This is a genomic window from Mycobacterium sp. 1245805.9, assembly GCF_001672915.1.
Classification (GTDB): Bacteria; Actinomycetota; Actinomycetes; order Mycobacteriales; family Mycobacteriaceae; genus Mycobacterium.
Genome location: NZ_LZKR01000047.1, coordinates 1 through 54,888 on the forward strand (window position 1 = coordinate 1; position 54,888 = coordinate 54,888).

Here is a 54,888-nt window from a genome sequence, read left to right on the forward strand (position 1 = left end):
CACGCGCGGCGCGATTCGCTTGTGCCGCTGCAATTTTCGGGTGGCCAGGCCGGTATGACGGCGTCCATGCGGGCCTCCTTACGCGCGTGGTGGGCAAACTGTAACACGTTCTACCGATGCGCCATTGGGCGTCGGCTGGCCGGCGTCGCATCAGTAGCATTGGCCAGCGGCGGGGTCCCGCCACGGCACCGAAAGGAACCGCTCATATGACGACCGAGGCCGACGCCCATCGCCACACCCCGCAACTGATTCCGCGCCGGCTGCTGCGGAGCGGCCAGGTGCACCACCCGGCCGTCCTCGCCGAGGCCCGCAGGCGCAGCGAGAACCTGCAGCTGCGGCTGGCCGACCGGATAACCGCGTTTGCCGGCTCGATGAACTTCGTCTGGCTGCACGCAGCCCTGTTCGGCGTCTGGATGGTCTTCCTGGAACGCAATCCCTGGCCCACCCTGACCCTGGCGGTGTCACTCGAGGCGATCTTCCTGTCGACCTTCGTGATGATCGGTCAGAACCGTCAGGCGGCCTTCCAGCAGGCCCGCGCCGACCATGACTTCCAGACGCAGGACCTGGAGCTGAAGACCAACACCGAGCTCACCCGCGAAATTCACCTCCTCACCGAGGAACTGCACCGGCGCTATATCGGACCGCCGAGTTGACAACGGCCGCGACACGCGGCGAAAGGCATTGCCAGAGTGGGTGGTAGTACGAACACCCGCTCTAATGTGGGGGAGCAGATGTTGGAACTACAGGCGACGATGCGTCCACGAGTGGACGCCGCGCTGCGTGCCGCGGCGCGCGCGACGGCACCCCGACCCGCCGCGGCCAGGCGGGCCGCCAAGGACTTGCAACAAAACCTCGCGCCGGCCGTCGCGGCCGAGATCCGCTGGGCGTTCACACCGCCGCGTAACTGGCTGATGGGGGTGGTGGCCAACGTCGTCTTCGCCGCGGCGTGGCTGCTGGTGCAGCCGCTCACCCCCGGCCGCCACCACCACGACTGGGCGGTTTTGGTCGGCACCTACTTTTCCTCGTGGGTCCTCGCGGACGTCACCACCACCAACCTGCTCGGCGCCGACCACTACCGCGTCCAACAGGCGCTGTCGGACGGAGTGCCGTTCTGGCGAGTGCTCCTGATCAAGAACCTGGCGCTGCTGGCGATCGTCGGGCTGCCGACGCTGGTGACGGCGATGGCCCTCACCCTGTGGTTCCAGACGCCGGGAAGCCTGGCGGTGACCATCCCGACCGTCGCGGTGCCCATCGTGTCCTGGCTGGGCGTCGGCAATTTCTTCTCGGTGCTGCACCCGGTGAGCGTCGAGCCACTGCTTCGGCGGTGGCGGCAGCGTGGCGATCGTCGCCGCACCGGAGCCTGGATCCTGGCGCTGACGCTGCCCTACGCCCTGTACTACGTCGCCGACCCGATGAACGGCGTAGAACACCGCCTGCTGTGGACGAAAGTTCCGGCGTTGATCTGGCCGGTGTTCGGGCGTGACACAAAGAGCTTCGTGCACCTGGCCATCGCCATAACCGTCTGGATCGTGGGAACCGTCGCCGCGCTGGCGTGGGTGCGCAAGCGTGGGGTCCAGATCAGATGAGCCTCAGCTGGCGGAGTCGGGCCCTGCCCGCCGTCATTGCGCTGACGCGGGCGCGCGCATACCGCAGCGCGCAAACCGCCCGCGAGCACATCGATCGGCGCGCGGCGCACCCGCAGTTCTACGGACCGCCGCCGGGCTTGCGCAAGGACGTCAACCTGCACCTGGACCGGGAATCGGTTTGGCCGATCTACACCTTGACAGCGCAGTCGTTGCGCGAGCCGCAGCGCACGGTCGTCTACCTGCACGGCGGCGCCTGGGTCAACGAAATCGCTTCGCAGCATTGGAGATTGGCGGTGCAGATCGCCGCCGACGCACTCGTCCGGGTGGTCGTGCCGATCTATCCGCTGGTGCCGTTCGCGACCGCGGCCGAGGTGGTGCCCAGGCTCGCCGAGCTGGTTTCCGAGAAGGCGACGCCAGACCACAGTGTGTGCCTGGCCGGGGATTCCGCCGGGGGGCAGCTGGCCCTGTCGGCGGCGCTGCTACTGCGCGACGAACACCGCCTGGTCCTGCCCGAAACCGTGCTGATCTCGCCCGTTCTCGACGTGTCGCTGACCAACCCGTTGATCGACGCGGTCGACGATCCGTGGCTGACGCGGGTCGGCCTGCTGGAGTTCGCGCGGCGCTGGTGTGGTGACGTGCCGGTGACCGACCCCATGGTGAGCCCCCTGAACGCCGACCTGTCCGGCCTGGGACCACTGACCGTGTTCAGCGGCACCCGCGACATCCTCAACCCCGACGCGCGACTGCTGGCCGAAAAGGCCGCGGCGGCCGGCGTGCGGATCGACTACCACGAACAACCCGGCCTGGTGCACGTCTACCCCCTCACCCCGACGCCGGAAGGCCGCGCCGCGCGAGCGCTCATCGTCGAACAGTTGCGCGCGAACTGAAGCGCATACCGGACAAATCCGGGTCGCCGGTGCGATGATGGGCCTAATCGGCTGAGCCGCAGGTGCATTCATCGCCTTCAGAAGAGAGGGAAACACAATGACCGAACAGCCATCCGCCGGGTGGTACCCGGACCCGAGCGGCCAGCCCGGCCAAAAGTATTGGGACGGCCAGCAATGGCACGCCAACGTCCCCGCCGCGGTACCGGGCGTCGCTCCATACGGTGGCGCGCCGTACGGCGTCGACGCCTACGGGCGGCCGCTGTCGGACAAGAGCAAGCTCCTCGCCGGGCTGCTGCAGATCTTCGTCGGGAGTTTCGGCGTCGGCCGCTTCTACCTCGGCTACACCAACGTCGGTATCGCCCAAATCGCGGTGTCCTGGCTGACCTGCGGGATCGGCGCCATCTGGCCGCTGATCGACGGAATCATGATCCTCGTCGGCAAGGTGCCCGACGCGGAGGGACGCACGCTGCGCGACTGAGGCGCACGCCGGGCCTCAAGTATGGCCGCGCGTATTCTCGCGTTTGCGTGGGCAGTTGAGTCCACGGGGGAGGATCCGCCGATGACGACGCCCAACCAGCCCGGCTGGTACGACGACCCACGCGACCCCAGCGCCCAGCGTTACTGGGACGGCCAGACCTGGACAGCTCACCAACAGCGCAAACCCGATGCGCGGGCCGCGCGCCCGCCGGTCATGCCGCCGCAGCAACCCCCGCCCACGCCGTCCGCGGCGCCGACCCAGGTCACACCGCTACCGCCTCGGCCGCCGGGGTCCAATGTGCCCTCGGCGGCGCAGACCCGCGCCGCGCCGCTGCCCCCGCCGCCTCCGCGCGCGTCCGCGCCCACGGAGCCCCCACGCCTGCCCCGCCCGCCGTCTCAGCCGGCCAATCGACCGCCACCGCCGCGCTATTCACCACCCGGGCCGCCCCAGGGACCCGATACGCCCGCGCAGCCCCGCCCGAACGCACAGTCCGACGGCCTCGCGGCGGTCAAGGGCGTGGTCGCCACGATGTCGGTCCCGGCCTGGATCGTGCTGGGCGGACTTCTCGTCACCGTCATCTCGATCTTCCTGCCGTTCGCGACGGTCAGCTTCAAGCTGTTCGGCCGGACGCTGAGTTCACACGGCGTCGCCGCCGACGGAACGGCCAAGTTTGTCGTCATCCTGTTGGCCGTCGTAGCGGCGTTTTTGGCGTTACCCGCCGTATCGGGATCCCGAGTGCCGACCGCCCGGCTCATCGGGCTCAGCGTGGCGGTCGCCCTGCTGGGTGCCCTGACGTTCGTCTGGTTCCACACCGTGGCCACGAAGAACAACGAGGGCGAAGGCTTCGTCAACGTCACGCCGGCCTTCGGGATGATGGTGTACGCGGGGGCGGTGATCGTCACCGCGGTGGGCGTGGTGCTGCTATGGATGGAACGATCGAAGGCTGACCGGGCCTAGGAAGTTCCGGAGCGATTCGGTGTCCCGGCCAGCGGTCCTTCGCGGCGCGTCCATGTGACCGGTGTTGTTAATCTGGCGAAATGGACGACAGCGACAAGCGGGTGAAGTCGGCACTTGCCGCCACCAGTTGGGCGCTGCTGGGAATGATGTCCTACGAAGAGGAAGTCTCGGGATACGACCTCAAAAAGTGGATCGACTGGAGCGTCGATCTGTACTACTGGAGCCCGTCGTTCAGCCAGATCTACACGGAGCTGAAGAAACTCGAGGGTCTGGGGCTGGTCACCTCGCGCGTCGAACACGACGAGGGCGCCCGTAGTCGGCGGCTCTACAAGATCACCCGGGCCGGGATGGCGGCCGTCACCGAGTGGACCAACGAGGCGCCGGTGGACCCGCCGGTGCTCAAGCACAGCGTGCTGTTGCGAGTCACGTTCGGCCACCTCAGCAATCCGGCGCGGCTGAAGGAACTGCTGCAGGAGCACGTGGCCTACGTGGAAGCCAGGCATCGGAGAGCCGTCGAGGACGCTGATGGGGCCGAGGCCGAGCCGGCGTGGGCGTATTCGGTGCTCGCCCTGCGCTGGGCGGCGAAGTACTACGCCGCGGAGCGTGAGTTCGCGCTCGAACTGATGAAGGACATCGACGAGGCCGACACCATCATCCAGAAGGCCGAGAAGAGCGGTTTCGGCAAACCGCGGCCCACGCCGGGGTACTGGCGTGAGGTCGAGAAGCAGGTCGAGGCCAAGCGCGCAGCTGACTAGTCGGTTCCCGCTGCTTCGAGCGCCGCGATGTAGCCGTAGACCAGGCCCTGCGCGATCGTCGCGCCGGCCCCCGGATATGTCGTGCCAAATGCGTTGGCGGCGGTATTGCCGATCGCGTACAACCCGGCGATCGCGCTTCCATCCTCGCGCAGCACCCGCGCCCGTTCGTCCGCCTTCAGGCCCCCGCAGGTGCCCAGGTCGCTGAGCACCATTTTCACGGCATAAAACGGGCCCTTGACGAGCGGACGCAGGTTGGGGTTCGGGGTTATCGTCGGGTCGCCGTAGTAGCGGTCATAGGCGCTGCGACCCCGACCGAAATCGGGATCCTCTCCGGCGCAGGCGCTTTCGTTGAAACGGGCCATCGTCTGGGCGAACTCCGTCACCGGAACGCCGATGTGCGCGGCCAGCCCGGCGAGGCTGTCGGCCCGCGCCGCGATGCCCGCGTCGTACCACGCCTGCGGGATGGGCATCCGCGGAAACAGTTCCGCGCCAAACACATAGCTGTTGCGGTATTGCTGATCGAAGATGATCCACATCGTTTCGATCGGACTTCCCGACCGCTCCAGTTCGAGCAACCGTTGCCCGAACGTCATGTAGTCGGTCGACTCGTTGCAAAAACGGTGGCCGTGTTGGTCGACGATCAGGCAGCCGGGGAGTGACCGCTCGGCGAGCATGACCACGGGCGCCCTGCCGGGCAGTGGCGCGACGGCAGGGAACCACCAAGCCTGATCCATCAAATCGATGTCGGCGCCGAGTTCTTGCGCCGCACGGATGCCGTCACCGGTGTTGGATTCGGCGCCCAGGCTGAAGTTGGCACCCAGCGACTCTGACTGGAATTTCCACCGCATCTCCATGCTGTGGTCGAAACCCCCGGTGGCCAGCACCACCCCGCGCCGCGCCGTGATTCTCACCTCGCGGCCGTCGTGGTTCACGACCGCGCCGCTCACGCGGATATCGTCGCCATCGAGACGCAGCAGTGTGGTGTCGGTCCAGACTGGGATGCCGGCGCGCAGCACACCCGCGAACAGCCCAGCCGTCAGGCCCTGGCCGCCCGCCGCATAGCGTCGGCCCAGCAGACGACCGCCCACGCCCTGTGCCACCCGCTTGGCGAACGTCGGAATGCCCTTACGGGGCACCCGAACCACGAGGTTCATCCACCGGTAGTCGGCACCGGTCGTCGGGATCGAGAAGCCCGCCTCGAGCACGCCCGGCCGGAGTCGGGTGCGGTACTCACCGAGAATCGACGTGTCCAGTGGCCGGCACTCGCAGGTGCGCCCGGCCGCGCTGCCACCGGGCGCCTCGGGGTGGTAGTCGGAATAGTCGCGGGCCCAGAAGAGCCGCAGCGGGGTCATCCGGCGCAACATTTCAACCGTCGTGGACACATGAGCCACAAAGCCGACGGAACGCTCCGCTGGTGCCGACCCATCGACCACCGCGCCCAGATAGGTTGCGGCACGCTCGGCGGTGTCGTTGGCCCCGGCATCGGCCAGCACCGGTCCCGCGGGCAGCCACAGGGCGCCCCCGGACCGCGCGGTCGAGCCGCCCACGTGGGACGACTTCTCGACGATGAGCACCGACAGGCCCAGCTCATGCGCAGCCAGCGCAGCGGCCATGCCGGTGCCCGAACCGATCACCAGCAGGTCGACCACGGTATCGGCGACCGGAAGTCCGGCGGGAATCGTCGTGCTGTGCTGAGTCACGCTGAGAACGGTATGCCGGGCTGACGCGCCGAAGGAAGAGCCCTCCTGATGAGTGGAACACGCCAGCCCCATTGCGCGGCCCGCGAGTTGAATGGCGCCTATGACTTTGCAGTCGGATGCCGACCAAGTTCGGCTGATAGAAGCGCAGGCCACGCCGACGCGGTTCGCCCGCGGCTGGCACTGCCTCGGCCTGGTCCGGGACTTCGGTGACGGCAAGCCGCACGCGGTCAACGCCTTCGGGCAGAAGCTTGTTGTGTTCCGCAGCGGCGACGGCGACATCAACGTCCTGGACGGCTACTGCAGGCACATGGGCGGTGACCTCTCCCAGGGCGAGGTCAAGGGAAACGAGATAGCGTGCCCGTTCCATGACTGGCGCTGGGGCGGCGACGGCCGATGCAAGGAAGTCCCGTACAGCAGGCGCACCCCGCGGCTGGCCCGCACGCAGGCCTGGCACACGCTGGTGCAGGACGGCATGTTGTTCGTGTGGAACGACCCGGAACACAACCCGCCCCCACCCGACGTCAGCATTCCTCGCATCGAGGGCGCCACCAGTGACGACTGGACCGACTGGCACTGGTACACCACCGTCGTGAACACCAACTGCCGCGAAATCATCGACAACGTCGTGGACATGGCGCACTTCTTCTATATCCACGGCTCGTTGCCCACGCATTTCAAGAACATCTTTGAGGGACACGTTGCGACGCAGTACATGAATAGCTCGGGCCGCCCCGACCTGGGCGGAACCGAAGGTGCGCAAATGCTCGGCACCACGTCGGTGGCGTCGTACTGGGGGCCGTCCTTCATGATCGACGACCTGACCTACCACTACCCGGACGCTGACCACCACACGGTGCTGATCAATTGTCACTACCCGATCGATGCGAATTCCTTTGTGCTTCAATACGGCATCATCGTCAAGAAATCTGAAGCGTTGCCACAAGACCTCGCGATGCAGACCGCGATCAGTCTCGGTGACTTCGTCAAGCTGGGTTTCGAGCAGGATGTGCAGATCTGGCGCCACAAGGCGCGCATCGATAACCCGCTCCTGGTCGAGGAGGACGGCCCGGTGTATCAGCTGCGTCGTTGGTACCAACAGTTTTATGTCGACGTTGCCGACGTGCAGCCAGATATGGTGGACCGCTTCGAGTTCGAGCTCGACACCACCCGCCCCTACGAGGCGTGGATGAAACAGGTCGAGGCGAACATGGCCGCCCAGGCATGATGACGCTCGATTTGCCCGTCAGCGACGACAATCGCCTGGCTGAGATGCCAATGATTCCGGTGGCCTGCCGCGCCTGCGGCGCACAAGTGCTGGCCCGCAAGAGCAGCTGGAACCAGACCAGTGTGCAGTGGACTGCCGACGCGACCGCCCGGTGTGCCGAACGCCTTGACGCGAAGCGGATCTCGGCACCCGGGAGCCGCGGGGTGTTCCTCGCGTGCTCGGCCCTGAGCGAATCGATTGTCGATGCGGTGCGATGCGGGGCGCTGTCGATCGTCGACGAAACAGTGCGCGCCACAACCTGACTCGGGAACTATCCCTTTTCCAGCGTGAACTGGCACAAATCGGTGTAGCCGTCGCGGAACAACTCGGCGCAACCGGTCAGGTACCTCATGTACCGGTCGTAGACCTCTTCCGATTGGAGCGCGATCGCATCGCTCTTGTGGGCCTCCAGGGCCGTCGCCCACATGTCGAGCGTCCTCTTGTAATGCGGCCGCAGCCGATGGATCCGGCTGACGCTGAACCCGGCCGCCGTGGAATTCTCTTCTACCATTTCCACCGTCGGCAGCCGGCCGCCGGGAAAGATCTCTTCCAGAAGGAATTTCACGAAACGGATATGCCACATCGTCAACGGAAGGGTGCGCTGGCGGATCTGCTCCCGGCTCAACACCACGATGGTATGGAGCAGCATCGTGCCGTCGGCCGGCAGCATGTTATAGGCCCACTTGAAGAAGGGGGCGTGGCGGTCGTAGCCGAAATGCTCGAGCGGGCCGATCGCGACGATCCGGTCCACCGGCTCGTGAAACTGCTCCCAGCCCTGCAGCAGCACCCGCTTGGAACGGGGGCTGTCCGATGCAGCGAACAACTTTTCGACGTAGGCCACCTGATTCCTGCTCAGGGTCAGGCCGACCACGTTGACGTCGTACTTCTCCACGGCACGAAGCATCGCCGAGCCCCAACCGCAGCCCACATCGAGGAGCGTCATGCCCGGCTGCAGGCCGAGTTTGCCCAGCGCCAGGTCGATCTTGGCGATCTGGGCCTCTTCCAGCGTCATGTCGTCGCGCTCGAAATAGGCGCAGGTGTACGTCCGCGTCGGGTCTAGGAACAGCGCGAAGAAGTCGTCGGAAAGGTCGTAATGCGCCTGCACGTCCTCGAAGTGGGGCCGCAGGCTCTGAGCGCTTTCTGGCATGCGTCCTCTCGCCACGGCTCGGGCGGTAACCCTCTGCCGACTTCACACCTGGGCGGGGTTCCCGCGACTAATCCGCACCATTCGGTACGGGAGGCTACACGAATTCGGCGCTATAGCGAGGTAGGGAACCAGGCGATTTCAACGCAATCGTTTGCGCGGTTTTGATTCTGTTGGGCCCGTGATTATTGGCCATTGCCATTACGCCAGCCGGATCAGGTCCGAATCGACCGGAAGGCAAGTAGCCGGGCCACACAGCAGCGTCTCGGTGGGTTCGACTAAGTCACAAAGAGTCCCGGCCGCGGCAAGCGCGTAACCCTTGAAGACCCGCGCCGCTGGGCTTAACACGTGTTGGACCCTGGTCATCGCTCGATTGACGCCAGCGGTCCGCCCCTGACCCCACAACGCGACTTCAGTCAGATGGTGGTCAATGGCTTTGCATACCTGCTCGCGGACAAGGGCGTCCGTGGTAAACACCTCAGCGCTGACCGCCAAACTTCGGCCCGTGCCGTCCGACGGCGACAGAAACTCCGATAAGGACGTTGACTTGAGGTCCACGGTGCGCAGGCCGAGGATCCGCAGCGGCCGGGCATCAGGCGCATCGGTGAGCACCGATACCACCCATCCCGCCCTGACCCGGTCAAATAGCCAGCCGCCCGCCGATCGCACGACGTCGACGGCACTGGCGGCAACAACGTCCAGCCGATATCGCAGAACCTGTTCGTTCGCACGGCCTCCGTTGATTTCGGCACTCGGGACCATCAAATCGTTCCTTGCTTTCCGGCCGCCATGGGTCCGATCGGCGGAATCTGGCACACGTGACTCGATGACTTCCCCGATTCGACGGCAGAGTTCAGGCGTGCGCGCCGCCGTCGATCCGGATCTCGGTACCGGTGATGAATGCGCCGTCGTCGGAGGCGACCATGGCGATTACCGATGCCACGGCGCTCGGGTCGCCCAGGATGGGATTGTCTGCCCCGTGCAGCAGCGGTGTCTGCTTGGCCCAGAGGCCGAGGTCGTAACCCTCGGGCATCTTGTCCAGGGTGGTGAGCGCGAGGGCCGTGGAGACGCCGCCAGGCTGAATGTTGACTGCGCGCAGCCCCTGTTTGGAGTATTCGAGCGCCAGAGAGTGCGTGAATGACAACACTCCACCTTTGCTGGCGGCATACGCCGCCATGTAGGGATGCGCGAACGATGCCGCGGTGGAGGTGAAGTTGACCACCACGCCGCGACCGGAGGCCAGCAGCGCCGGAAGCGCCTGGCGTGTCATCAGGAAGGTGCCCGTCAGGTTGACCGCCAGGGTGGCGTTCCAGTCGGCCAACGTGTGCTCGTGCGTGTTTGCGCAGCGCTGGATGGCGGCCGCGTTGACAAGCACTTCGAGCCCGCCGAGTTCGGTCAGCGCCGCGTCCACCGCGGCCGTTACGGCGCCCTCGTCGGAAATGTCGAGGACCGCGGTGGTCAGTCGCTTACCGGTGCCGGCATCGTCGGCGGCCGCCGCGGTTCGCGCCAGCCCGTCCGCCGAGACGTCGTAGGCCACGACTGTGGCGCCCTCATCGAGCAACCGGGCCACGGTAGCCTGTCCGATCCCGGAACCCGCTCCGGTCACGACGACGCGTCTGTCTGCGAAACGATCCATCAGCCAAGCCCTTTCGGTTATGCCAGCTGAAAGGCGCTGAGTGGGGCTTCCTCGGGGTAGACCGCCGGGCCGCCGAGGTCGTATGCGGCATTGAGGGCGCTGACGAACTCCGGATCGTGCAGCGGTTCGCTGGGGATGTCGAGCTTGACGCCCTTGCTCTTCAGGTCGTCGACCATGATGTCGATGGCCTTCTCGACCGAAAGGTCGTCGGAGCCCTCCATGTTCTTCCTCAGCTCGTCGTAGTCCGCGAACACCTCGGCCGACCAGTGCACCAGGAAGCGCAGTTCGTCAGTATGGTGGCGGGCGATCACATCGTCACCGTTCTTCAGCAACCAGTAGTCGCGGTGACTCGGGTCGCCGGTGAACATCGTGTCGAAGGCCAGGCCGGCCGGAATCTGTTGAGCCAGGGGTCCGTTGGCCTCGCCGCGGTGCACCATCATCTCGTTCTGGACGACGATGCCGCGGTTGTTGATCGGGGGCAGGATGCGCTTGGGTTCCTTGAGCGGCCCATCGGGCCAGTAGGTGAAGCCGCTGCCGGCATCCAAGGAGAACCAGGTGATTACCTGGGCCATCTTGATCAGGTAGTCCTGGAAAAGCCCGGATTTGCCCATCACGCTGGTCAGCCAGGTTGGGGCATTCTCGTGCCGCACACCGCGGAAGCTCGGCGAATCCAGGTGCCCCGGGTCGCGGTTGGCGCACGGACCGTTGATGTTGAACAACATCAGCTGCGGCTTGGCGTATTCGGCTCTCCAGTAGGCCTTGGCCAGCTGCAGGAAGCGCTCGTTGTAGAAGCAGTCGTGCAGTTGCGGGTAGAGCACCGCGCCGTAATTGGCCAGGTAGCCGCGGAACGTCGGGGTCAGGAACAAATCCAGCGACGGGGTGAATCCCTCCGGGAACATCCCACTCATCGTGGCCATCAGCTCGTCGGCCGACGCGAAGTGTTGGGCGATGATCAGCTTCCACGGGCCTTCCGCCCGCACCACGTCGAGCATCCGCTCGCGCTGGTCATCGGTGTAGACGTTGTCGATTTCGCGTGGCGGTGCGGCCGGCCGCAGCACGTTGGAAAGCGCCATTCGCCGATCGTCGGTGAGCATCAGCTGTCTCCTTTTGCAGGTCTGCAATCGATCGATTGTGGTCGGGGCCAGCGCGATACGGCCGATCGTTGTCCGGTCACCGGGACGTCAAAAACGAACGGGGTGGCCGAACTTGGCCCGCAGCAGCGCGCCGATCTCGGCGATGGCCAGCCGGCCGCGCGCGGTCGCGTCGGAGCGCATCAAAAACCCGTGGTACACACCCGGATAGCGGGTGCAAGTGACCTGCACGTCTGCGTCGCGTAGGCGATCGGCGTATCGCTCGCCCCAGTCGCGGATGGGATCGCAGCCGCCGGTCACCACGATCGCCGGCGGCAGGCCGGACAGGTCGGAGGCATAGGCGGGCACCAGATACGGGTCGGTGGGCGGACCCGCGTCAGCGTCGACGAGGGCGTGCATGTAGTCGATGTCGTCGCGCGCGAGCAGCGGCGCATCAGCCAGCGCGCCAATGGAAGGGGCGGACATGTCGCGGTCCAGCCCGGGATACAGCAGCACCTGTGCGCAGATCGACGGCCCACCGCGGTCACGGGCGGCCAGCGCGACTGCCGCGGCGAGCGAGCCACCGGCGCTGTCGCCGACCACCGCGAGCCGCTCGGAGTCGACGCCCAAGCCGGCGGCGTTTCGGGAAACCCACTGGGTCGCGGCGTACGCATCGTCGAACTGCGCCGGCGGTTGGAACTCCGGGGCCAACCGGTACTCGACCGCCACGACGGTGGCTGCTGACCTCGACGCCAGCTCACGCGCTAGCGGTTCGAACGAATGATTGGAGCCCATGACAAGTCCGCCGCCGTGGAAGTAGACGAGCACCGGTTGCACTGGATCATCGATGGGACGGTAGATGCGTGCCGGGATCGCCCCGGCCGGTCCGGGGATGGAAGCCTCAGCGATGCGGGCCATCTCAGGCATTGCGTCGGGCAGGGGAGCGGATTCCAGCCCGGCGCGCACCGCCGCCAGGCCACGTCGGCGCATGGGCGGGATCTCACCGAAGGACGCGACGCGCGCCGCGGCGTCGGGATCCAGCGTGGGCGTCGCCATGTCAGTGGTTTGTTGTGCCGAAGCGGCTTTCGGTGCGCAGCGCCGGGGGGTGTTGTGAGGCAAGCACATCGGCCCGCTCGGCCATCGCGGCGCCCACCGTGTCGGGATGGGTGTGCAGGTAGAAGCGCCCGTCGGTGGCCTGCTGGAACAATGTCTCGGCGGCTTCCGTCGGGTCCATGGCCGTGCCTTTGAGGTCCAGCATCGCGGAGCGTTGCGCCTCGGCGGCGGCGACGTCACCGGCACCACTGGCATCGATTCCGCCGGCCGATTCGAAGATGTTGGACGACACGGGGCCGGGCAGCACGGCTTGCACGTGAATGTGATTGGCGTGCCCGGCGGATTCAACCTCGAGGTACAGGCACTCGGTCAACGCCAGCACCGCGTGCTTGCTGACGATGTAGGGGGCCTGCAACGGAATCGCCACCACCGCGCCGACCGACGCAACGTTCCACACCCACGCCCGCTCGTCGGTGGCCATCATCTTCGGCAGGAAAGCCCGCACGCCGTAAAAGACGCCGCTGACGTTGATGTCGATGGTGCGCCGCCAGTTGGCCACCGGTGTGTCCCACAGATAGCCGAACTGTTCGACGCCGGCGTTGTTGACCAGCAAGCGCACCGCGCCGACATCCCGATAGACCCGCTCAGCGAGGTCCTGCACGGCGTTGGGGTCGCGCACGTCGCAGACGACGTCGACCGCCGACCCATCCGCGGCACGCAGTTCGTCGGCGATCCGCGCGGCCGCCGCCCCGTCGATGTCCGCCAGCACCACGGTCATTCCCAGTGCGCTGGCATGGCGCGCCAATCCGGCGCCGAGGCCGGAGCCGGCTCCGGTGACGACGGCGACCCCGCCGGAAAATGCTTCTCTGGCAGTCACGAACCCGCGGTGCTGTCGGCGGCCAACTCCGACAGCAGCACCGAGTTGGTGGCGTCGAGGACGACGTCCATCTCGGTGAACTGAAGGCCGCTGGCCCCGCGCCGGACGCCGACGTTGACGACCCCGCTGGACACGGCGAACGGCACAAAGTTGGCGATCTGGTTGACAAAAATGTAGAACCGCGCCCGGGTGACGTCACCGTCTGTGCCGGTGCGGTGCACATTCGTGGCGTGGTGGCGCAACGGATACGGGCTCTGCTCCCGGTGCGCCGTCAGCCATTCCATCACCGCTTCGCGACCGTTGAGCTCCGGTGACATCAGTTCCTCGAAAGGGCTTGCGCCGGAGTCGCTTCGGGTCAGATAGTGCACATCGTCGGCGTAGCCGGCCGCCATCTCGTCGTAGTGGGCCTCGTCGTAGTGGTACCAGAAGCCGGCGATGAACTCCTGCAATTCGGGCAGCGTGATGTCGTTGGCCATGGGGCTAGTCAACTCCGGGTGCGGCCCGGGTGACAGGCCCGATGCCCGGTCAGTGGAACATGGTCTCTGCCAGCGGTCACCGGCGTCGCGTGGGAATGTGCGGTCCTATCGCGGACCGGCCGGACGGGGCGACAGGGAGGCAAGTGTCATCTCGATGCCCATTCGCAACCCGGATTTCAAGCGGCGGAAGTTGCCGTCCTCCACCCAGCGAACGTATGCGTGTCTGCAGCATTGGATCACGAGTTGCGCCGGCAGTTCCCGGTGAAAGGGGTCCGCACCGAGGTCGAACCGCGCGGCAAGAAACTCTGAGATGGGCTCGGCCAGGTTTTGCCCCCAATCAAGCCAGCGCAGTCGGTATTGCGGATCTTTGATCATCAGCGACAGGAACCGGCGGTCCGTCTCAACCTGCCCGCGCTTGGGGACTTCGGTGCTGAATGCCTCCACCAACGTGTCGACGGCATTGCTCGTGGCTGGCGCGTCTCGGAGGACTTGAACGCTCAGCCTGCCGAACTCGCGAAACAGCGGCATGACGACGTCTTCTTTGACCGGAAAGTGGCGGTGGAAGGTGCGAGGCGCGATGCCGGCCGCCTCGCAGATGCGCTCGACAGTCGCGGACGTCGACCCCTCGGTCAGGAAGATGTCGCGCGCGGCTATCGCGATATCCAGGCGGAGCTGCTCCGCGCGCCGTTCGCTCAAAGTCGGCTTAGCGGGCGCAGTCACGTCGGGCTCCTTTTCCGCGTATGGGTTGAATCGTGATCCAGACCGCGTCCGGTGTCCCACTCAGTGGCCATCTTGAGTGTTCCGGCGGTGTCGGGTCTGCCTAACATGCTGCTGTCAGATTCTGCCACAAAATGCAGAATCTGACAGGGCGCGACATCGCTACAGAGGAGGACCTCCAATGACCACGGCAGAAGCCGACTTGAACTACGACGATTACACGCACGACTTCATGGGCAAAGTCGGCAACATCCAAGACTTCTCGAGGGGGTTCCTGCTGGGACTGGCCCGCGTCTTCGAGGACACCCTGAACTTCGTTCCCCACGCTCACGTCACCACCTATGCCCCAAAGGTAGGCATCAGCACCGCCATGGACGTTGCCGCGGAGGTGTCACGCGCCGGGATGCGACAGGTAATGCCCATGGGCCGGTTCATCGCACCGCCAGGCTGGGACTGGAAGAATGCCCAGTACCAAGCGATCCCGTTCGATGTCCAGACCGAGGACCTCACGAAAGAGGCTCTCATCCGGCTGATAAAGACCTACTGGGACCAATATCTCAAGGGGCACAACTACTTCATCGATCAGTGGACGAAGATCCTCCCGGAAGACGAAGTCTGGCTGGGTCTGCCAGACATGTATCAACTGATCATCGATTACGAATACCCCAAGTTGGCCAAGGTGCTCGGGATCGAGCCGGTGCATGTCGTCGACTACCTCAAATTGGCCTGCCTCAGCATCGACGGAACACTCGGCTACGGCGGTGAATACATCGTGCACAATCCCGACCACGTGGTCCTCAACATGCGGCGATGTGAAGTGCTGCAAAAATACACCGACGAAGGCCTCTACCCACCGGCACGCGCCTGGATGAACTGCACGTTCGAGCAGCGGATTTCCGCTCCGTTCTTTCCCGGCTGCAAACTCGACATCAACTTGCCGCCAAAGGATTTCAAGTTCGCCCAAGGCGAGCCATTCTGCGTCTGGACCTACACCCGCGGCGAGGAAAACCATCGAGCTGCCGCGGCCGCGCCCGACCCCCGGGCCAGCGCCATGAAGAAGATTCCCATCATCGGAGTCTCCTGACCGATTCCACAGCCTCGGTCTGGTCAGCAGTCGCTGAACGGAAACGTTCTCGCAGCTCGCGTTTGAGCAGCTTGCCGCTGGGATTTTTCGGCAACGAGTCGACGAAGAAGACTCGTTTGGGTGTTTTGAATCCTGCCAGGTGCTCTCGACAGTGTGCGACGACGTCCTCCTCCGTCAGTGTCACGCCGGCGCGGGGCACGATCGCCGCCACCACGGCCTCCACCCACAGCGGGTGCGCCAGGCCGAAGACCGCAACCTCTCGAATGCCGCTGTGACGGTAGAGGACCTCCTCGACCTCGCGGCTGGCGACGTTCTCACCGCCGGTCTTGATCATGTCCTTTTTGCGGTCGACGACGTGCAACAGCCCGTCCTCGTCGTAGAAACCCAGGTCGCCCGAGTGGAACCAGCCGCCCCTGAAGGCATCGGCGGTGCGTTCCGGGTCGTCGAGGTAGCCGAGCATCAAATGTGGACTGCGGTGCGCGATTTCACCGACGACCCCGGCAGCGACCGGGATGTTGCCTTCGTCGAGGATCGTTGTATCCACGTTGGCTACCGGACGCCCGGCCGAACCGGCGTGTGCGTCCTGCTCATCGGGTCCCAGCGCGGAGGCCAACGGTGCCATTTCCGTCTGGCCGTAGAAATTCCACAGCCGCAAACTCGGCAGCCGTTGCCGCAGCTCGGCCAGGATCTCGACCGGCATCGGCGAGGCGCCGTAGTAGCCCTTGCGCAAGCTCGACAGGTCCACCTCGTCGAACACCGGCGATCGCAGCAGCGAGATCCACACCGTCGGGGGAGCGAAGTAGTTGGTGACCCCGTACCGCTCGATCGTGCGAAGCACCGTTTCGGGGTCGGGTTGCGGCAGGATGATGCTGGTGGCGCCGAGGTAGATGTCGGTGGCCAGGAAGTTGTCCAGCTGCGCGCAGTGATAGAGCGGCAGCGAGTGGATTTCGACGTCGTCGTGGGCCATCTCGCCGGCCAGAATGGTGCTGACGTACTGCCACATCAGGCTGCGGCTGGTGTGCATGGCCGCCTTCGGATGGGACTCGGTGCCGCTCGTGTACATCAGCCGCACCAGCTGGTCGTCGTCGACGTGCGGGTTGGGCGCCGCGGTGTCGGTGGTCAGCCACCGCGCGAAATCGTCCCAGCCGGACGGGCTGTGCTGACCGGCGGGCACGAGAGCGACGCGAGTCTTGACCACCCCACCGCGCCGCATCGCCTCTTCGGCCGTCGCCGCCAAATCCGCTTCGACAATGAATCCGCCGGCCCGGCTGTGGTCGAGGATGTAGGAGATCTCCTCGGCGGTCAGCATGAAGTTGACCGGGACCAGCACCACCCCGGCCCGGGCCGTCGCGAATGCCAGCACGGCGTACTGCCAGCAGTTGTGCGACAGGAGGGCGACGCGATCCCCGGGCCCAAAGCCGTTGTCGTGCAACGCCGCCGCCGCGCGGTCGACCAGCCTGTCGAACTCGGCGAAGCTCAGCACGACGTCGCCGTCGATGACCGCGGTCTTGTCCGGTTGTCGGCGGGCCGACCGGCGGGGGATATCACCGAGCCCGTGGCTGCGCGCCTGCGCGATGGTCGCGTCCAGGTCGTCGGACTGCATGTCCGCCACGTTAGGCGCCGACGTGGAGTCGGGTGCCGTCGGCGTCCCGCTGAGTAGACAGGGACCCGCACATCTGTGCGGACGGCCCCGATACTCGTCGACATGAGCGCTGGTGCCCCCGTCACGACCGAAACCCACGGACGGGCGGATTTGGATCCTGACGAGCTGCGGGCCAACCTTTCCCAGGCGGACCCTGGCGTGCTGGTCGCCGTGCTGGCGCAACTGACCGGCGACCCGGCGGTGGTTGACCGGTTCGCAGCAAAGATCTCTCATGTGCCCGACCCCCCGGAGCAGGCCGGTGTCACCGACCCCGAGACGGCCGCAGCGCTCGTCGATGCGGTGGTCGCGGCACTGCGTTCACCCCGCGCGGCCAATGCGGTACCGGCCGACGACCCGCGGCTGTTCGCGCGGATCGCGCCGGTGGCGCTCGGCGGCACTGTCGACTCCGAATACATCCCGCTGCTGTTGGAGCAGGGCGGGTTTCAGCCGTCACAGCCGGTACTGCCGCGCACCGCCAAGCTCCCGGATGGCTTTCGGGTCGCGATCGTCGGCGCGGGTATCGCCGGGCTGACCGCCGCGCTGGAGTTGGCCGATGCCGGCATCGACTACCAGATCTTCGACCGAAACGACGAAGTCGGGGGCACCTGGTACACCACCACCTATCCGGGCATCGGCGTGGACACACCATCGGCGTTTTACTCGCTGTCGCGGGATGTCAAAGGGGATTGGTCCAGCTACTACCCCATGGGCGCGGAGTACCAGTCCTACCTGGTTTCGGTGGCCGACAAGAACAATCTGCGGAACCGTACCCGGTTTGGTACCGAGGTCGATGCTCTCTGGTGGGACGAAACGCGCAGCCAATGGCAGATCCACTCGGTCGGCCCCGACGGTGCCCGAGACGTGACTTATGCCAACGTGGTGATCCCGGCCGCCGGTTACCTCAACCGGCCCCGCTGGCCGGATTTGCCTGGCCGCGAAACGTTCTCGGGAGTCTCCATCCATTCCGCGCTGTGGGATCCCGCCCTGGACCTGACGGGCAAGAGGGTTGCCGTCATCGGCGCCGGTTGCACCGCGGTGCAGATCGTCGACGCCTGCGTGGACCAAGTCGCGCACCTGACCGTGTTCCAGCGTCAGCCCCATTGGGTGGCGCCGCGACGGCGGGCGACCGACGATGTTCCCGACTACCAGCGCTGGCTGGGCACCCGGCTGCCGTACTACGCGAATTGGGTGCGGCTCAAATCGTATTGGGGCACATCGGACAACAACTACCCGGTGATCCTGCATGACCCGGAATGGGCGGCCGAGCACCTGTCGATCTCACCGGCCAACGACGCGCTGCTGAAGATGTGCCTGGATTACATCGACCGGGTGTTCGGCGCCGACAGCGAGCTCGCCCGCAAGGTGACTCCCGACTTCGCTCCCTATGGCAAGCGGATCATCCGGGATCCCGGCGGTTATTACGCCGCGCTGGCGCGGGAGCACGTCGACGTTGAGGCCAGCGAGCCGGCCCGGGTCAACGCGGCCGGGATCGTGACGGCCGACGGCCGGCAGATCGACCTCGACGTCATCATCTACGCGACCGGCTACTACCTCGATTTCCTTTCCACCGTGGACATCCGGGGCCGCGGCGGCAGGACGCTGAACGAGGAGTGGGGCGACATCCCGCGCGCCTACCGCGGCGGGATGGTGCCCGGCTTCCCGAACATGTTCATTTCCTCGGCGCCCAATTACAGCCCGGGCCACGGGGCCGGCCACAACTTCGGCGTCGAGGTGATGGTGCACTACGTCATGGAGTGCCTGCAATTGATGGCGCTACGCAAAGCCGTCACCATCGAGGTGACGCAGAGCGCATACGAGCGCTACGTCGCCGACATCGATGCGACGATGGCCGGCACCGTCTGGTGCCATACCCCCTCCGCCCATACCTACTACCGCTCCGGAGGAGGGCGGATCGTGACCGCCTTCCCGTATCGCCTCATCGACTTCTGGCGCGACCATAGGGCTCCGCTCGAAGAGGATCTCACGCTGCGATGAGCCGGTTACTCTGCGGCAAAACGGCTTTGGTAACGGGCAGCAGCCGGGGAATCGGCCGCGCAATCGCGCAGCGGCTGGCCGCCGAAGGCGCCACCGTGGCGGTCACGGCCCGGTCGCACACGCCGTCCTTGTCGATGCGCGCCGGAACGACGTCCGCGCTGCCGGGCACCATCGACGAGACCGTCGAGCTGATCGAGGCCGCCGGCGGCCAGGCGTTCGGCGTCGCGGCCAACCTGGAGGACGCGGAGCAGCGCGATGGATTGCTCGACGCGGTGCTCGACCGCACCGGCCGGATCGACATCCTCGTCAACAACGCCGGTTTCGCCGACTACTCCCTGGTCGAGGATATGAGCCTGGAAACCTTCGACCGCACGGTGGAACACTACCTTCGGGTTCCATTCGTCCTCACGAAATCCGCTGTGCCGCACATGCGCAAGCAAGGCGCGGGCTGGATCGTCAACGTCGGCTCGGTCACGGGCGTCGCGCCGGTACGGCCATACCGGGACTACAACAAGACGGCCGGCGACGTCATCTACGCGTCCATGAAGGCAGCGCTGCACCGCTTCACCCAGGGCGTGGCCGCCGAACTGCTCGACGCCAACATCGCGGTCAACTGCGTCGGACCGTCGACGGCCGTCCGCACCCCTGGCGCGGCCGCGCTGATCCCGGAGTCTTTCCCGACCGAACCCGTCGAATACCTGGCCGAAACCGTACTGGCGATGTGCCACCTGCCCGCGGCCGAGCGCACCGGACTGGTCGCGTTCAGCCTGCATTACCCGTGGTCGCAGCGGCTGCCGGTGCACAGCCTGGATGGCACGAGGCTGTTGCCTCCATTGCAGCCGCCGGCGACGGCCAATCCGAATATCTCCGCCACGGGACTTTGACGCGCAAGCCGATCAGCTCGCGCTGTTTTCGGCTGCCTTGGTTTATCCGCTCAGCCGCAGAACGGCCGTGTCGCTCCGGCAGAAACTGTGGCAGACGCGATCGCGCACGATGACGTCGGGACATTCGGGATCAAACCAGCGATCTACCACCGCCCAGTGGATCGGATGCATCAGATAGGGGCCCATGAGCCCGTCCGCGTCCGTAAAGAGTTGTTCGAACACGTGAGTCCACGTCGAGGTTCCGGTCGATTCGTCCACGCTGCTCAGTTGCCAGTCGGTGATCGTGCGCACGTAGCGCGGCATCAGTTGCAGGTCGGCCTCGAAACGCGCGATCGCGGCCCCGTCGGTGCCGGGCACCACGCTTAACAGCAGCGCCCGATACACGGTTCCCGGCTCGCGGCGGGTTTGCACGGGCATTCCCGAGTAGGCCGCGCCGTTCATCCGGATGACCGCGGGGTCGTCTAAGACCTCAGCGAAACGTCCCGCTACGCAATCCCATTGGTCTTTCGTGCCGAACCGAAGGTGGGCCAGGATGTCGCCACCGTTGCGCGAGCCCGACAGCGTAGGTTCCACCACCCAACGCTGCGCCCCCGCGTCGGACGCCGCGCAGCGCAACGCGGCGAGCATCCGGTCGCGGTCTGGTTCGGCGACGTCGATCAGCCGGGTGACGCTATACATCGCAAAGTGCGTCCACGTCGCCAGCGGCCGCGGCGAATGACCGGGACCGCTCGGCCACCAAATCGCCTATCCGCGCCCACCACTGGCCCAGCGCGGGATCGGGCCGGCCTTTCCAGGTCATCTCCCACCAGGCCTGTGCGTCGGGCAATGTCCAGGTGATGGTGATGGTGTTGACGTGTTCGTCATCGAACCAGATGGGCGGGCTCACCAGGACGTCGCGCAGCGCCATGCCCCGTTCTCGCGCGCCGGGCGCGTATTCGGTGAGGTACGCGTCGACGAATTGCCGGGCGCATCCCGGCCGTGTGACCACCCGGTCGATCACGAAGACTTCACCACCGGCCATGAGCCGACCGTATGGCATCGGTCCGGCTCGGAGCGGCTGGCTCCCGACCATCGGGAACCTCCCGTTGACCGGCGCAGCAAGCCGGGTAACTGTAGCCGGATGAGCACAGCCCCGCCGGACCCGTTCGCACCCGCCACCTTGGGTCCGGTGACGTTGCGCAACAGAGTGATCAAGGCCGCTACATCGGAAGGCCGCTCACCTGACGGCCTGGTCACCGATGACTTGATCGACTTCCACCGCGCATTCGCCCTTGGCGGGGTTGGCATGACGACGGTCGCTTACTGCTGTGTGGCGCCCGACGGGGCCAGCGCGCCAGGGCAGATCGTGATGAGCGAGGCGGCCCTGCCGGGCCTACGACGGCTGACCGATGCCGTGCATGCCGAAGGGGCCGCAATCTCGGCGCAACTGGGCCACGCCGGCGTGGTGGCGCAGAAGAAGCTCACCGGGGTGACCCCGGTGGCGCCTAGCCGGTTCATCAATCCTGTGTCCATGGGTTATTGCCGGGCGATCCCGCGCGCGGGGATCGCCACCGTGATCGACCAGTTCGGTGCCGCGGCCCGCGTTGCCGCCGACGCCGGCTTCGACGCCGTGGAACTGCATTTTGGCCACCTGTATCTGCCGAGCTCGTTCCTGAGCCCCATCATCAACCGCCGCAGGGACGAATACGGCGGCGACATCGACAACCGGTCGCGGTTCTGTCGCGAGATCGCGCGCCGGGTGCGCGACGAGATCGGCGAGCGCATCGCGGTGACGGCCAAGCTGGACATGGACGACGGTGTGCCTGGCAGCATCTGGGTCGACGAGGCGTTGCGGACCGCGGCACTGCTGGATGCCGACGAAACGCTCGACGCGATTGAATTGACCCAGGGCTCTTCGGTGTTCAAGCCGATGTACCTTTTCCGCGGCGATGTGCCGGTGAAGGAGTTCGCCCGGGTCGTCCCGCAGCCGATGCGCACGGGCATTCGGGTCATGGGCAAATGGGCGATGGGTGAATACCCGTACCACGACCTGTACATGCTCGAGAACGCCCGGCAGTTTGTTCCGGTGATGCGCAACACGAAGCTGATCTTGCTGGGCGGCATCACGAACCGCGACCACGTCGAGACCGGCATGCGGGAAGGCTTCGATTTCGTGGCGATGGGGCGGGCGTTGCTGCGAGAGCCCGACCTGGTCGCCCGGATGGTCGCCGACCCCACGGCGCGTAGCCGGTGTACGCACAACAACAAGTGCATGGTCACGGTGTTCGGCCGGACGCACTGCGTGCTGGATCCCCGGCAGCATTACGGCGCCGCAGAGCCGTTGCGCGCGCAGGTCTTACCGATGCAACAGATCGGCTAGCGCCGCCGCGGCCGCTTTGCGGGCCTGATGCGCGATGTCGAGCATCGGCATCGTCATAAAGCCGTGGATGCCACCGTCATAACGCAGTTGGACGGTCGGGACGCCGGCGTCCTGTAAGGCCGCGTCGAAGGCCAGTCCTTCGTCGCGCAGCGGGTCATGTCCGGCAATGACGATGACGGCGGGTGCCAGCCCACGCAGGTCCGCGTTGATGGGAGTGGCATACGGGTGCGCGCGGTCGGCTACCGACGGCACGTACTGATCCCAATACCACTGCAGGGCCGGCGTTGGGTTGTAAAAGCCGCGGCCGAACAACCGATAGGACTCGTTCTGGAAGTTCGCCGCCAGCACCGGGTAGATCAGGAACTGGGCGGCCAGTGGCGGGCCGCCTCGGTCGCGTGCCATCAGCGCGGTCACGGCGGCCAGGTTGCCGCCGGCACTGTCGCCGCCCACCGCGAGGCGGTCCGGGTCGCCGCCGAGGTCGGACGCGTTGCGCGCCGCCCATCGGATCACTGCGTACACGTCGTCGGCCGCCGCCGGCCAGCGATGCTCCGGCGCCAGCCGGTAGCCCACCGAGATCACCACGGCGGGAATGCGATTCGCGATGTCGCGGCAAAGCGCGTCGTGGCTGTCCAGGTCGCAGAACACGAAACCGCCGCCGTGGGCGTACACGAGAATCGGCAGGCTTGTGTCGCGGCTGTCGGGCCGGTAGACACGGACCGGAATGCGGGCGCCCGGTCCTTCGATCACGTCGTCGCGAACCTCGGCGACGTGCGGGGGCTTGGCGGGTGGCACGAACCTGGAGCGGATGAGCGCCCGGGCCTCCGCACCACTCATGGTGTGCACCGGCGGGAAGCCCGCGTCGAGCATGTCGATCAGGGGCGCGATCTGCGGATCGAGGGTCACGCGTACTGCAGCGCCGGACGGGCCGGGCGCAGCGGCCGCAGCGGCTGCAGGGCCGGCGCGACGCGCTGGGGGCCGTCCTCGACGTTCCGCCAAATGCCCATCGCGGTCATGCGCACCGGCGCGACCAGTCGCTGGTCGAACATCATGCGGTTCATCGGACCGCACACCGAGACGGCGGCTATGACTTCCTGGCCCTCACCGGGGCCACCGATCGGCGCTGCCACGCAACCGAATCCGAGCAGCGACTCCTCCCGTTCGAACGCGACTCCGTGGGCGCGCACCTTGGCCAACTCGACGGCGAGCTGCGGGCCGCTGGAGATCGAGTATTTCGTCTTGCGAACGCGCAAATCGACCTCGGCGTCGTCGCGGTACGCGAGGATCGCCTTCCCCACGGCGGTACAGTGCGCGGGCTGGCGACCGCCCACCCGCGTGGGTAACCGTTGGTCGCCGATCTTGTCCAGGTAGACGACGTCCGCGCCGTCCAAGACCGCCAGGTGTACGACAAGCCCTGTGGCGCGGTGCAACTCGCCGAGCAACGGCCCGGCCGCGCGCACCAGGCGATCCTGGTGCACGGCCAGCGAGCCCAGCTCCACCAGGCGCATGCCCAGTTCGTAGTCACGACCGCTGCGGCGCAGCCACCGCAGCTGCACCAGGCGCTCGAGCATGCGGTGCGCTGACGAGCGCGGCAGGCCGGTGCGGCGCACGATCTGCGCCAGGGTGAGCCGGCCCGGACCGTCGAACGCGTCGAGGACCAGTGAGATGCGGTCGATCACGGCCGTCGGAGTCTCGGCAGTCTTGACGGCTGATGTCATCGGACCTCCATCTATCTGGCTGGCATATTCCTAATAGGAATATAGTTCTATCACACGGGTGTGGCCTCTGTCACGTATAGCGACAAGGCGCGGCTTTCGACGCGGTGCGGTTAGCCGCGAAAGATGTCGAGCGAACCGACGTGGGCCCGATTGGCCTTGATCCGCTCCTTCAATTTCCACGATCCATCGGAGCGCCGTTCCCACGTGTCCGTGTAGTCGCCGAGCGTGTAGAACCGGGTCGAAGCGTCCCCATCCGAACTCAGGTGAACGTCATGGACGTAGGCGCGGCTGATCGCGGTGTCCCCGTCGACATCGATGACTACGTTGGCGAGAAGGTGTTGGGTTGGACCGCAATTGTCGAGGAACCCGCGGATGAGCTCGATCATCGCCGCGCTGCCGTGCAGCCGTCCGGTCCCGAACTCGCCTACCGCGTCGTCGGCCAAGATCTCGGCCATGGCCGTCCAATCGCGCTCGTCCATCGCGCGGGCGAATCGCGCCAACGTTCGTTCGATGTCACGCTCATCGAGCAGAAGCTGAAGCCGCTGAGTGTCCACGGGCCGTTCCTTTCGCTGCCCACCGAAATCGACGCTAGCGTGGACCGCACTCGCACTTCTTCACGCTGGCGTAGATCTCGATGAAACGTCGCTGCGGCTAACGGGTAACACTCAGCCCTTGGCGGCGGACCGGCCCGCGCGGCGGCCGTAGAAGCTGCCGTCGCCAAGCGAGATGCCGCTGGCGTAACCCCACGCGGCCAGTCCCGCGGTCGAACGGCCCGCGGCGAACAGTCCGGGGATGGGCTCGCCGCTGACGTGCAAGACCTCGGCGTCCAAAGTCGTGGCCAAGCCGCCCAGGGTGAAGCCGCCGGTGTTCTCCCGCAGATCGATGGCCCCGACCGGGGAACCGATCGGCCTCAGCCACTCGGGCTTCTTGTGCAGCAGCGGATCCTCGCCGCGCGCGGCGCCCTCGTTGTAGGCGGCCACCGTCGCCTGCAGCGAACCCGGCGCCAGGCCCATGTCGCGCTCCAGGTCGGCCACGGTGTCGGCCACCCAGGTCGCCTCGCGCAGCATGAACTTGGGCGACCACGAGGCCATCGCCTCCTGCTGCGCGTCGTCGTCGATGATGAGAAAAGCGGTGTTGTCCTGGTGGTACAGCGTGAGCTGGCCAACCCGGCCCGGGTAAGTGTCCTCGGCGACGTAGCGCTGGCCGCGGCCATTGACCAGGATGCCGCGCACCAGTTGCTGGGGATCGATGAAGATCGCGACCTCGGTGGCGTCCATGTGGGCCAGATCGGCGCCCAGCGCCTGCGCCATCCGGATCGCCTGCCCGTCGTGCTGCTCGATCGAGGCGGCCGGGCGCCCGGCGATCCGCGGGGCGTACCGCGCCACCATCGCGTCGTTGTAGGCGAAGCTGCCCGTCGCGAGCACGACCCCACGGCGGGCCCAAACCGTCATCTCCGCGCCGTACTGCCGGGCGCGGATGCCGACGACCCTGCCATCGGATTCGACGATCAGGCTTTGCACGCGGACGTCGTACAGCGCCCGCGCGCCGGCCGCCGTGGCCGTCTCGACGAGCGGCTTCATCAGCATGTAGCCCGCGCTGGCCTCGCCCTGCTTCTTGTTCTGCATCTGCGGGACGTGCCCACGCGGGGCGGGGGAGGCGATGGTGTTGAACGGGTAGGCGTTTTCACCGCCGCTGTACATCAGGCCCTGGTCGCCCATCGGCTCCCACCCGGGCTCGGAGAAGAACTCCGCCTTGAACGGCACACCGCAGCCGACGAGCCAGTCGAAGTGCGCGACGCTGCCCGCGCAGTAATCGGCGATGCGGTTCTCGTCGGCGCCGGGGCCCATCGCCACATTGAGGAAAGCCGCCATGTTGTCGACGGAATCGCTGAAGCCACAGGCGGTTTGCAGGGCGGTGCCGCCGCCGAGGTAGATGAATCCGCCGGCCATCGCCGCCGCGCCGCCCCACGACCCGGTGCGCTCCAGCACCAGCACGTCGGCGCCGGAGCGGGCCGCTTCGACCGCCGCGGCGGCGCCGGCCACCCCGTAGCCGGCGATGACGACGTCGGCCTCCTGGTCCCAGGACGCGACCGACGAGGCCGGGATGGGGGTGACGTCCATGTCTGGTGTCATAGCCGCATCGCCGCGGGCATCTCGCCGGTCCACTGGTGACCCCAGTAGCTGTCCGCGGTGATTTCCTCTGCGGTGTAATAGGTTTCGTCGACGCGCATGCCGTCGGTGCCGAACTCGATGTCCCAATCGCCGGGCGCCCGCACGTAGAACGAAATCATCTTGTCGTTGGTGTGGCGGCCCAGCGTGGAGGACAACTGGAAGCCCTCGGCGTTGACCCGGTCCAGCGCCTGGCCGACCGCGTCGAGGGTGTCAACCTCCACCATGATGTGAACGACCCGCGGGTCGCGCATGTGTGCCGCCGGCACGATCGCCAGGCTGTGGTGGCGCTCGTTGATCCCGAGGAAGCGAACCCGCACCGGGCCGAACTCTTTCGGCAACGGCACCCGGAACGCGCCGCGCGAACGGAAACCCAAGACGTCGGTGTAGAAGTCGAACAGCCCGTTGGGGTCCATCGCGGGCACCACGACATGGCCGAGTCCCTGATCGCCGGTGACGAACTTCGCGCCGAACGGCGTGATCACCGGGCTGTGGTCAAGCACCGGGCCGTGAAACACCTCGAGCGTGTGGCCCGCCGGATCCTCGAACGCGATCGCCTCCTCGACGCGGCGCTCCTCGGCCTCGTCGAGCGACAGCTGCTTGAACGCGACGCCGGCGCCGTCCAGGGTGGCCTTGACCCGTTGCAGCGCCGCGCGATCGCGCACCTCCCAGCCGATGGTGAGCACCCGGTCACTCTCGCCGGGAACGACGACGATACGTGCCGCGCGTTCGTCCATGCGTAGGTACAGCGCCGACGGGTCGGACCCCTTCCCTTCGGCGAAACCCAGGACGGCGAAGGCGAAATGCCGCCAGCGGTCGATGTCGTTGGTCGAAATGGTGATGTAGCCAAGGCTTTTCAGGTCACTCACTGCCAACTCCTAGATAAGGGCCCGCAGCGGGCCTTCCGGTGGGTCGATGCCCAGCGAGCTGAGCGCCGACGCGTGATACGTGGTGCCGGGGACGTGGATGGCGTGCAGCTGGCCCACATGCACATCACGCCAATACCGCTGCAGGGGCTTGTCCATCCGGGCCGCGTTTCCGCCGGAGCGGGCGAAGATTTCGTCGACCGCCGCGACCGCGCGCCACACCGCACGCACCTGGGTCCGGCGACCGGCCGCGCGGTCCGCGAACGACACCTCCTTGCCGGCGGCGACCAAGTCGTAGATGCGGTCGGCGTTGGCCAGCAGCTCCTGGCGGGCGGCGTTGATGTCGGCCGCCGCCTCACCGATCGCGTGCATGACGTACGGGTCGTCCTTGATCGCGGTTCCGGTGGCGCCCACGCGCTCTCGCTGGTAGTCCAGGTGCGCGGCCAACGCGCCCTCGGCGATCCCGATGGTCGCCGCGGAGATCCCCAGCGGGAACATCGTCGACCACGGCATCAGGTAGAGCGGCTCGGTCATGCCGGCCTCACGCTGGGCGGTGCCGTCCATCACCTTGGCGGCGTCCATGGTCCGGTAGGTCGGGACGAACGCATCCTTGACGATGACGTCCTTGGAGCCGGTTCCGCGCAGCCCCACCACATTCCACGAGTCCTCGACGATCTCGTAGTCCTTGCGGGGCAGGATCATGTGCAGCATCTGCGGCGGCATCAGCGGGATGCCCTGCTCGTTGCCGAGCATCGCGCCCAGGATGATCCAGTCGCAGTGGTCGGTGCCCGAGCTGAATTGCCACCGGCCGTTGAAGATGTAGCCGCCGTCGACCGGCTTCGCCACGCCCTGGGGCGCGTAGGGGGAGGCCATCCAGGTGTCGACGTCGTCGGCCCACACCTCAGCGGCCACCTTCGGGTCGGCGTAGGCGAGCTGGTAGGGATGCACGCCCACCACGCCGACGATCCAGCCGGCGGCCGGATCCAGCGCCGCGGTGGCCATGGTCGTTTCGGCGAACTCGCGGGGATGGACCTCGAACCCTTGGTAGCTCTTGGGTTGCAGCAGCCGGATCAGTCCGGCCCCTTTCATGAGCTTGACGGTGTCGTCGGTGAGCCGGCCGATCCGCTCGGCTTCGGCGGCCTGGTCGCGCAACTGGTCGGCCATGGCTACAACCTGATCAAGTACCCGCTCGCTCATTTCTTCGTCCTTACTTCTGGGGGCATATTGAATGGTTTACCGCAGTCCAGGTGCCGAGTCGCCGCTGATCCCGATCAGCGGACGAAATTGGGTCATAACGCGGCATAGGGGGTGTTGTCAACGAAATGGCCACATACGACCTTCGAGCCCAACCGGCCCTCCTACACCTTCGCGAGTAGTCCGGCGTCGATCACGATCTGGGTGCCGGTGATGTAGCGCGCTTCGTCGGAGGCCAAGAACACGACGGCGTTGCTGACATCGACGGGCTCGATCCACGGCACCGGCAGCAGGTGGCGAGATTGCAGCACCTCCGCAGCGTCCTCAGCGGTCGGATTGTCCAAGTCGGGCCGCAGCCGTCGAAACGTCGCGTCGTTGAGCACCATCGCGGTCGCGACCGCGCCGGGGTGAACGGTGTTGACCCGAATACCTCGGGCTCCGAGCTCGTTGGCGAGCGTGCGTGCCAGTCCTACCACGGCATGCTTGCTGGCCGTGTAGGCGGCGGTGTTCGCGGTGCCCCGAATACCGTTGGTGGAGCTGACAATGACGACGGATCCGCCTTGCTCGCCGATATGGGGCACCCCGGCCTTGACGGTGTGCCAGACACCGGTGAGATTGATATCCAGCACCTGCTGCCAGCTTTCGGGGCTGATCTCCCAAGTAGGGGCGCCCGCCGGATGGATTCCCGCATTGGCGACAACCACGTCGATGCGACCGAGTTCGGCGACGGCGGCATCCACCGCGGCCGTCATCGCGCTGAAGTCGTCGACGTCGGCCAGACCCGTCGCGGCGCGCACGCCACGCGCGGCGCCGGCGGCCGCGGTCTCTTCGAGGTCGCCGGCCGCCTCGGGCATATCCAGCGCGATGACGTCGGCGCCCTCCTCGGCGAACCGCTCACAGTGGCAGCGGCCGCTGCCGCGGGCGGCCCCGGTCACCAAGGCCACGCGACCACGCAGACCCGACATCAGGATCCCTTGATCAGTGAGAATCCCTTGTACCCGGCCTCGGCGACCTCGGTGCAAATGTCGAGATACACCCCGAAGCCGCCGATGAAAAGCATGAACACGCGCGGCTTCCCGGGGACGTTGGCGCCGAGATACCACGAGTTGGCCTTGGTGAACAGGGTCGCGTCGGCACGGCGGGCACACTCGGCGACCCAGTCGTCGACCGCGTCCGGGGTCGCCTCGATCGCGGTGTAGCCGTGGGCGTCAAGGTAGGCGATGCAGTCGGCGATCCAATTCACGTGTGCCTCGGCGTGCAGCACCATGTTCGCCAGCACTGCGGGAGCCCCCGGGCCGCATAACACGAAGAGATTGGGGAACCCGTCGACGCCCAAGCCGAGGTAGGTGCGCGGTCCTTCGCTCCAGTAATCGCGGAGCCGCCTGCCGGCCCGGCCGACGATGTCGATCTTGGCCAGCGCACCGGTCATCGCGTCGAAGCCGGTCGCGAGCACGATCATGTCGACGTCGTAGTGGGCGTCGGCGGTGTTGATCCCGGTCGGGTCGATGGACTCGATTGGGGTGTTGCGCACGCTGACCAGCTTTACGTTGGGGCGATTGAACGTTTGAAAGTAGTTGGTATCGGTGCAGATTCGCTTGGTCCCGATCGGGTGGTCGGTGGGGATGAGCAATTCGGCCAGCGACGGCTCGTCGATGACCGCACGGACCTTTTCTTCGTAGAACTTGCGGGCCTCGTCGTTGGCGGCCGGGTCGATCATCTGGTCGGTGAAGGTCTTGGAGAACAGCACGCCGCCGAGATTCCAGCGCTCCTCGAATGCCGCGCGGCGTTCCTCCGGAGTGGCCTCCATCGTCAGCTTGGGATGCGCCACGTGGGGCGAACCGCCGGAACTGCGCCACGAGGCCCGTCGCCGTTGCGCGTAGTTGGCCTTCACCTCGGCGCGGTCGGCGTCCGTGAGCGGCCGGTTGCCGGCCGGCACACTGTAATTCGGGGTGCGCTGGAAGACATACAGCTGGGACGCGGCTTCGGCGATGATCGGGATCGACTGGATGCCAGACGATCCGGTGCCGATGACCGCCACCCGCTTGCCAGCGAAGTCCACCGGCTCGTGCGGCCACGAGGCGGTGTGGTGGACATCCCCGGCGAAGGTTTCCAATCCCGGGAACGAAGGGGTCATCGCCGCCGACAGCGGACCGGTTGCCATCAGACAGAACCGCGCCCTTACCTGTTCGCCGCTAGCGGTGGTCACCGTCCAGCGCAGGCTCCGCTCGTCGAGTACCGCCGACGTCACGCGGGCGTTCAAGGTCACGTCGCGGCGCAAATCCAGTCGGTCGGCGACCCAGTTGATGTAAGCGAGGATCTCGGCCTGGGTGGCGTACTTCTCCGACCAATCCCACTCCTGCTGCAATTCATCCGAGAACGAATAGCAATAGTCCACGCTCTCAACGTCACAGCGGGCGCCGGGATACCGGTTGAAGTACCAGGTACCGCCGATGTCGGGTCCGCTCTCGAACACCCGGGCTCTCATCCCCGCCGACCGTAGCTTGTGCAGGGCGTAGAGGCCCGCGAAGCCCGCACCGACGACGACGGCATCGACTTCCTGGGCCATCCGCGGATCACTGGCAGTCTTCACGGGTTCCTACGGTAGGTCGCGGCGGACGCCGTCAGCCGCGATGTCCCGGTGACCGGACGCCGCGATAACGGCATCCCGGCCATCGGAACGAAGCCGCCGCCGCTGCCGGCCGCCTCGCAAGAATCGCGATATGCCAGAAGTCGGAAGGCGTGACACCGCCGTGTACGCCGTCGCGCAGGCTGCCACCGTCGAGGTCGGCTTGGACGGCGAGCTCCATCGGCTGCGGTTGCCGCGTGACAGATCTCTTGTGGACGCAATGCTCGACGCGCGGATTGACGTGCCACATTCGTGCCGCGAGGGCCATTGCGGCTCGTGCGTGGCGACGCTGGTGTCCGGAGAGGTGGACTTGATGGGTGGCGATGTTCTGGGACCCCAAGACCGTGCCGATGGCTTGATTCTTTGCTGCCAGGCGCGCCCGCTCAGTGACCATGTCCGCGTCGAGTTTTAACGCCGCATGACAGGGCGTCTGGCGGGCAAGGTCGCGCTGATCACCGGTGCGGCGCGGGGGATCGGACGCGCTCAGGCCGTGCGGTTCGCGCAGGAGGGCGCCGACATCGTGGCGCTCGACGTGTGCGGGCCCATCGACACCGTCGTGGTCCCGCACAGCACGGTCGCCGACCTCGACCAGACGGCTTCGTTAGTCGCGAACGCCGGTGGTCGAGTGCACACCGAAACGGTCGACGTGCGGGACCTCGCCGCGGTCCAGGCCGCCGCCGAGCGCGGCGCCCAGCGGTTCGGCGGATTGGACGTGGTGTGCGCGACCGCTGGGATCACGTCGCGCGGCATGGCACTCGAGCTGAACGAAAAAGCTTGGCGCACCATGCTGGACGTCAACCTCACCGGTGTGTGGCACACATGCCGTGCGGGCGCGCCGCACCTGATGGCGCGCGGTGCCGGGGCGATGATCCTCACGAATTCAATCGCCGGGTTGCGCGGTCTGGTCGCTGTGGCGCATTACACGGCGGCCAAGCACGGCGTGCTCGGCCTGATGCAAAGCCTGGCCAAAGAGCTTGCGCCGCACAATATCCGGGTGAACTGCGTGCACCCCACCAACGTCGACACCCCCATGATCCAGAACGACGCGGTGCGCGGCGCATTCCGCCCCGATTTGGACCGGCCGCCGACGCGAGCCGAGTTCGCCGAGGCGGCACGCACCATGAACATGCTTCCGGTTCCGTGGGTCGACGCGGTCGACGTGGCCAACGCGGCTTTGTTCCTGGCGTCCGACGAGGCGCGCTACATCACTTCGGTCAGCTTGCCGGTCGACGCCGGCTCCACCCAACGATAGGTGCATGACGTCGGATACACCGTGATGACATGCTCGATTATTAGCCCTGCGGGACCGGGTGAAGGACGAGGAAGGAATCGGGTCATGACCGAGATCGACGATCTTGCGGCACGGCTTCGCCATCTCGAGGACGAACGCGACATCTCCCGGCTGATCGCGTCCTACGGCCCGGCCGTAGACGCCGGGGACGCCGACGCCGCCGCGCGACTCTGGGCGACCAACGGCACCTACGACGTCGAGGGCTGGCAAATGAACAGCCAGAACGACGTTCATGCGATGGTACGTTCTGCGTCCCACCAGGATCTGGTGGCCAATGGCTGCTGTCACTTCATCGGGCCGAGCGTCGTGACGGTGACCGAAGATTCGGCGGTGGCGGTCGCCGAATCGCTGGTGCTGGTCCGAGATGGCGAGAGCTATCGCGTATGGCGCTCGACGGCAAACCATTTCGAGCTGCAGCGCATCGCGGGGCGCTGGCGGATCACCAAACGCACCAGTCGCGTCCTCAACGGCGACCCAGGAGCGCGGGCGTTGCTGACCGCTGGGCTCGCCGGTGCGGCGGCACCAGCACTGGGTGCGGGGACGACGTGAGGCGGGCGTATGAGTCACTGACCGGTTCCGTGCGCCGGCTAATCGATGTCACAATCCGGACCGAAGTGGACGCAGCCGTCGTAGCGGCCGCCAAAGCGCACATCGATTGCGCGGTGGGGCAGTTGAGCGGGGTTCTGATGCCCGGCTCATTTGGGCTGCGCGAAGTCGCCGACGGCCAATCGATGGCATCAGGAAACGTCGCGATCGGGGTCCGAAATCCCGTCGCACCGCCCCTCGTGATACACCACGACGCGGAAGGCGTTGTATGGACCGAGGTCACGCTCGGTGCCGCTTACGAGGGGCCGCCCGGTCATGTTCACGGTGGCGTGTGCGCGTTAATCCTGGACCACATGCTCGGTGCAACCGCACATCGCCCCGGACGCCCGGCCTACACGGGCACCCTCAACCTGCGTTATGTGCGGGGAACACCTTTGGGTCTCGTACGCGCAAGCGCGCACGTCGATCGCATCGACGGCGCAAAGACCTTCGCGGTGGGCGAGATTGCCGACGGTGAGGGAACCACGGTCACCGCCGAAGGCCTGTTCATCACGCCGCGACGACGCCCCTCAGCTCAATCAACGGCGGGGCCGTCGACGCGGCATGAGGGGTCGGCTCCCGCTGAGCGAAACGGCTAGCGGTCAATAGCTATCGGATGGGGGGACTATTACGATTGTCACATTCCCGTCGAGGAGATGAATTCATGGCCGCGCCTGAGACTCGTTCCCGCTACACCGTCATTTCCGCGGATACGCACGCCGGAGCCGACCTCTACGACTACAAGTCTTACCTGCCCCAGGCGTTTCATGACGACTTCGATGCGTGGGCCAAGACCTACGCGAGTCCGTTTGACGATTTGATCATTGCCACGGCGAAGCGCAATTGGGACAACGAATTGCGCATTTCTGAGATGAACGACGACGGGGTGGCGGCGGAGCTGTTGCTCCCGAACACCGTTCCTCCCTTCTTCCCGACATCTCCCAACATCACCATCTCGCTGCCGCAGACTCGAGACGAGCTCGAACGTCGGTGGGCGGGCGTGCAGGCGCACAACCGCTGGCAGGTTGACTTCTGTTCCCTGGCGCCGGCGCGGCGGCGAGGGTTGATCCAAGTTTTCCCCAATGACGTGGACGCTGCATTAGACGAAATACGGTGGGGGAACGAGCAGGATTGCTTTGGCGGAGTGTTGTTGCCTGCGGTATCGCCGGGCGACCCCAACGTCGCTCCGCTGTTCCACACCCGCTATGAGCCAATTTGGGCATTGTGCAGCGAACTCGATCTCACGATCGTGCAGCACGGGGGGCCGGGAAGTCCGGCGATGCCGATGGATCAGCCGGCATCGAATGCGGTGCTCATCACGGAGATGGCGCTGTGGGCCCAGCGCACCCTTGGGCATCTGATATTGGCCGGGGTGTTCGAACGCCATCCCGACTTGCGGTTTGTGCCGACCGAGCAGGGCACCCTTTGGGTGCAACAGCAGCTGATGACCTTGGACGCGATGGTGCCGACGCTGAAGACGGAAGCCGGTAACCGCACCTACGGCATGTTCGGCGGTTCCTCGGTCGATCAGCTGACCCTGACACCAAGTGAGTACGTTCAGCGGAACTGCTACCTGGCCAGCGAATTGACCCCCTTCGAATCGAGCATGATCGACTTCATGGGCGCTGACCACATTCTCTGGGGAAGCGATTACCCCCACGAAGAGGGCTTCGCCCCGCACTCGAAGCTGGCCATCCGGTGGGCATTACACGACAGATCCGAAGACGAATGCCGGAAAATTCTCTCCGAGAATGCGGGTCGCCTGTATCGGTTCGACCTCGATGCGCTGGCGCCGATCGCGGCCGAAATCGGCCCGACGGTGGCTGAAGTGCACACGCCTCTTGGGAAGACCGGATATCACGCCCCGGCCGCGTTCGGCTACCGCCCGTTCGAGGGCGGGCTCGCGCTCAAGCGCCTCGCTCCCCAACGCCAATAGGCGCGCGGGCCAGGTCAAATTATTTGCGCGACAAGAACGCCAGCACCGTGCTTTCGAACGCCTGCCTGGCCTCGATCATGGCCCAGTGCCCGGAGTTCGGGAAGATGTGCAGTTCGGCGTTGGGGATGGTGCGCATCGGCAGCAGCGCCATGTCGGGCGGACTCACCCGGTCGTCGCGGCCCCACGTCAGCAGGGTCGGCGCGGCCAGCTTGTGCATGACCGCCCACGGCATCGGCCGGTCGGAGGCGGCCATCCCGGCGTTCATCGCGGCGAACGCCGCTTTGCCGTACATCCGGCGGGCGGCGTCCAGGGCAACCGGATCCGTCGCGAGCGCCCAGCGTTCCTCGATCAGCTCGTCGGTGACCAGCGACTGGTCGTAGACCATCGACTTCAGCCAGTCGACCAGCCGTTGGCGCGTCGGGTCCTCGACGAACTCCTGCAACAGCCGGATGCCCTCGCTCGGGCTGGGACTGAAGATGTTGGTGCCGATGCCGCCGATGGTCACCAGCCGGTCGACGCGGTCGGGATTCTGGATGGCGAAGTTGATGCCGACGCCGCCGCCCATCGAGTTGCCCACGATGTGCGTCGTGCCGACGCCCAGCGCGTCCAGGAACGGCCCGACGGTGCCGAACGCCATGACCATCGGGTGGCCGCCGAAGTCGTCGCTGACGCCGAAACCGGGGAATTCCAGGACCAGGCAGCGGAACTGCTCGGCGAATGTCGGCAATATCCCGCGGAAGTTACGCCAGCCGGTGACCCCGGGACCCGAGCCGTGCAGGAAGAGCAGCGTCGGCGCCGAATCCGGGCCGCAGTCGTAGTAGCGCAATGCGCCCTTCGGGGTTCCGATTTCGCGCAGGTCTTGTTCGACGAGTTGAGAAGTGTTGGCCACGGATGTCACCCTGCCATGCCGCCGCGGCGAGCGGCAGCGATGTTCCGCCGATCGGTCATCTAAAGTCTCTGGCCATGTCAGGTCGCTTGCTGATCACCGGCGTCGACGCCAGCGGGAGGTCGTGCGCCGCCCGCGACGAGCCCGTCACGCTGCAAGGGGACGCCGGCCGCGGCGGCCTGCGCTATTCGGTGCTGTACGCGGCGCCGTCGCTGCCGTCCATTGCGGCCGGCGGGCGGGACGCGGACCTGCTCGACCTCGTGGTCCCGCCCGGCGCGCTGCGCTGGACGATGATCGAGTACGCACCGGGTGCCGAGTTCGCCATGCACCACACGGACACCGTCGATTTCGACGTCGTGCTTTCCGGCTCGGTGGAACTGATCCTCGACGACGGCGCGCACCCGCTCGCCGTGGGTGACAGCGCGGTGGTCACCGGCGTCGATCACGCCTGGCGCGCGGGACCGCAGGGGTGCCGGCTCGCCGTCATGACGATCGGCGCTTCGGCGCCGGCCTGAAACGCCAAGCGGCACAAGCACTCACGGGACAGTCGCTGGTGGTGTGCAATCCAGCAATTCCTTGAGCGCCGCGGGGAACGCGTCGGCGAGCTCCCACAGGTCCGGAACGAGATCGGGGCAGGAAATGATGCCGACACCGAGCCGACCGTTGAGGGACATGACGGTCACGTTGAGTCCGGCGCCGGCGATGATCGGCCCGAGCGGATACATGGCGTCGACTCGGCACCCCAGGAAGTAGAGCTGTTCCTGCGGGCCCGGCACGTTGGACAGCACCAGGTTGTGCGGCGGCTTCTCGGGCAACGGGATTCGCGGCAGCAATTTCATCGCGGCGCCGAACATGGTCTGCCCGGCCACTTGCGTCCAGTCCTGCAGCAGGGTGGGGCCCATTGCGGCGGCATGGTCCTTGGCGCAGGCGTTGCCTTCGGCGATGCTCAGAAGCCGCTCGGCCGGGTCGTCGATGTGGGTTTCGAGCCGGCACAGCATCCAGGTGGTCTGGTTTCGGCCTGGTCGATCGGACCTGCCGCGCACCGAGACCGGCACGCTGGCCACCAGCGGGCTGTCCGGCAGTTCGCCCCGCTCGGACAGGAACTGCCGCAGCGCCCCCGCGCACAGCGCCGTCACCACGTCGTTGATCGTCACGCCGAACCGGTTCTTGATCGTCTTGACGTCGTCGAGGTCCACAGTGGTCAGGGAGACGTTGCGCCGGCGGGTGAATGGGCCGTTGAACGCCGTCGGCGGCGCGGCGAACGGGGCGGCCATGGTGGGCCTGCCGTCCCGGGCGCGCAGGATGGTCTGCCCGAGCGTCAGCACCGTGGCCGGCACGACTTTGGCCAGCCGCCAGGGCCGCAACGCGGCGCCGATCAACCCCGACGCGGCGATCTGCAGCGGGTTGGCCGCGCCGGTGCGCTCGGCCGGCGTGGGCGGCGGCGCGTCGGCCACGCTGCTGCACAGCTGTGCCAGAAGGTTGGCGCCGCCGACGCCGTCGACGACCGCGTGATGCGCCTTGAGGATGACGGAGAGCGCCTCGGTGCCGTGCAGGCCCTCGATGACCCACATCTCCCACAGCGGGCGGTCGCGATCGAGCGCCAGGCCGGCGACGTGCCCGCAGATCTCCGCTAACTCCTTGGGTCCGCCGGGCGAGGGGAGCGCGACGCGGTGGAGGTGACGAGAGAGGTCGAATCGTTCGTCGTCGACCCAGACCGGATGGTCGAAGTTCAGTTGGCTGTCGGCCAGCTTGAGGCGGAATTCGGGCACGGCGTCCACCCGCGCCTCCAGCGCCTCCCGGAAGCCCGCGAAGGTGTAGCCCCCCGGTTTCGTTTCCGGATCCAGCTCCAAGACACAGCAAACATTCAACGGCTGCGTCGGTGACTCCAGGTACAAAAAGAACGCGTCGAGCCCACTGAGTCGCTGCATTCCCCGCCCATCTCGTTCGCGCGGTCGTGACCCCTGGTCACATGACCGGCGGTCAACCCCGTACCCCGATGACCCACAGCATCAGAGCGGACCGCAATCTCTTGATGTGATCCCTAATCTGTAGCCGTTGGGCGGGCTTTGGCAAACATCTCGGCGGTACATTTAACGAAATCGCCATCAAGATTCATCTGACGGCGGCGTCAGCGCGCCATGGCCGAATCTGGGGCCGCCCAGTCGGTCGACACCTTCCGATGCTTGATCAGCCAGCGGGCACCGTCGGGCACCAGGATGTCGCGATAGCGCCCGAAATGGTCGAGCCCGATGTGGGTGACCACGGTGAAGTAGGACGAGACCTGCGCCCGGTCGGGGGTGAGCCCGGTGAAGAGCACGTTGGCCAGGTTGTGGCGCACCACGGGCTTGACGACCACGTTGCGCGCGACGTTCCCCGTCACGCCGCCGAGGAACGACGCGATCTCGGCCCGCCCGCGCAACGGCCCCAGCCCGCGTATCTCGAGGACGCCGTCCGCGCAGAACGTCTCGGCAAGGTCCTCGAGCCGGCCCGCGTCACCCGCCCAGTTGTATTGCGCGAGGGTGTCCCGGATCTGCTCACGGGCGACCAATTCCCACATCTCCACCGTGGCGAGCCTAATCCGCGACAGCGATTTGGCCCGGGTGCGTTACCTGACGAGATAGGGCCGGAAGCCACGCCCGGCCGCCGGCGTGACCCCGTTCAGGTCGAAGACGGCGATGAGGGCACGCAAGAGGGCGGGGGACCAGTCTTCGAAGTGCTGCGCGTCCATGCGATCGAGCAATTCAGAGCGGAGGTGCTCGATGCCGGTGGGGTCCTGTTGATCGCTCATGTCGTGAACGACGCTAAGAGCTTTGTCCGCCGCTTGTACAGCCAACTGGTCGGATTCAAATGTCATTCTTGCCGATATGTGTAATGGGAATGAATCGCCGCGCTCGACGGTATAAGCACGCATGAAACTCAACGACGCCGCGCGCGACCTCATTGGCAAGGGTGCCGACGCCACCCTGGTCACCCTCAATCCCGACGGCAGTCCCCAGGTCAGTGTGGTCTGGGTGGCGCTGCAGTCGACGCCGGACGGAGACGAACTCGTCACCGCGCACCTCGCCGAACACAAGAAGGTGCGCAACGTCCGCAACGACCCCCGCGTCGCCGTCACGATCTTGGCGCTGGACAAGGCGGGGCAGGGGATGCGGCCGTACCTGTCGATCACCGGCACCGCGCGCATCGTCGAGGGCGGGGCGCCCGAACTCCTGGCCGAACTCAATCCCGTCCTGGGCGACCCGAACATGAATTTCCCGCCGGACGGCGCACCGCCGGGATTCCTCACCCGCATCCGCATCGACAAGGTCGGCGGCATCGGCCCCTGGACGTCCTGAAAATCCGGGGGCCCAGTCGCGTTGTGTGAGCTGACGGTTTTGAGTGTGAGGCAGTGGCGGGCTCTGGGCGATTTCTCCGCCCACGATTCACATGCAAAGCCCAGGATTCACACGCGAACTTAGCTGGCGGCGTGTGAATCCAGGGCTTTCAGCGTGTACAAGTGGCGGGAATCGCGCGATCTTCCCACCCAGGATTCACACGCAAGGCCCACAGTTCACACCCAACGCCGACGGCCGATCAGCCGGCGTAGGTCCGCAGCAGGCTCCGGGTGCGGGCACGTCCCTCGTCGGATTCGTCGAATGCGTAGGCGACTAATTCGTCGACCCCGGCCGCGCGCAGTTCCTCGAGGCGTTCCGTGACGGTCGCCTCGTCGCCGATCAGGGCCGCGTCCTGCGGGTCGCGGTAGCCCTCCCGATCCAGCATCGCCCGGTATGACGGCATTTGCCCGTAGACCGCGAACTGCTCGGCGGCTTGCGCGCGCAGCCCGTCGACGTCGTCGGTGACCGCGATCGGCAGCGAGGCGGCCACCCGCACCTCGCCCTCCGGTCGGCCGGCCTCCGCGGCCGCATTGCGAAGGGTGGGCCCGACGTGTTCGGCCAGGGTCTTGGGGCCGGTCATCCAGGTCTCCGTGCCCGCGCAGCGCCGGCCCGTAAGCCGCAGCAGTTGCGGGCCGAGGGCAGCGATGTACACCGGAGGTGTCGGGGCACCGGGAACGCGCACCGACCCGCGGGTGGTCACCGTCTCGCCCGTGGCGTTGGCATCCTTGCCATCCAGCAAGGGCAGCAGGCCGTCGAGGTATTCGCCGAGTCTGCGCACCGGCTTGTCCCACGGAATCCCCCACATTCCCTCGGTGACTATGCGATGGGTCATGCCCAGCCCGAGGATGAATCGGCCACCGGAGATCAAGCTGAGGGTGAGCGCGCGCTGCGCCATCAGCATCGGCTGCTGGTTCTGGATCGGCAGCACACCCGTCGCGATCTCGATCGTGTCGACCTCGCGGAACGCGACCGCAAGGACAGTCAACACGTCTGCCTGCCAAGGCATTTGAGCCACCCAGGACCGCCGGAATCCCTCGTCGCGCAGCATCGCGAGCTCCGATACGTAGTCGTCGACCACCGACCGGGACGGGTTGTCGCTGAGGAAGCAATTCACGCTGATCTGCACCTGTGTTCCTCTCTTTCGCCTTCTTCAAGATGCTACTTCCGCTACCGGCAGTAGCGGAATACAGTGGGTGGGTGGCGACCGGCGATGACGGCAGGCATCTGCGCACCTGCCCACTGTGTGAAGCGATGTGCGGCTTGGAAATTCAGGTCGAGGGCGGCAAAGTCGCCAGCATCCGCGGCAACCGCGACGACGTCTGGAGCCGCGGGCACCTGTGCCCGAAGGGCGTGTCGCTGGCCGCGGTGCACGAGGACCCGGACCGCATCCGGCGCCCGATGATCAAGGTCGACGGGCAGTGGCAGGAGGTCAGCTGGGACGCGGCATTTCGCCGCTGCACCGAACTGCTCACTCCGGTGATCGAGAAGTACGGGATCGGTGCGGTCACCGCCTATACCGGTAACCCGCTGGCGCACTCGTTTTCGCTGGCCCGGTATGCGGGCGTGCTGATGGGCATGTCCGGGATGCCGGTCACGTACTCGCCCGGGACCGTCGACCAGTGGCCGAAGAACCTGTCGTCGCACCTGATGTACGGCCTGTGGTGGAACTTCCCCGTGCCCGACATCGAGCGCACCGACCTGATGGTGATCATGGGCGCCAACCCCGCCGCGTCGCAGGGCTCGCTGCTGGCCGCGCCCGACGTGATGGGCCTGATCAACGGGATTCGCAAACGCGGCAAGGTGATCGTCATCGACCCGGTGCGCACCCAGACCGCCGCCCAGGCCGACGAGTGGCTTCCGATCGTTCCGGGCACCGACGCGGCGCTGTTGCTGGCCGTGGCGCACACCCTTTTCGACGAGGACCTGGTGAACGCGGGACCGCACGTCGACGGGCTCGACACGATGCGCCGGGTCGCCGCCGAGTGGCCGCCGGAGCGGGTGAGCGCGGTCACCGGCATCGACGAAGACCGCATTCGCCGGCTGGCCCGCGAACTCGCCGGCACCGAGAGGGCGGTCGTGTACGGGCGAATCGGCTTGTGCAATCAGGAATTTGGCAGCCTGGCCAGCTGGCTGGTCGACGTGATCAACATTCTGACCGGCCATTTCGACACGCCCGGCGGCGCGATGTTCCCCAAGCCGGCGGCCTGGTCGATCACCACACAGCCCCTGCCCGGCCTGGAGGGCGGCCTGGCCGAATTCGGTCGCTGGCGCACGCGGGTGCGCGGCGCGAAGGAGGTTCTCGGGCAGGCCCCGGTGTCGTGCATGGCCGAAGAAATCGCCACACCCGGCGAGGGCCAGCTCAAGGCGCTGATCACGGTCGCCGGCAACCCGGTGCTATCGACGCCCGGCGGCGACAAGCTCGACGAGGTGTTGCCGATGCTGGAAGCGATGATCTCCGTTGACCTTTGGCTCAACGAGACGACGCGCCACGCCGACGTGATCCTGCCCGGGCTGTCCCCGCTCGAGCAGCCGCACCACGACGACCTGATCCTGCTCTTCGCGATCCACAGCATCGCCAACTACTCGGCCCCGGTGTTCGATCCGGGCGATCGCCCACACGAATGGGAGATCCTGATACGGCTCACCGGCCTGTGCACCGGGACACCCGCCGAGGACGTCGACGTCGCCGCCATCGACGACGGGTTCTTCGACTACCTGGCCTTCACCCAGGGAGTCGACGGCGCGGAGATCCGCAAGCTCTACGAGCACGGCGGCCCGGAACGGATGCTCGACCTCACGCTGCGAACCGGGCCCTTCGGCGACCAGTACGGCAAGAACCCGGGCGGGCTCACCCTGGACCTGCTCAAGGCGAACCCGAACGGTATCGACTTCGGCCCGATGGTGCCGCAGCTGCCCGACATCCTGGGCACCCTCGACAAGAAAATCCGCCTCGCGCCCCAGTACCTGCTCGACGACCTGCCGCGGCTGGCGGCCCGCCTGGAGCGGCCGGCCGAGCCGCTGGTTCTGGTCAGCCGCCGGCACCTGCGATCGAACAACACCTGGATGCACAACGTGCCCGCGTTGATGAAGGGCAGGGACCGGTGCACCCTGCTGATCCACCCCGACGACGCGGCCCGCTGCGGCGTCACCGACGGCGACGTCGTCACGGTGAAATCGGCGGCCGGCGAGATCAGGGTGCCCGTCGAGGTGACCGACGCGATCAAGCCCGGCGTCGTGTCGATGCCGCACGGCTGGGGGCATGGCAAACCGGGCACGCGGATGTCGGTGGCCAACGGTTCACCCGGGGCCAACACCAACGTGCTGTCCCCGCCGACGTTCCTCGACGAACCCTCCGGCAACGGTGCCCTCAACGGCATCCCGGTGACGATCATCGACGACCAGGCCCGGTTTCGGCCCGCGCAGACGGTGTGAGCCTCGCGGGGGTTTCACAGCTGATCGACAACAACCGTCCAGCCCGCTGATAACGGGATCCCGCAGCATGGCGGGATGGCGGAGCACGGGCAGATCGTTTTGGTCCAAACGTTTTTCGGCGGCGTCGCGACGTTCGCCACGCTGGCGGTGTCCACGCCGCGCGGCCGGACAGTACGAAAACCGTTGGCGCATCAGTGAACTCGGCCGACCGGAGCTTCGCCACGGACGTCGACGACGAAGCCCAGCTGCAGCAACAGCTGCAAATCCAGCAGGAGGTTCAGCAGTCGGAGCAGCAGGCCGAACAGGTCGAGCACCGGGCCACCCTGTCGGGGGAAGCTGAGCATTTTCCCGACCGGTCGAAATGTGTTTCGGCTCACCCCAGCCCGCTTCGGGTGAACCTTTGACGTGCCGGCGGTCGTCGGGTGGGTATGACTGCAACAACGTATTCCACATCGGCGAACCACGCCGCCGCCCACCGGCGGGGCGCCCCGCGCATCGCGGGAACCGCGGTGGCCTTCACGCCGCACCGCTACGGCCAGCATGAGGTGGCACGCGAGCTCACCGAGTTCTCGGAGCCGGGTTTCATGCGCTTCGCGCAGACCACCGGGGTCGACCACCGCAGCCTTGCGCTGCCGCTGTCGCGTTACCCGAAGCTGAGCGGATTCACCGAGGCGAACGACACATACGTGGAGGTGGCCGTCGACCTGGGGGAGCGGGCGATTCACAAGGCGCTGGCCGCGGCGAACATCGAACCGCACGAGGTGGACACCATCGTGATGGTGTCGAGCACCGGCATAGCGGTGCCGACCATCGACGCGCGGTTGATGTCGCGAATCGGGTTGCGGCCCAACATCAAGCGCGCCCCGCTGTTCGGGCTCGGCTGCGTGGCGGGTGCCGCCGGCATGGCCCGGGTCCACGATTACCTGCGCGGCTACCCGGGGGATGTGGCCGTGCTGCTGTCGGTGGAGCTGTGTTCGCTCACGCTGCAACGGGACGACACCTCGATCCCGGCCCTGATCGGCGTGTCGTTGTTCGGCGACGGTGCGGCGGCGGTGGTCGCCGTCGGTGCCGACCGAATCCGTTCGGGCCGCAACGGAAATCGGGGCCCCCGGGTCCTGGCGACGCGCAGTCGCGTCGTTCCCGAGACCGTCGACGTCATGGGCTGGAACGTCAGCTCGAGCGGCTTCCAGCTGGTGATGTCGCGCGACGTCCCGAAGATGGCCGACGATTATCTGCGCGCCGAGGTCGACGGCTTCCTGGCCGACCACGATTTGTCCATCGCGGACGTCTCCACCTGGGTGTGCCATCCCGGCGGCCCGAAGGTGCTCGATTCGATCGAGCACGCGCTGGGTCTCCCGGCGGAAGCGCTGGCCCACAGCCGAGACTCCATGCGGGAGAACGGGAATATGTCGTCGGCGTCCGTGCTCGACGTCCTGCGCCGAACTGTCGCAGACCCGCCGCCGGCGGGATCGCTCGGGGTGATGCTGGCGATGGGTCCGGGCTTCAGCTTCGAGTTGCTGCTGCTGCAGTGGTGAGGGAGTGACCATGTACTACTACCTGTTCATCGTTGCGATCGGCGCCGAGCGGTTGGTCGAACTCGCGGTCGCCCAACGCAACGCCAAGTGGTCATTCGCGCACGGAGGCAAGGAGTTCGGGCGCGACCACTACCCGGCGATGGTCAGCATGCATGCGCTGCTTCTGGTTTCGTGCATCGTGGAGGTGTGGGCGATGCGCCGCCCGTTCATCCCGTGGCTGGGATGGCCGATGCTCGCGGTCGTGGTGCTGAGCACCGTGGTCCGCTGGCGGTGCGTCGCGGCGCTCGGCAAACGCTGGAATCCGCGGCTCATCGTGCTCCCGGGCGCGCCGCTGGTCCGGGACGGGCTGTACCGATGGGTCCGTCATCCCAACTACACCGCGGTCGCGGCAGAGGTTGCCGCGCTGCCGCTGGTGCATTCGGCGTGGCTCACCGCAATGGTGTTCAGCCTGGCGAACGCCCTGGTGCTCACGGTGCGGATCCGCGCCGAGAACGCCGCCTTGGGCTACGCCTAGCAATATCAGGGAGCGACGGGACGGTTCGTCCACTCCCGGTCGGCCCGGCGCGACGAGCGGAACCATCCGCCCGCCGCGCCGGTCCCGCCGTCCGTCGGGATGGTGTGGCCGGTGACGAACGCCGACAGTTCCGACGCGAGGAAAAGGATCACCCGGGCCTGGTCCTCGGGCAGCCCCATCCGCCCGACCGGCACCCACTGCGGCCACTGCGTCTGCTCGTCCGGGGACAGCCACTGCGAGTAGGGCACCTGCAGCGACTCGGTGACGTCGGGGCCGATCGCGTTGACCCGCACCCCGTCGCGGCCCACCTGCACGGCCAGGCTGCGGGTGAAATGGATGACGGCCGCCTTGAAGGCGGCATAGACCGGATCCTCGGGATAGCCGCGCAACCCCTCCACCGACGAGACGTTGACGATCGCGCCGGCCCGCTGCTCGATCATCGCGGGCAGGAACGCGTGCGTGACGAGGAAAACGTGGTGCAGGTTGACGCGGTACAGGTCGTCCCACAGCTGTGGGTCGGTGTCGACGAAGTTACCCGGGTGCCGCAACCAGTGGCCGACGTTGTTCACCAGCACATCGACCCGGCCATAGCGATCCAGCACCGTCCGCGCCAATGCGCCGACCTGGCCCTCGTCCCGAACGTCGGTCACGGCGGCCAGCCCCGAACCACCCGAGGCGGTGATCTCGTCGACAACCCGCCCGGCGAGCTGCGCATCGATGTCCGCGATGACCACCCGGGCGCCGTGCTGGGCGAACAGTCGCGCGGTTGCCGCGCCGATGCCACCGCCGCCGCCGGTCACCACCGCGACCCGGTGGGCCAGCAGCGCGCCGGGCTGCATTGCCTCTGTCATGGTCATATCTTGCGGCACCCGGATGGGTCCCGGCGGCGTTACCCAACTCCCGCGCGCACCAAACAGTGAGGAAGCCAACATTTGCCGGGGATTCATCGGGCGTTATTCCCGATTTGGGCCGGGTACTCCGTTTACCTCTACGGAGGTTGAATACAAATGCAGACGAAGCCAGATCGACGCCGGGTATTGCCAAGCCACGCAATGAACCGACGGGTACACCACCGGCACAGTCCGCAATCATTTGCGGTGTCGTTGGCCAGTCGGCTTTTCGTCAAGAACATAGTGCGCGCGTGGGCCATTCAGCCGAATTTGCATTGGCCCCTGGGGTACGTCGACGAGTTGGCCGGTTTGCTGCAGCATTTTCCGTCCGGGGCCAGCATCGAACCGGTGCGGCTTGACGGCTGTCCCGCGGAATGGGTGCGCGCGCCCGGCGTCTCGCCCCGACGCGCGATTCTCTACCTGCATGGCGGGGCGTTCCTTACCTGCGGCCTCAACACGCACCGATCATTGGTGACCCGGCTGTCGAAAGCGGCGGACGCCGCGGTGCTGACCGTCGGATACCGCAAGCTGCCGTCGCATCAGATCGCCGACGCGATCGAGGACGGAATGTGCGGCCTGCGCTGGTTGCAGGAGCGTGGCTACGAGGGCGACCAGGTGGTGGTGGCCGGCGATTCGGCCGGCGGATACCTCGCGTTCATGACTACGCTCGCCGCCATCCGGACCGGGCTACCCAGGCCGGCCGGCGTCGCGGCGATCTCGCCGTTCACAGACGCGGACCCGACCCGGAAGCTGCGGCACCGCAACTCCCGGCGGTGCTCGATGTTCACCCGCGGCGCGCTGTCGATGTTCGCCCGGTACCTCGGCGAGGTGCGCGTCCCGCAGGGCAGCGGGACGTCCGCGCGCCGCGTCGAGTCACCGGTTGACGCGGACCTCTCCGACTTGCCGCCGGTCGCCATTCACGCGAGTTCCGACGAACTATTGCTGCCCGACGCCGAGCTCATGGCCGAACGGTTGCAATTCAGCGGAGTTCGCTGCGACCTTCACCTGTGGGACGGCCAGATCCACGACTTCCCGCTGGCCGCCGACATATTGCCGGAAGGCAGGCGGGCCATTCGCTATCTCGGAGATTTCATCAAAGAGGTGACCGGTGAGGCGAACACGTTGCCTTACGCCCGGAAACTCGGCGCCAAGCACCGTGCTGAGCGCATCGCCGCGGCGGCGGGATAGCCCACATTTAGGAATAGAAGTCATTTGGCGGCCCAATATTGGGTCGTCATTCGCGTTGCTCGGGTTCCTCGAGCTCGGGATCGATGAGGACGGTTTCCCGCTGTTCCTGCCAGTCGGAAGCCGCCGCCTCGAGCGGCATGCCCGTATCCAGGTCTTCGTTGTCCGGCAGGTCGGCGGTCGGGCGCTGCTGCTCGACCGCGTCGGCCACGGGCACGTCGTCGGGGAATCGGCCATCGCTGTCGGGCATCCCGGCGGGTTACCCCCGGCACGGTCACCAAAACTTCGCCCGCACGCGTACGCCGGCGTCGGGAAAGGCGTTGACTAGTTGACCTGCAATTCGGCCCGCTGCCGATACAGTTGGTCATCGTGAGCCCACCAGCCCCGCCAGTGCTGACCGTGCGGTACGAGGGATCGGAGCGCACCTTCGCAGCAGGCACCGACGTCGTAATCGGGCGTGATCTTCGCGCGGACGTCCGCGTCGCCCACCCGCTGATCTCCCGGACGCACCTGATCGTGCGTTTCGACCAGGGTCGATGGATGGCCGTCGACAACGGGAGCCTCAACGGCCTCTACGTCCACAACCGTCGGGTGCCGGCCGTCGACATCCAGGACGGCCTGCGGGTCAACATCGGCAACCCGGACGGACCGGCGCTGACGTTCGAAGTCGGCCGCCACCAGGGTTCGGCCGGACGTCCGCCCCTGACCACGTCGATACCGATCTACACGGCGCGCACACCGAGCGCCCCCGCGTCCCAGAGCCAGCCGCAGCAGGTCGGTACGCCCTGGCCCGGCCAGCCGCAGCAGTCGCCGTCGGCCCCGGTCCGCCAGCCGACGCATCCGCCGAGCGTGCCCAGGCCGATCCATCCGCCCAGCGGGCCGCAGCCGATGCATCCGCCGAGTGGGCCGCAGCCGATTCATCCGCCCACCGGGCCCCAGCCCTGGCAGCCGACCGGCGGACATCCGACCGGACCGCCCAGCGAACCGCAGCAGGCGCCGAAGATTTACCGGGCGCAACCCATGCAGGTGCCACCGGCGGAATCCGAGACCGGCCGCGTCCCGGAGCCGGTGGCCGCGGAGACCGGCCGCGTCCCTGACGCGGCGAACATCGCGACGTCGATGATGAAGATCCTGCGGCCAGGCCGAACAGGGTTGGTGTCGATGCCTGGCGCGGTCAAGATCGGCCGCGCCAACGACAACGACATCGTCATTCCCGAGGTGCTGGCATCGCGCCACCACGCGACCCTGATCCCGACGCCGCAGGGCACCGAGATCCACGACAACCGCAGTATCAACGGGACTTTCGTCAACGGCGCCCGGGTCGAGACGGCCGTGCTGCACGAGGGCGACGTCGTCACGATCGGGAACATCGACCTCGTCTTCGCCGGCGGCACCTTGGCCCGGCGGGACGAGTCCGCGACCGCGACGCGCACCGGCGGCCTCGACGTGCGCGGGGTGACGTGGACGATCGAGAACAACAAGGTGCTGCTCGACGACATCTCACTGGGCGCACAGCCCGGAACGCTGACCGCGGTCATCGGCCCGTCCGGAGCGGGCAAGTCGACGTTCGCGCGGTTGGTGGCCGGCTACACCCACCCGACCAAGGGCACGGTGGCCTTCGAGGGCCACAACGTGCACGCCGAATACGCCTCGCTGCGCAGCAGGATCGGGATGGTCCCGCAGGACGACGTGGTGCATGGGCAGCTGACCGTGCAGCAGGCTTTGATGTACGCGGCCGAGCTGCGGCTGCCGCCAGACACCACCAAGGACGACCGCGCCCAGGTGGTGGCCCGGGTGCTCGAGGAACTCGAGATGACCCAGCACCTGCAGACCCGGGTCGACAAGCTGTCCGGCGGCCAGCGCAAGCGCGCGTCGGTCGCGCTGGAGCTGCTGACCGGACCGTCGCTGCTGATCCTGGACGAGCCGACGTCCGGCCTGGACCCGGCCCTGGATCGCCAGGTGATGACCATGCTGCGCCAGCTGGCCGACGCCGGCCGCGTGGTGCTCGTGGTCACCCACTCGCTGACCTACCTGGACGTCTGCGATCAGGTCCTGCTGCTGGCCCCCGGCGGCAAGACGGCGTTCTGCGGGCCGCCGAGCCAGATCGGTCCGGCGATGGGCACGACGAACTGGGCCGACATCTTCAGCACGGTCGCGGGCGATCCCGACGGCGCCAAGGCGCGCTACCTGGCGCGGACGGGCCCGCCCCCGCCGCCACCGCCGGCGGAGAAACCCGCCGAAATCGGCGACCCGTCGCACACGAGCCTGTTGCGGCAGTTCTCCACGATCGCGCGGCGGCAGGTGCGGTTGATCGTTTCCGACCGCGGCTATTTCGTGTTCCTCGCGCTGCTGCCGTTCATCATGGGCTCGCTGTCGATGTCGGTGCCCGGCGATGTGGGCTTCGGCAGACCGGACCCGATGGGCGCCGCGCCCACCGAGCCGGCGCAAATTCTGGTGCTCCTCAACGTCGGCGCGGTCTTCATGGGAACGGCGCTGACGATCCGGGATCTGATCGGTGAGCGGGCGATCTTCCTGCGCGAGCAGGCAGTCGGCCTGTCGACTTCCGCGTACCTGTTGGCGAAGGTGTTCGTGTACACGGTGTTCGCGGTCGTTCAGTCCGCGATCGTGACCGTCATCGCGATCGCCGGGAAGGGCGGCCCGACGCAGGGTGCCGTGGCGTTGGGGATTCCCAACCTGGAGCTGTTCGTCGACGTCGCGATGACGACCGTCGCCTCGGCGATGCTCGGGCTGCTGTTGTCATCGATCGCCAGGTCGAATGAGCAAATCATGCCCCTGCTCGTGGTGGCGGTGATGTCGCAGCTGGTGTTCTCCGGCGGCATGATTCCGGTCACCGATCGCCTTGGGCTGGACCAAATGTCTTGGGCCACACCGGCGAGATGGGGCTTCGCCGCGTCGGCGTCCACCGTTGACCTGCTCAGCCTGCAGGACAAGGTTCCGCAGACGCCGCACGACTCGCACTGGCATCACACCGCCGGCGCGTGGTGGTTCGACATGGGCATGCTGATCTTGCTCAGCGCCGTGTATCTCGGCTTCGTCCGCTGGAAGATTCGCCTCAAGGGCGGCTGATCTTTCGGGGTCCTGGGAGGCGGTTGAGTGTGCGCTGGCGGTTTTCGGTGTGCACTCAGGGCGGTGAAATCGCGATCTTCCCGCCCTGGCTTCACACTGAAAGCCCTGGGCTCACACGCAAAGCCCAGGGTTCACACGCAAAGCCCTAGGCGCCCTTTCGCACCACGTGCTCGGCGGCGGCGCGCATCCGATCCGACAACTGCAGCAGGGCGTGCTCACCGACCCCGTTCGGCACCGTGTAGGCGAGTTGCCGTAACTCAAGGGCGCAATCGCGCAACTCCTGGCGGAGGCGTGTCTCAAGGGTGGGCATGGCTTCATTCCTCTGCGCGTGGGGGCTGAGAAAATTTTCGCAGTCCGGCCACGGATCCGCGATCCCGGCGAAGCGTTTTTACGGGAGATTGACAGCGTTTTTACATCCGGTGAACGGATGCGATACGGGTCAGGGGCGCACGGCGACAAAGGTTTCGTTGGGCACGCCGGCGGCCAGCCCGTCCACGTCGAAGGGTTCGCGCAGCCGCGCGCGCAGCTTCCCCGGGTCGAGGAGCAGGCTGATCTCGGCCGTCTGGCGCGCGAACAGGCGTCCGAAAAGCGGGTAGAGCCAACGCATTAACGCCCGTTCGGAGCGGGTGCACCGCGCCGCGCAGTAGCCGACGTGGCCCAGCTCGTCGGTGAGGATCTCGGTGTACAGCCGGTCGATCCGCGCGGCCACGTCCGGCTCGTCGGCGAACAACTCGACACCAACCCGGCGCAACTCGTCGAACATGATGCAGCCCGCCATCTCCGCGGCGCCCACGAAAGCGAATCCGAATCGCTCGGGCAGGAAGACTTCCATCTTGACGAATTGCCGCATCACGAAAGGCGGCACCACGACCTGGAACGGCAGACCGAACATGTCCAGCACGTAGCTCAGCAGCCGGGTGTGGTAGTGCTCCTCGAGCGCCAGGTACACCCGCTCGGGGGGCTGGTCTGCGCCGCCGATCCGTCCGTAGGTATCGCCCAGGTCGACGCCGAATCGCTCCGCCTGGTTCAGTTTCGCGGTCGCCAACAGGAACAGCATCTCAGGGGCGAGCCCGGCCTCGGGTCGGCGGCGGCGCAGGTTCCGCAGGAACACTTGCCGATCGATGGGCCGGCTGGAGCGAACCGGGTCGGCCTCCAGCGATCCGAAGAATTCCTCCCGGCTGGACAGTCGGCGATGCAGCAGATCCGCATCACCGTCCCGACGGACGAGAAAGTCCCGATAGCCTTCGATGGCCGTGCTGGTCATGATGCCTCCATTCCGTCGACGATGGTCTTGACGTATCGGTCCAGGAGCGCCACGCGTGACCGGGGCGCCGTTGCAGTGGTGACCAGCAATGCGAACAGCCCGGTCAGGAAGATCGCCCCGAGTTCGCCGGCGTCCGCGTCCGGCGACACCCGTTGCGCGGCCTGCGCTTCCGTGATCGCGGCGATGACGAACTCGGCCAGCGGGTGCTCGCCGAGCTGGTCCTCGATGGGGCGCGTCGCCGAGAAGTGCAGCCCGAGCATGTCCCGGAAGACGACCGGCCCCAGCCGCTCCTCGGCCGCAAGCACCTGGCGCACCAGCGAAGTCATCATCGACCTCAGGTCGCCGCCCGCGCTGGTTTCGGCGGCCAGCATCGCCACGATCTTGGACTCTTCGTCGCGTTCCAGCTCGGCCAGCACGTGTTCCTTGGTCGGGAAATGGAAATAGAACGTGCCCCGCGCCACCCCGACCGCCGAGGCGATCGCGGCGACGTCGGTGCCCGCCAATCCCGACCTCGCGATCTCGGCGACGGCGGCGTCGAACAACCGGGCGCGCGTCTGCAGCCGCTGCGCCTCCCGTGCGCTCACCACCTGCGTCGAAGGCATACGAGCGAACGTACCCGGTTTATTGACGCTCGTCAATGACGACCGTCAGCGAGCAGAAAGCTCGGTCAATGGAACGGGCATCTGGCGGTGACGACGGCGGCTGAGCACACTGAGAGGGCACGTCACCTCATCTGGGGCAAAGGGGCCGGGATGGATTTCGAACTCGACGCCGCGCAACGCGCGTGGCTGGCCGAGGTTCGCGAATTCCTCCACGAGAACGTCACCGCGGAATTGCGGGCCGAACTCGCCGAGCATGACCTGGAATTCCCCGACGGCGAGGTCGCCCGGTTTCGACGCAAGATCGGCGAGAAGGGCTGGTTCGGGCTCAACTGGCCGCGCGAGTACGGCGGGCTGGGCCTCGGCGCCGTGCACCAGCACCTGCTGATGAGCGAGTTCGAATACTGGGGCGTGCCCGGGCCGGACCTGACGGTCACCTCGGTGGCGCCGATGATCATGCGGCACGGCACCGAGCAGAACAAAACCGAATGGCTGCCACCGATCGCCAGGGGCGAAATGATCTGTGCGGTGGGCTATTCCGAGCCCGACGCGGGCACCGACCTGGCCAGCCTGCGCACCCGCGCGATCCGCGATGGCCGGGAATGGGTGATCAACGGCACCAAGACCTGGAACAGCGGCGCCCAGCGCGCCACCCACGAGTGGCTGTGTGTGCGCACCGACCCGAATGCCGCGCGCCATCGCGGGATTTCGGTCATCATCGTGCCAATCGACAGCCCGGGCATCGAAATCCGCCCGCTGTACGCGTGGTCGGGCTATCGCACCAACGAGGTGCACTTCCACGACGTGCGCGTCCCGGTCACCAACCTCATCGGCGAGGTCAACCGGGGCTGGACCTACATCACCGGCGCCCTCGACCTGGAGCGCGGTGCGCTGACCAATGCCGGCGACCTGCGCCGCGCCGTCGACGACCTGATCGATCTGGCGCGACGCCCGCGGCGCGACGGGTCGGTTCCCGCCCACGACCCGGCGCTGCGGCGCCGGTTGGCGCGGGCCGAGGCCGACGTCGAGGCGGCCACGCTGATGGGCTACGAGGCCGCGTCGATCCTCGACGGCGGCGTCATCCCGACCGTCGAGGTCAGCGTCGAGAAGGTCTTCACCAGCGAATTGCGCCAGCGCATCGCCGAATTGGCGCTCGACGTGCTCGGGCCGGACGGGCTGCTGGCGCACCGCGGGCCGGACGCGCCGGTGGGCGGCAAATTCGAGCGGCTGTACCGGGCCGCCCCGCTGATGCGTTTCGGTGGGGGCACCAACGAAGTCCTGCGCGACATCATCGCCCAGCGCGGCCACGGGATGCCGTCGTATGGACGTTAGGCCGACCGCCGAGCGGCGCGAGTTCGCCGCGACGTTGCGCGCGCTGCTGGCCGCGGAGAGCCCGACGAGCCTGGTGCGCGGCCTGACCGATGCCGGCGCGGACCGAAGCACCCCCGCGCTGTGGAAAGCGCTGGCCGACGCCGGCGTCTTCGGGCTGGCGATCGCCCAGGAGCACGGCGGCTCCGGGGGGTCGGTCGAAGATCTCGCCGTCTTCTACACCGAGGCCGGGCGCGCCCTCTGCCCGACGACGGCGCACAGCACGATCGAGGCCGCGCTCGCGATCGATCAGCTTGGCCCCCAACGCGCCAAGGCCGAGTGGCTGCCGCGGCTGACGAGCGGCACCATCCGCGGCGCCACCGCGCTGTGGAACGCCCGCGACGCCGCCGTCATCGCCCCGGTGCTTGGCGCCGAACCCGACTCGGCCGGCAGCTGGCGGCTGACCGGCACCGTGGACTACGTCAGCGACGCCGACCTTGCCGACGTCGTCGTGGTGTCGGCCGCGGCCGGCGCGCGCACGCTGGTCTTCGTCGCGGACACGCACGCGCGCGGCCTGACCATCGAGCCGATCGCCATGGCCGGCGGGCACCGGTCGTGCACAATGCGATTCGACGGCGTGGCCGTCGACTCGGGCGCGCTGCTCGGCGACGTCGACCGGCCGGCGCTGCGGCGCGTCGCCAACAGCGCGGTGGCGCTGGGATCCCTCGACCTGGTCGGCGTCGGGCAGGCCGTGCTGGACCGCACCGTCGAGTACACCAAGCTGCGTCACCAGTTCGGTCGCCCGATCGCGTCATTCCAGGCGGCCCAGCACCTGATCGCCAACATGCACATCGCGCTGGCGGCGGCGCGATTGGCCGCGCACTCCGCGGTCTTTTGGCTGGCGCGCGGCCAGCTCGCCACCCGGGAGACGGCGATCGCGCGCATGCACGCCGCCGCCGCGGCCCGGCTGATCACCCTTGACGCCCACCAATTGCACGGCGGGATGGGCTATGTCACCGAGACCGACCTGCATCTGTGGAGCGAGCGGGCGCGGCTCGGCTCGACACTTGGCGGTGGCGCCGACGTCGCCGCGGCCTGGCTGGAGGAGAGCATGAATGAGTGAGGACGGCTTGATCGACGCCGAATCGGCCTCGCGGGTGGGCACCGTCGCCGCGTCCGCGACGGGCGAGGTGAACCGGCGCGATTGGCAGCGCTGGGCCGCGGCGGTCGGTGACCACAACCCGCTGTGGTTCGACCCGGAGTACGCCCGGGCCAACGGCTTTCGCGACATCATCTGCCCCCCGCTGTTCCTGCAATACGCCGTCCTGGGTGTCACACGGCTGGCCGGGCTGCGCCCCGACGGATCCTCCGGTGCTGCCTCGGGCAGCCTCGCGTTTCCGCGCGCCCCCAAGCGGATGGCCGGCGGCGAGAGCTTCACCTTCCACCTGCCTGCCTACCACCGCGACGAGGTCAAGATGGTCCGCACCATCGAATCCATCGTCGAAAAACAGGGCCGCTCAGGAAGATTCGTGCTGGTCACCTGGCACACCGTGTACCGCAACCAGCACGGCGACCTCGTCGCCGAGGCGTCGACGTCGATGATCGCGCGGCCGTAGGAGCGCAATGCAACCCAACCAGGTGTTCTACGAGGACGTCGCCGTGGGCGACCGGATGCCCACACTGACGGTCACCGTCGACGAAACGCAGCTGTTCTTCTTCAGCGCCGCCACCTACAACGGCCACCGCATCCACTACGACAAGGAGTGGGCCCGCGCCGTCGAGGGCTACGACGACGTGCTCGTGCACGGGCCGCTGCAGGCGGCCCTGTTGGCCCGCACGATCGGCGACTGGATCGGCGGACGCGGCCGC

General features: G+C 67.0%; 60 protein-coding genes (1 of these 60 only partly in view). 28 read left to right on the forward strand and 32 right to left on the reverse strand.

Annotated features, from left to right (window positions below):
• Positions 1-202: 202 nt before the first annotated feature.
• On the reverse strand, positions 203-445 hold the full coding sequence (locus A9X00_RS32740; protein WP_369830728.1) for a hypothetical protein: 243 nt from the start codon (positions 443-445) through the stop codon (positions 203-205).
• Here A9X00_RS32740 and A9X00_RS07505 point away from each other — a divergent pair.
• The 6 genes from A9X00_RS07505 to A9X00_RS07530 all read left to right on the forward strand — a co-directional run bounded on the left by A9X00_RS07505 (position 351) and on the right by A9X00_RS07530 (position 4,663).
• On the forward strand, positions 351-653 hold the full coding sequence (locus tag A9X00_RS07505; protein WP_369830729.1) for a DUF1003 domain-containing protein: 303 nt from the start codon (positions 351-353) through the stop codon (positions 651-653). The two genes, A9X00_RS32740 and A9X00_RS07505, sit on opposite strands and share 95 nt — an antisense overlap.
• Before the next feature lie 78 nt (positions 654-731).
• Complete coding sequence (locus tag A9X00_RS07510; RefSeq protein ID WP_067151490.1) at positions 732-1,586, forward strand: hypothetical protein; 855 nt, start codon at positions 732-734, stop codon at positions 1,584-1,586.
• Entirely contained in the window at positions 1,583-2,473 is an 891-nt protein-coding gene (locus tag A9X00_RS07515) for an alpha/beta hydrolase fold domain-containing protein (protein ID WP_067151287.1), read from the forward strand. Before A9X00_RS07510 ends, A9X00_RS07515 begins: the two co-directional genes overlap by 4 nt.
• Positions 2,474-2,570: 97 nt before the next feature.
• Entirely contained in the window at positions 2,571-2,951 is a 381-nt protein-coding gene (locus A9X00_RS29665; RefSeq protein WP_082974838.1) for an NINE protein, read from the forward strand.
• 81 nt (positions 2,952-3,032) lie between these two features.
• The gene (locus tag A9X00_RS32315) at positions 3,033-3,908 is read left to right on the forward strand and encodes a DUF2510 domain-containing protein (protein WP_197515092.1); all 876 of its coding nucleotides are present in this window, start codon (positions 3,033-3,035) and stop codon (positions 3,906-3,908) included.
• Between the two features lie 80 nt (positions 3,909-3,988).
• Complete coding sequence (locus A9X00_RS07530; RefSeq protein ID WP_067151293.1) at positions 3,989-4,663, forward strand: PadR family transcriptional regulator; 675 nt, start codon at positions 3,989-3,991, stop codon at positions 4,661-4,663.
• Here the strand turns inward: A9X00_RS07530 and A9X00_RS07535 are convergent.
• Positions 4,660-6,363 carry a 3-ketosteroid-delta-1-dehydrogenase gene (locus A9X00_RS07535; protein ID WP_067151296.1) on the reverse strand — a complete coding sequence of 568 codons (1,704 nt, stop codon included), beginning with the start codon at positions 6,361-6,363 and terminating at the stop codon, positions 4,660-4,662. The genes A9X00_RS07530 and A9X00_RS07535 overlap by 4 nt on opposite strands.
• A gap of 100 nt (positions 6,364-6,463) precedes the next feature.
• Between A9X00_RS07535 and A9X00_RS07540 the strand changes: the two genes are divergently transcribed.
• Positions 6,464-7,588, forward strand: a complete 1,125-nt coding sequence (locus A9X00_RS07540; RefSeq protein WP_067151299.1) for a Rieske 2Fe-2S domain-containing protein — start codon at positions 6,464-6,466, stop codon at positions 7,586-7,588.
• Positions 7,588-7,890 carry a ferredoxin gene (locus A9X00_RS07545; RefSeq protein WP_067151302.1) on the forward strand — a complete coding sequence of 101 codons (303 nt, stop codon included), beginning with the start codon at positions 7,588-7,590 and terminating at the stop codon, positions 7,888-7,890. Before A9X00_RS07540 ends, A9X00_RS07545 begins: the two co-directional genes overlap by 1 nt.
• Positions 7,891-7,898: 8 nt before the next feature.
• Here A9X00_RS07545 and A9X00_RS07550 read toward each other — a convergent pair whose 3' ends face one another.
• From A9X00_RS07550 to A9X00_RS07585, 8 genes are all read right to left on the reverse strand, one after another.
• A complete protein-coding gene (locus A9X00_RS07550) occupies positions 7,899-8,774 on the reverse strand; it encodes a cyclopropane mycolic acid synthase family methyltransferase (RefSeq protein WP_067151305.1) in 876 nt (291 codons plus the stop codon).
• Positions 8,775-8,972: 198 nt separating this feature from the next.
• Positions 8,973-9,533: a hypothetical protein gene (locus A9X00_RS07555; protein WP_156771978.1), complete on the reverse strand. Its 561-nt coding sequence runs from the start codon at positions 9,531-9,533 to the stop codon at positions 8,973-8,975.
• A 91-nt stretch (positions 9,534-9,624) separates the two neighbouring features.
• Positions 9,625-10,407: an SDR family NAD(P)-dependent oxidoreductase gene (locus tag A9X00_RS07560; RefSeq protein ID WP_067151311.1), complete on the reverse strand. Its 783-nt coding sequence runs from the start codon at positions 10,405-10,407 to the stop codon at positions 9,625-9,627.
• A gap of 17 nt (positions 10,408-10,424) precedes the next feature.
• Complete coding sequence (locus A9X00_RS07565) at positions 10,425-11,501, reverse strand: hypothetical protein (RefSeq protein ID WP_067151313.1); 1,077 nt, start codon at positions 11,499-11,501, stop codon at positions 10,425-10,427.
• A gap of 87 nt (positions 11,502-11,588) precedes the next feature.
• Positions 11,589-12,533: an alpha/beta hydrolase gene (locus A9X00_RS07570; protein WP_067151317.1), complete on the reverse strand. Its 945-nt coding sequence runs from the start codon at positions 12,531-12,533 to the stop codon at positions 11,589-11,591.
• A gap of 1 nt (position 12,534) precedes the next feature.
• On the reverse strand, positions 12,535-13,407 hold the full coding sequence (locus A9X00_RS07575; RefSeq protein WP_067151320.1) for an SDR family NAD(P)-dependent oxidoreductase: 873 nt from the start codon (positions 13,405-13,407) through the stop codon (positions 12,535-12,537).
• On the reverse strand, positions 13,404-13,883 hold the full coding sequence (locus tag A9X00_RS07580; protein WP_067151324.1) for a nuclear transport factor 2 family protein: 480 nt from the start codon (positions 13,881-13,883) through the stop codon (positions 13,404-13,406). The genes A9X00_RS07575 and A9X00_RS07580 overlap by 4 nt, the downstream gene beginning before the upstream one ends.
• Before the next feature lie 105 nt (positions 13,884-13,988).
• On the reverse strand, positions 13,989-14,603 hold the full coding sequence (locus tag A9X00_RS07585) for a TetR/AcrR family transcriptional regulator (protein ID WP_067151327.1): 615 nt from the start codon (positions 14,601-14,603) through the stop codon (positions 13,989-13,991).
• A 178-nt stretch (positions 14,604-14,781) separates the two neighbouring features.
• On the opposite strand from A9X00_RS07585, the gene A9X00_RS07590 reads away from it, so the two are divergent.
• Positions 14,782-15,684, forward strand: a complete 903-nt coding sequence (locus tag A9X00_RS07590; RefSeq protein ID WP_067151330.1) for a hypothetical protein — start codon at positions 14,782-14,784, stop codon at positions 15,682-15,684.
• Here A9X00_RS07590 and A9X00_RS07595 read toward each other — a convergent pair.
• Entirely contained in the window at positions 15,668-17,287 is a 1,620-nt protein-coding gene (locus tag A9X00_RS07595) for an acyl-CoA synthetase (protein WP_067151333.1), read from the reverse strand. The genes A9X00_RS07590 and A9X00_RS07595 overlap by 17 nt on opposite strands.
• Before the next feature lie 102 nt (positions 17,288-17,389).
• Between A9X00_RS07595 and A9X00_RS07600 the strand changes: the two genes are divergently transcribed.
• Positions 17,390-19,321, forward strand: a complete 1,932-nt coding sequence (locus A9X00_RS07600) for an NAD(P)/FAD-dependent oxidoreductase (RefSeq protein WP_067151336.1) — start codon at positions 17,390-17,392, stop codon at positions 19,319-19,321.
• Positions 19,318-20,205 carry an SDR family oxidoreductase gene (locus A9X00_RS07605; RefSeq protein WP_067151338.1) on the forward strand — a complete coding sequence of 296 codons (888 nt, stop codon included), beginning with the start codon at positions 19,318-19,320 and terminating at the stop codon, positions 20,203-20,205. The genes A9X00_RS07600 and A9X00_RS07605 overlap by 4 nt, the downstream gene beginning before the upstream one ends.
• 42 nt (positions 20,206-20,247) lie before the next feature.
• Here the strand turns inward: A9X00_RS07605 and A9X00_RS07610 are convergent, their stop codons facing one another.
• Both A9X00_RS07610 and A9X00_RS07615 read right to left on the reverse strand, forming a co-directional pair.
• The gene (locus A9X00_RS07610) at positions 20,248-20,883 is read right to left on the reverse strand and encodes a Dabb family protein (protein WP_067151341.1); all 636 of its coding nucleotides are present in this window, start codon (positions 20,881-20,883) and stop codon (positions 20,248-20,250) included.
• The gene (locus A9X00_RS07615) at positions 20,876-21,226 is read right to left on the reverse strand and encodes a hypothetical protein (RefSeq protein WP_067151344.1); all 351 of its coding nucleotides are present in this window, start codon (positions 21,224-21,226) and stop codon (positions 20,876-20,878) included. The genes A9X00_RS07610 and A9X00_RS07615 overlap by 8 nt, the downstream gene beginning before the upstream one ends.
• A 99-nt stretch (positions 21,227-21,325) precedes the next feature.
• On the opposite strand from A9X00_RS07615, the gene A9X00_RS07620 reads away from it, so the two are divergent.
• Positions 21,326-22,564 (forward strand): NADH:flavin oxidoreductase, encoded by a 1,239-nt coding sequence (locus tag A9X00_RS07620; RefSeq protein WP_067151348.1) that lies wholly within the window; start codon positions 21,326-21,328, stop codon positions 22,562-22,564.
• On the opposite strand, the gene A9X00_RS07625 is transcribed toward A9X00_RS07620, so the two are convergent.
• From A9X00_RS07625 to A9X00_RS07660, 8 genes are all read right to left on the reverse strand, one after another.
• Complete coding sequence (locus A9X00_RS07625) at positions 22,541-23,467, reverse strand: alpha/beta hydrolase (RefSeq protein ID WP_067151351.1); 927 nt, start codon at positions 23,465-23,467, stop codon at positions 22,541-22,543. The two genes, A9X00_RS07620 and A9X00_RS07625, sit on opposite strands and share 24 nt — an antisense overlap.
• The gene (locus A9X00_RS07630) at positions 23,464-24,279 is read right to left on the reverse strand and encodes an IclR family transcriptional regulator (protein WP_067151354.1); all 816 of its coding nucleotides are present in this window, start codon (positions 24,277-24,279) and stop codon (positions 23,464-23,466) included. The genes A9X00_RS07625 and A9X00_RS07630 overlap by 4 nt, the downstream gene beginning before the upstream one ends.
• Positions 24,280-24,389: 110 nt before the next feature.
• Entirely contained in the window at positions 24,390-24,833 is a 444-nt protein-coding gene (locus A9X00_RS07635) for a nuclear transport factor 2 family protein (RefSeq protein WP_067151358.1), read from the reverse strand.
• 111 nt (positions 24,834-24,944) lie between these two features.
• Positions 24,945-26,411 (reverse strand): FAD-dependent oxidoreductase, encoded by a 1,467-nt coding sequence (locus A9X00_RS07640; protein ID WP_067151361.1) that lies wholly within the window; start codon positions 26,409-26,411, stop codon positions 24,945-24,947.
• On the reverse strand, positions 26,408-27,316 hold the full coding sequence (bphC, locus tag A9X00_RS07645) for a biphenyl-2,3-diol 1,2-dioxygenase (RefSeq protein WP_067151364.1): 909 nt from the start codon (positions 27,314-27,316) through the stop codon (positions 26,408-26,410). The genes A9X00_RS07640 and bphC overlap by 4 nt, the downstream gene beginning before the upstream one ends.
• Positions 27,317-27,325: 9 nt before the next feature.
• On the reverse strand, positions 27,326-28,510 hold the full coding sequence (locus tag A9X00_RS07650) for an acyl-CoA dehydrogenase family protein (RefSeq protein WP_067151367.1): 1,185 nt from the start codon (positions 28,508-28,510) through the stop codon (positions 27,326-27,328).
• 161 nt (positions 28,511-28,671) lie between these two features.
• Positions 28,672-29,472, reverse strand: coding sequence for a mycofactocin-coupled SDR family oxidoreductase (locus tag A9X00_RS07655; protein ID WP_067151370.1), 801 nt, complete (start codon positions 29,470-29,472; stop codon positions 28,672-28,674).
• Positions 29,472-31,073: an NAD(P)/FAD-dependent oxidoreductase gene (locus A9X00_RS07660; protein ID WP_156771982.1), complete on the reverse strand. Its 1,602-nt coding sequence runs from the start codon at positions 31,071-31,073 to the stop codon at positions 29,472-29,474. Before A9X00_RS07660 ends, A9X00_RS07655 begins: the two co-directional genes overlap by 1 nt.
• A gap of 154 nt (positions 31,074-31,227) precedes the next feature.
• Between A9X00_RS07660 and A9X00_RS07665 the strand changes: the two genes are divergently transcribed.
• The 5 genes from A9X00_RS07665 (at position 31,228) to A9X00_RS07685 (ending at position 34,945) form a co-directional block, all read left to right on the forward strand.
• Positions 31,228-31,545, forward strand: coding sequence for a 2Fe-2S iron-sulfur cluster binding domain-containing protein (locus tag A9X00_RS07665; RefSeq protein ID WP_067151376.1), 318 nt, complete (start codon positions 31,228-31,230; stop codon positions 31,543-31,545).
• 6 nt (positions 31,546-31,551) lie between these two features.
• A complete protein-coding gene (locus tag A9X00_RS07670) occupies positions 31,552-32,385 on the forward strand; it encodes a mycofactocin-coupled SDR family oxidoreductase (RefSeq protein WP_067151379.1) in 834 nt (277 codons plus the stop codon).
• A gap of 84 nt (positions 32,386-32,469) precedes the next feature.
• Positions 32,470-32,973, forward strand: coding sequence for a nuclear transport factor 2 family protein (locus A9X00_RS07675; RefSeq protein ID WP_067151382.1), 504 nt, complete (start codon positions 32,470-32,472; stop codon positions 32,971-32,973).
• Positions 32,970-33,608 (forward strand): PaaI family thioesterase, encoded by a 639-nt coding sequence (locus A9X00_RS07680; RefSeq protein ID WP_067151385.1) that lies wholly within the window; start codon positions 32,970-32,972, stop codon positions 33,606-33,608. The genes A9X00_RS07675 and A9X00_RS07680 overlap by 4 nt, the downstream gene beginning before the upstream one ends.
• 65 nt (positions 33,609-33,673) lie before the next feature.
• A complete protein-coding gene (locus A9X00_RS07685; RefSeq protein ID WP_067151388.1) occupies positions 33,674-34,945 on the forward strand; it encodes an amidohydrolase family protein in 1,272 nt (423 codons plus the stop codon).
• A gap of 19 nt (positions 34,946-34,964) precedes the next feature.
• Here A9X00_RS07685 and A9X00_RS07690 read toward each other — a convergent pair whose 3' ends face one another.
• Positions 34,965-35,843: an alpha/beta fold hydrolase gene (locus tag A9X00_RS07690; RefSeq protein WP_369830727.1), complete on the reverse strand. Its 879-nt coding sequence runs from the start codon at positions 35,841-35,843 to the stop codon at positions 34,965-34,967.
• A 65-nt stretch (positions 35,844-35,908) separates the two neighbouring features.
• On the opposite strand from A9X00_RS07690, the gene A9X00_RS07695 reads away from it, so the two are divergent.
• Positions 35,909-36,346 (forward strand): cupin domain-containing protein, encoded by a 438-nt coding sequence (locus tag A9X00_RS07695; RefSeq protein ID WP_067151391.1) that lies wholly within the window; start codon positions 35,909-35,911, stop codon positions 36,344-36,346.
• A gap of 21 nt (positions 36,347-36,367) precedes the next feature.
• On the opposite strand, the gene A9X00_RS07700 is transcribed toward A9X00_RS07695, so the two are convergent.
• The 3 genes from A9X00_RS07700 to A9X00_RS07710 all read right to left on the reverse strand — a co-directional run bounded on the left by A9X00_RS07700 (position 36,368) and on the right by A9X00_RS07710 (position 38,685).
• A complete protein-coding gene (locus A9X00_RS07700; protein WP_067151392.1) occupies positions 36,368-37,759 on the reverse strand; it encodes a wax ester/triacylglycerol synthase family O-acyltransferase in 1,392 nt (463 codons plus the stop codon).
• A gap of 200 nt (positions 37,760-37,959) precedes the next feature.
• Positions 37,960-38,394 carry a nuclear transport factor 2 family protein gene (locus tag A9X00_RS07705; protein ID WP_067151395.1) on the reverse strand — a complete coding sequence of 145 codons (435 nt, stop codon included), beginning with the start codon at positions 38,392-38,394 and terminating at the stop codon, positions 37,960-37,962.
• 42 nt (positions 38,395-38,436) lie between these two features.
• A complete protein-coding gene (locus A9X00_RS07710; protein ID WP_067151398.1) occupies positions 38,437-38,685 on the reverse strand; it encodes a hypothetical protein in 249 nt (82 codons plus the stop codon).
• Between the two features lie 55 nt (positions 38,686-38,740).
• On the opposite strand from A9X00_RS07710, the gene A9X00_RS07715 reads away from it, so the two are divergent.
• Positions 38,741-39,166, forward strand: a complete 426-nt coding sequence (locus tag A9X00_RS07715; protein ID WP_067151401.1) for a PPOX class F420-dependent oxidoreductase — start codon at positions 38,741-38,743, stop codon at positions 39,164-39,166.
• A 238-nt stretch (positions 39,167-39,404) separates the two neighbouring features.
• Here A9X00_RS07715 and A9X00_RS07720 read toward each other — a convergent pair whose 3' ends face one another.
• Positions 39,405-40,319, reverse strand: coding sequence for a TIGR03564 family F420-dependent LLM class oxidoreductase (locus tag A9X00_RS07720; protein ID WP_369830730.1), 915 nt, complete (start codon positions 40,317-40,319; stop codon positions 39,405-39,407).
• Positions 40,320-40,402: 83 nt separating this feature from the next.
• On the opposite strand from A9X00_RS07720, the gene A9X00_RS07725 reads away from it, so the two are divergent.
• On the forward strand, positions 40,403-42,637 hold the full coding sequence (locus tag A9X00_RS07725; protein ID WP_156771979.1) for a molybdopterin-dependent oxidoreductase: 2,235 nt from the start codon (positions 40,403-40,405) through the stop codon (positions 42,635-42,637).
• Between the two features lie 191 nt (positions 42,638-42,828).
• Here the strand turns inward: A9X00_RS07725 and A9X00_RS32320 are convergent, their stop codons facing one another.
• Entirely contained in the window at positions 42,829-42,951 is a 123-nt protein-coding gene (locus tag A9X00_RS32320; RefSeq protein ID WP_255363058.1) for a hypothetical protein, read from the reverse strand.
• A 114-nt stretch (positions 42,952-43,065) separates the two neighbouring features.
• On the opposite strand from A9X00_RS32320, the gene A9X00_RS07730 reads away from it, so the two are divergent.
• Both A9X00_RS07730 and A9X00_RS07735 read left to right on the forward strand, forming a co-directional pair.
• Complete coding sequence (locus tag A9X00_RS07730) at positions 43,066-44,172, forward strand: type III polyketide synthase (protein ID WP_082974843.1); 1,107 nt, start codon at positions 43,066-43,068, stop codon at positions 44,170-44,172.
• Positions 44,173-44,182: 10 nt separating this feature from the next.
• Complete coding sequence (locus tag A9X00_RS07735) at positions 44,183-44,686, forward strand: isoprenylcysteine carboxyl methyltransferase family protein (protein ID WP_067151506.1); 504 nt, start codon at positions 44,183-44,185, stop codon at positions 44,684-44,686.
• A gap of 5 nt (positions 44,687-44,691) precedes the next feature.
• On the opposite strand, the gene A9X00_RS07740 is transcribed toward A9X00_RS07735, so the two are convergent.
• On the reverse strand, positions 44,692-45,537 hold the full coding sequence (locus A9X00_RS07740; RefSeq protein ID WP_067151509.1) for an SDR family NAD(P)-dependent oxidoreductase: 846 nt from the start codon (positions 45,535-45,537) through the stop codon (positions 44,692-44,694).
• 156 nt (positions 45,538-45,693) lie between these two features.
• Here A9X00_RS07740 and A9X00_RS07745 point away from each other — a divergent pair, with 156 nt between their 5' ends.
• The gene (locus A9X00_RS07745) at positions 45,694-46,764 is read left to right on the forward strand and encodes an alpha/beta hydrolase (RefSeq protein ID WP_067151410.1); all 1,071 of its coding nucleotides are present in this window, start codon (positions 45,694-45,696) and stop codon (positions 46,762-46,764) included.
• 46 nt (positions 46,765-46,810) lie between these two features.
• Here the strand turns inward: A9X00_RS07745 and A9X00_RS07750 are convergent, their stop codons facing one another.
• Positions 46,811-47,011 carry a hypothetical protein gene (locus tag A9X00_RS07750; protein WP_067151413.1) on the reverse strand — a complete coding sequence of 67 codons (201 nt, stop codon included), beginning with the start codon at positions 47,009-47,011 and terminating at the stop codon, positions 46,811-46,813.
• Positions 47,012-47,127: 116 nt separating this feature from the next.
• On the opposite strand from A9X00_RS07750, the gene A9X00_RS07755 reads away from it, so the two are divergent.
• The gene (locus A9X00_RS07755) at positions 47,128-49,848 is read left to right on the forward strand and encodes an FHA domain-containing protein (RefSeq protein ID WP_197515095.1); all 2,721 of its coding nucleotides are present in this window, start codon (positions 47,128-47,130) and stop codon (positions 49,846-49,848) included.
• Between the two features lie 145 nt (positions 49,849-49,993).
• On the opposite strand, the gene A9X00_RS31215 is transcribed toward A9X00_RS07755, so the two are convergent.
• The 3 genes from A9X00_RS31215 to A9X00_RS07765 all read right to left on the reverse strand — a co-directional run bounded on the left by A9X00_RS31215 (position 49,994) and on the right by A9X00_RS07765 (position 51,714).
• Entirely contained in the window at positions 49,994-50,158 is a 165-nt protein-coding gene (locus A9X00_RS31215; RefSeq protein ID WP_197515094.1) for a hypothetical protein, read from the reverse strand.
• A gap of 129 nt (positions 50,159-50,287) precedes the next feature.
• Entirely contained in the window at positions 50,288-51,112 is an 825-nt protein-coding gene (locus A9X00_RS07760; RefSeq protein ID WP_067151416.1) for a hypothetical protein, read from the reverse strand.
• The gene (locus tag A9X00_RS07765) at positions 51,109-51,714 is read right to left on the reverse strand and encodes a TetR/AcrR family transcriptional regulator (RefSeq protein WP_067151419.1); all 606 of its coding nucleotides are present in this window, start codon (positions 51,712-51,714) and stop codon (positions 51,109-51,111) included. The genes A9X00_RS07760 and A9X00_RS07765 overlap by 4 nt, the downstream gene beginning before the upstream one ends.
• A 150-nt stretch (positions 51,715-51,864) precedes the next feature.
• Between A9X00_RS07765 and A9X00_RS07770 the strand changes: the two genes are divergently transcribed.
• The 4 genes in view from A9X00_RS07770 to A9X00_RS07785 are tightly spaced (at most 7 nt apart) and all read left to right on the forward strand, a layout consistent with a single transcriptional unit that may run on beyond the window.
• On the forward strand, positions 51,865-53,043 hold the full coding sequence (locus tag A9X00_RS07770; protein ID WP_067151422.1) for an acyl-CoA dehydrogenase family protein: 1,179 nt from the start codon (positions 51,865-51,867) through the stop codon (positions 53,041-53,043).
• Entirely contained in the window at positions 53,033-54,142 is a 1,110-nt protein-coding gene (locus tag A9X00_RS07775) for an acyl-CoA dehydrogenase family protein (protein WP_067151425.1), read from the forward strand. Before A9X00_RS07770 ends, A9X00_RS07775 begins: the two co-directional genes overlap by 11 nt.
• Positions 54,135-54,635, forward strand: a complete 501-nt coding sequence (locus A9X00_RS07780; protein WP_067151428.1) for a MaoC family dehydratase N-terminal domain-containing protein — start codon at positions 54,135-54,137, stop codon at positions 54,633-54,635. Before A9X00_RS07775 ends, A9X00_RS07780 begins: the two co-directional genes overlap by 8 nt.
• A 7-nt stretch (positions 54,636-54,642) precedes the next feature.
• A protein-coding gene (locus tag A9X00_RS07785; protein ID WP_067151431.1) for a MaoC family dehydratase crosses the window boundary here: on the forward strand, positions 54,643-54,888 show its 5' portion. Its footprint extends 201 nt past the window's final position; 246 of the gene's 447 nt are visible here — the first part of the coding sequence; it begins with the start codon at positions 54,643-54,645; the stop codon falls past the right edge of the window.

Bases quoted from the DNA above. Each gene is read 5' to 3' on its own strand.
- A9X00_RS07510 (WP_067151490.1), top strand. From the start codon at position 732: ATGTTGGAACTACAGGCGACGATGCGTCCACGAGTGGACGCCGCGCTG.
- A9X00_RS07515 (WP_067151287.1), top strand. From the start codon at position 1,583: ATGAGCCTCAGCTGGCGGAGTCGGGCCCTGCCCGCCGTCATTGCGCTG.
- A9X00_RS29665 (WP_082974838.1), top strand. From the start codon at position 2,571: ATGACCGAACAGCCATCCGCCGGGTGGTACCCGGACCCGAGCGGCCAG.
- A9X00_RS32315 (WP_197515092.1), top strand. From the start codon at position 3,033: ATGACGACGCCCAACCAGCCCGGCTGGTACGACGACCCACGCGACCCC.
- A9X00_RS07530 (WP_067151293.1), top strand. From the start codon at position 3,989: ATGGACGACAGCGACAAGCGGGTGAAGTCGGCACTTGCCGCCACCAGT.
- A9X00_RS07540 (WP_067151299.1), top strand. From the start codon at position 6,464: ATGACTTTGCAGTCGGATGCCGACCAAGTTCGGCTGATAGAAGCGCAG.
- A9X00_RS07545 (WP_067151302.1), top strand. From the start codon at position 7,588: ATGACGCTCGATTTGCCCGTCAGCGACGACAATCGCCTGGCTGAGATG.
- A9X00_RS07550 (WP_067151305.1), bottom strand. From the start codon at position 8,774: ATGCCAGAAAGCGCTCAGAGCCTGCGGCCCCACTTCGAGGACGTGCAG.
- A9X00_RS07555 (WP_156771978.1), bottom strand. From the start codon at position 9,533: ATGGTCCCGAGTGCCGAAATCAACGGAGGCCGTGCGAACGAACAGGTT.
- A9X00_RS07560 (WP_067151311.1), bottom strand. From the start codon at position 10,407: ATGGATCGTTTCGCAGACAGACGCGTCGTCGTGACCGGAGCGGGTTCC.
- A9X00_RS07565 (WP_067151313.1), bottom strand. From the start codon at position 11,501: ATGCTCACCGACGATCGGCGAATGGCGCTTTCCAACGTGCTGCGGCCG.
- A9X00_RS07570 (WP_067151317.1), bottom strand. From the start codon at position 12,533: ATGGCGACGCCCACGCTGGATCCCGACGCCGCGGCGCGCGTCGCGTCC.
- A9X00_RS07580 (WP_067151324.1), bottom strand. From the start codon at position 13,883: ATGGCCAACGACATCACGCTGCCCGAATTGCAGGAGTTCATCGCCGGC.
- A9X00_RS07590 (WP_067151330.1), top strand. From the start codon at position 14,782: ATGACCACGGCAGAAGCCGACTTGAACTACGACGATTACACGCACGAC.
- A9X00_RS07595 (WP_067151333.1), bottom strand. From the start codon at position 17,287: ATGCAGTCCGACGACCTGGACGCGACCATCGCGCAGGCGCGCAGCCAC.
- A9X00_RS07600 (WP_067151336.1), top strand. From the start codon at position 17,390: ATGAGCGCTGGTGCCCCCGTCACGACCGAAACCCACGGACGGGCGGAT.
- A9X00_RS07605 (WP_067151338.1), top strand. From the start codon at position 19,318: ATGAGCCGGTTACTCTGCGGCAAAACGGCTTTGGTAACGGGCAGCAGC.
- A9X00_RS07610 (WP_067151341.1), bottom strand. From the start codon at position 20,883: ATGTATAGCGTCACCCGGCTGATCGACGTCGCCGAACCAGACCGCGAC.
- A9X00_RS07615 (WP_067151344.1), bottom strand. From the start codon at position 21,226: ATGGCCGGTGGTGAAGTCTTCGTGATCGACCGGGTGGTCACACGGCCG.
- A9X00_RS07620 (WP_067151348.1), top strand. From the start codon at position 21,326: ATGAGCACAGCCCCGCCGGACCCGTTCGCACCCGCCACCTTGGGTCCG.
- A9X00_RS07630 (WP_067151354.1), bottom strand. From the start codon at position 24,279: ATGACATCAGCCGTCAAGACTGCCGAGACTCCGACGGCCGTGATCGAC.
- A9X00_RS07640 (WP_067151361.1), bottom strand. From the start codon at position 26,411: ATGACACCAGACATGGACGTCACCCCCATCCCGGCCTCGTCGGTCGCG.
- A9X00_RS07650 (WP_067151367.1), bottom strand. From the start codon at position 28,510: ATGAGCGAGCGGGTACTTGATCAGGTTGTAGCCATGGCCGACCAGTTG.
- A9X00_RS07655 (WP_067151370.1), bottom strand. From the start codon at position 29,472: ATGTCGGGTCTGCGTGGTCGCGTGGCCTTGGTGACCGGGGCCGCCCGC.
- A9X00_RS07660 (WP_156771982.1), bottom strand. From the start codon at position 31,073: ATGGCCCAGGAAGTCGATGCCGTCGTCGTCGGTGCGGGCTTCGCGGGC.
- A9X00_RS07665 (WP_067151376.1), top strand. From the start codon at position 31,228: ATGCCAGAAGTCGGAAGGCGTGACACCGCCGTGTACGCCGTCGCGCAG.
- A9X00_RS07670 (WP_067151379.1), top strand. From the start codon at position 31,552: ATGACAGGGCGTCTGGCGGGCAAGGTCGCGCTGATCACCGGTGCGGCG.
- A9X00_RS07675 (WP_067151382.1), top strand. From the start codon at position 32,470: ATGACCGAGATCGACGATCTTGCGGCACGGCTTCGCCATCTCGAGGAC.
- A9X00_RS07685 (WP_067151388.1), top strand. From the start codon at position 33,674: ATGGCCGCGCCTGAGACTCGTTCCCGCTACACCGTCATTTCCGCGGAT.
- A9X00_RS07695 (WP_067151391.1), top strand. From the start codon at position 35,909: ATGTCAGGTCGCTTGCTGATCACCGGCGTCGACGCCAGCGGGAGGTCG.
- A9X00_RS07700 (WP_067151392.1), bottom strand. From the start codon at position 37,759: ATGCAGCGACTCAGTGGGCTCGACGCGTTCTTTTTGTACCTGGAGTCA.
- A9X00_RS07710 (WP_067151398.1), bottom strand. From the start codon at position 38,685: ATGACATTTGAATCCGACCAGTTGGCTGTACAAGCGGCGGACAAAGCT.
- A9X00_RS07715 (WP_067151401.1), top strand. From the start codon at position 38,741: ATGAAACTCAACGACGCCGCGCGCGACCTCATTGGCAAGGGTGCCGAC.
- A9X00_RS07730 (WP_082974843.1), top strand. From the start codon at position 43,066: ATGACTGCAACAACGTATTCCACATCGGCGAACCACGCCGCCGCCCAC.
- A9X00_RS07735 (WP_067151506.1), top strand. From the start codon at position 44,183: ATGTACTACTACCTGTTCATCGTTGCGATCGGCGCCGAGCGGTTGGTC.
- A9X00_RS07740 (WP_067151509.1), bottom strand. From the start codon at position 45,537: ATGACAGAGGCAATGCAGCCCGGCGCGCTGCTGGCCCACCGGGTCGCG.
- A9X00_RS07745 (WP_067151410.1), top strand. From the start codon at position 45,694: ATGCAGACGAAGCCAGATCGACGCCGGGTATTGCCAAGCCACGCAATG.
- A9X00_RS07750 (WP_067151413.1), bottom strand. From the start codon at position 47,011: ATGCCCGACAGCGATGGCCGATTCCCCGACGACGTGCCCGTGGCCGAC.
- A9X00_RS31215 (WP_197515094.1), bottom strand. From the start codon at position 50,158: ATGCCCACCCTTGAGACACGCCTCCGCCAGGAGTTGCGCGATTGCGCC.
- A9X00_RS07760 (WP_067151416.1), bottom strand. From the start codon at position 51,112: ATGACCAGCACGGCCATCGAAGGCTATCGGGACTTTCTCGTCCGTCGG.
- A9X00_RS07765 (WP_067151419.1), bottom strand. From the start codon at position 51,714: ATGCCTTCGACGCAGGTGGTGAGCGCACGGGAGGCGCAGCGGCTGCAG.
- A9X00_RS07770 (WP_067151422.1), top strand. From the start codon at position 51,865: ATGGATTTCGAACTCGACGCCGCGCAACGCGCGTGGCTGGCCGAGGTT.
- A9X00_RS07775 (WP_067151425.1), top strand. From the start codon at position 53,033: ATGGACGTTAGGCCGACCGCCGAGCGGCGCGAGTTCGCCGCGACGTTG.
- A9X00_RS07780 (WP_067151428.1), top strand. From the start codon at position 54,135: ATGAGTGAGGACGGCTTGATCGACGCCGAATCGGCCTCGCGGGTGGGC.